This window comes from Variimorphobacter sp. HTMS_6 (assembly GCF_059717775.1).
The window spans coordinates 576,716-634,386 of sequence record NZ_AP046094.1; the positions used below are offsets into that span (position 1 = coordinate 576,716).

55 protein-coding genes (2 of these 55 running past the window's edge) are annotated in these 57,671 nt (G+C 37.5%); 49 read left to right on the forward strand and 6 right to left on the reverse strand.

Annotated features, from left to right (window positions below):
- Window positions 1–1,160: the end of an ABC transporter permease gene (locus AC6IWN_RS02560; protein WP_497990762.1), read on the forward strand. 1,192 nt of this gene lie to the left of the window's left edge; only the last 1,160 of its 2,352 coding nucleotides appear in the window; its start codon lies off the left edge, out of view; the stop codon is at window positions 1,158–1,160.
- 113 nt (window positions 1,161–1,273) lie between these two features.
- On the opposite strand, the gene AC6IWN_RS02565 is transcribed toward AC6IWN_RS02560, so the two are convergent.
- Window positions 1,274–2,623, reverse strand: coding sequence for an MATE family efflux transporter (locus tag AC6IWN_RS02565; RefSeq protein WP_497990764.1), 1,350 nt, complete (start codon window positions 2,621–2,623; stop codon window positions 1,274–1,276).
- A 703-nt stretch (window positions 2,624–3,326) separates the two neighbouring features.
- Here AC6IWN_RS02565 and AC6IWN_RS02570 point away from each other — a divergent pair.
- The 12 genes from AC6IWN_RS02570 to AC6IWN_RS02625 all read left to right on the forward strand — a co-directional run bounded on the left by AC6IWN_RS02570 (window position 3,327) and on the right by AC6IWN_RS02625 (window position 15,840).
- Window positions 3,327–4,370: a calcium/sodium antiporter gene (locus AC6IWN_RS02570; protein ID WP_497990766.1), complete on the forward strand. Its 1,044-nt coding sequence runs from the start codon at window positions 3,327–3,329 to the stop codon at window positions 4,368–4,370.
- A 253-nt stretch (window positions 4,371–4,623) separates the two neighbouring features.
- Complete coding sequence (locus tag AC6IWN_RS02575; RefSeq protein WP_497990768.1) at window positions 4,624–5,850, forward strand: radical SAM protein; 1,227 nt, start codon at window positions 4,624–4,626, stop codon at window positions 5,848–5,850.
- 12 nt (window positions 5,851–5,862) lie between these two features.
- Entirely contained in the window at window positions 5,863–6,330 is a 468-nt protein-coding gene (locus tag AC6IWN_RS02580; protein WP_497990770.1) for a pyridoxamine 5'-phosphate oxidase family protein, read from the forward strand.
- A 13-nt stretch (window positions 6,331–6,343) separates the two neighbouring features.
- Window positions 6,344–6,877 (forward strand): GNAT family N-acetyltransferase, encoded by a 534-nt coding sequence (locus AC6IWN_RS02585; protein WP_497990772.1) that lies wholly within the window; start codon window positions 6,344–6,346, stop codon window positions 6,875–6,877.
- Window positions 6,878–6,969: 92 nt separating this feature from the next.
- Complete coding sequence (locus tag AC6IWN_RS02590) at window positions 6,970–8,316, forward strand: pyridoxal phosphate-dependent decarboxylase family protein (protein WP_497990774.1); 1,347 nt, start codon at window positions 6,970–6,972, stop codon at window positions 8,314–8,316.
- A 66-nt stretch (window positions 8,317–8,382) separates the two neighbouring features.
- Window positions 8,383–9,732, forward strand: a complete 1,350-nt coding sequence (locus tag AC6IWN_RS02595) for an MFS transporter (protein WP_497990775.1) — start codon at window positions 8,383–8,385, stop codon at window positions 9,730–9,732.
- A gap of 214 nt (window positions 9,733–9,946) precedes the next feature.
- Entirely contained in the window at window positions 9,947–11,125 is a 1,179-nt protein-coding gene (metK, locus tag AC6IWN_RS02600) for a methionine adenosyltransferase (RefSeq protein WP_497990777.1), read from the forward strand.
- A gap of 19 nt (window positions 11,126–11,144) precedes the next feature.
- On the forward strand, window positions 11,145–12,404 hold the full coding sequence (locus AC6IWN_RS02605) for a radical SAM protein (RefSeq protein WP_497990779.1): 1,260 nt from the start codon (window positions 11,145–11,147) through the stop codon (window positions 12,402–12,404).
- 18 nt (window positions 12,405–12,422) lie between these two features.
- Complete coding sequence (locus tag AC6IWN_RS02610) at window positions 12,423–12,896, forward strand: pyridoxamine 5'-phosphate oxidase family protein (protein WP_497990781.1); 474 nt, start codon at window positions 12,423–12,425, stop codon at window positions 12,894–12,896.
- Window positions 12,897–12,898: 2 nt separating this feature from the next.
- The gene (locus tag AC6IWN_RS02615; protein WP_497990783.1) at window positions 12,899–13,738 is read left to right on the forward strand and encodes an ABC transporter permease; all 840 of its coding nucleotides are present in this window, start codon (window positions 12,899–12,901) and stop codon (window positions 13,736–13,738) included.
- Between the two features lie 59 nt (window positions 13,739–13,797).
- On the forward strand, window positions 13,798–14,916 hold the full coding sequence (locus AC6IWN_RS02620) for a taurine ABC transporter substrate-binding protein (RefSeq protein ID WP_497990785.1): 1,119 nt from the start codon (window positions 13,798–13,800) through the stop codon (window positions 14,914–14,916).
- A 27-nt stretch (window positions 14,917–14,943) separates the two neighbouring features.
- Entirely contained in the window at window positions 14,944–15,840 is an 897-nt protein-coding gene (locus AC6IWN_RS02625) for an ABC transporter ATP-binding protein (protein ID WP_497990787.1), read from the forward strand.
- A 227-nt stretch (window positions 15,841–16,067) separates the two neighbouring features.
- On the opposite strand, the gene AC6IWN_RS02630 is transcribed toward AC6IWN_RS02625, so the two are convergent.
- Together AC6IWN_RS02630 and AC6IWN_RS02635 are read right to left on the reverse strand one after the other, a co-directional pair.
- Window positions 16,068–17,162, reverse strand: a complete 1,095-nt coding sequence (locus tag AC6IWN_RS02630; protein WP_497990789.1) for a response regulator — start codon at window positions 17,160–17,162, stop codon at window positions 16,068–16,070.
- 27 nt (window positions 17,163–17,189) lie between these two features.
- Entirely contained in the window at window positions 17,190–17,930 is a 741-nt protein-coding gene (locus tag AC6IWN_RS02635; protein ID WP_497990791.1) for a sensor histidine kinase, read from the reverse strand.
- Between the two features lie 279 nt (window positions 17,931–18,209).
- Here AC6IWN_RS02635 and AC6IWN_RS02640 point away from each other — a divergent pair, with 279 nt between their 5' ends.
- On the forward strand, window positions 18,210–18,590 hold the full coding sequence (locus AC6IWN_RS02640) for a response regulator (protein WP_497990793.1): 381 nt from the start codon (window positions 18,210–18,212) through the stop codon (window positions 18,588–18,590).
- A 194-nt stretch (window positions 18,591–18,784) separates the two neighbouring features.
- Here the strand turns inward: AC6IWN_RS02640 and AC6IWN_RS02645 are convergent, their stop codons facing one another.
- Window positions 18,785–20,926, reverse strand: coding sequence for a substrate-binding domain-containing protein (locus tag AC6IWN_RS02645; protein WP_497990795.1), 2,142 nt, complete (start codon window positions 20,924–20,926; stop codon window positions 18,785–18,787).
- A 267-nt stretch (window positions 20,927–21,193) separates the two neighbouring features.
- On the opposite strand from AC6IWN_RS02645, the gene AC6IWN_RS02650 reads away from it, so the two are divergent.
- The 19 genes from AC6IWN_RS02650 to AC6IWN_RS02740 all read left to right on the forward strand — a co-directional run bounded on the left by AC6IWN_RS02650 (window position 21,194) and on the right by AC6IWN_RS02740 (window position 41,797).
- A complete protein-coding gene (locus AC6IWN_RS02650; protein ID WP_497990797.1) occupies window positions 21,194–21,541 on the forward strand; it encodes a metal-sensing transcriptional repressor in 348 nt (115 codons plus the stop codon).
- A gap of 217 nt (window positions 21,542–21,758) precedes the next feature.
- The gene (gene cbiM, locus AC6IWN_RS02655) at window positions 21,759–22,760 is read left to right on the forward strand and encodes a cobalt transporter CbiM (protein ID WP_497990799.1); all 1,002 of its coding nucleotides are present in this window, start codon (window positions 21,759–21,761) and stop codon (window positions 22,758–22,760) included.
- The gene (locus AC6IWN_RS02660) at window positions 22,753–23,577 is read left to right on the forward strand and encodes an energy-coupling factor transporter transmembrane component T (protein WP_497990801.1); all 825 of its coding nucleotides are present in this window, start codon (window positions 22,753–22,755) and stop codon (window positions 23,575–23,577) included. The genes cbiM and AC6IWN_RS02660 overlap by 8 nt, the downstream gene beginning before the upstream one ends.
- A gap of 48 nt (window positions 23,578–23,625) precedes the next feature.
- Window positions 23,626–24,408, forward strand: a complete 783-nt coding sequence (locus tag AC6IWN_RS02665; protein WP_497990803.1) for an energy-coupling factor ABC transporter ATP-binding protein — start codon at window positions 23,626–23,628, stop codon at window positions 24,406–24,408.
- Between the two features lie 414 nt (window positions 24,409–24,822).
- Entirely contained in the window at window positions 24,823–25,416 is a 594-nt protein-coding gene (locus AC6IWN_RS02670; protein WP_497990805.1) for an RNA polymerase sigma factor, read from the forward strand.
- Window positions 25,413–26,735, forward strand: a complete 1,323-nt coding sequence (locus tag AC6IWN_RS02675; RefSeq protein WP_497990807.1) for an anti-sigma-I factor RsgI family protein — start codon at window positions 25,413–25,415, stop codon at window positions 26,733–26,735. The genes AC6IWN_RS02670 and AC6IWN_RS02675 overlap by 4 nt, the downstream gene beginning before the upstream one ends.
- Before the next feature lie 102 nt (window positions 26,736–26,837).
- On the forward strand, window positions 26,838–28,004 hold the full coding sequence (locus AC6IWN_RS02680; RefSeq protein WP_497990809.1) for an anti-sigma-I factor RsgI family protein: 1,167 nt from the start codon (window positions 26,838–26,840) through the stop codon (window positions 28,002–28,004).
- A 359-nt stretch (window positions 28,005–28,363) separates the two neighbouring features.
- Window positions 28,364–28,663, forward strand: coding sequence for a DUF2087 domain-containing protein (locus AC6IWN_RS02685; RefSeq protein WP_497990811.1), 300 nt, complete (start codon window positions 28,364–28,366; stop codon window positions 28,661–28,663).
- Window positions 28,664–28,851: 188 nt separating this feature from the next.
- On the forward strand, window positions 28,852–29,301 hold the full coding sequence (locus tag AC6IWN_RS02690) for a hypothetical protein (RefSeq protein ID WP_497990813.1): 450 nt from the start codon (window positions 28,852–28,854) through the stop codon (window positions 29,299–29,301).
- A gap of 604 nt (window positions 29,302–29,905) precedes the next feature.
- On the forward strand, window positions 29,906–30,319 hold the full coding sequence (locus tag AC6IWN_RS02695; protein WP_497990815.1) for a NifB/NifX family molybdenum-iron cluster-binding protein: 414 nt from the start codon (window positions 29,906–29,908) through the stop codon (window positions 30,317–30,319).
- A gap of 33 nt (window positions 30,320–30,352) precedes the next feature.
- Complete coding sequence (cysK, locus tag AC6IWN_RS02700) at window positions 30,353–31,303, forward strand: cysteine synthase A (protein WP_497990817.1); 951 nt, start codon at window positions 30,353–30,355, stop codon at window positions 31,301–31,303.
- Window positions 31,304–31,321: 18 nt separating this feature from the next.
- On the forward strand, window positions 31,322–32,662 hold the full coding sequence (locus tag AC6IWN_RS02705) for a nitrogenase component 1 (protein ID WP_497990819.1): 1,341 nt from the start codon (window positions 31,322–31,324) through the stop codon (window positions 32,660–32,662).
- Between the two features lie 15 nt (window positions 32,663–32,677).
- Window positions 32,678–34,180, forward strand: coding sequence for a nitrogenase component 1 (locus tag AC6IWN_RS02710; protein WP_497990820.1), 1,503 nt, complete (start codon window positions 32,678–32,680; stop codon window positions 34,178–34,180).
- A gap of 126 nt (window positions 34,181–34,306) precedes the next feature.
- Window positions 34,307–34,960 carry a TatD family nuclease-associated radical SAM protein gene (locus AC6IWN_RS02715; protein ID WP_497990822.1) on the forward strand — a complete coding sequence of 218 codons (654 nt, stop codon included), beginning with the start codon at window positions 34,307–34,309 and terminating at the stop codon, window positions 34,958–34,960.
- Window positions 34,961–35,126: 166 nt separating this feature from the next.
- A complete protein-coding gene (locus AC6IWN_RS02720; protein WP_497990824.1) occupies window positions 35,127–36,578 on the forward strand; it encodes a methyl-accepting chemotaxis protein in 1,452 nt (483 codons plus the stop codon).
- A 280-nt stretch (window positions 36,579–36,858) separates the two neighbouring features.
- A complete protein-coding gene (locus AC6IWN_RS02725) occupies window positions 36,859–39,123 on the forward strand; it encodes an ATP-binding protein (protein ID WP_497990826.1) in 2,265 nt (754 codons plus the stop codon).
- A 38-nt stretch (window positions 39,124–39,161) separates the two neighbouring features.
- Window positions 39,162–39,881 (forward strand): LytR/AlgR family response regulator transcription factor, encoded by a 720-nt coding sequence (locus tag AC6IWN_RS02730; protein WP_497990828.1) that lies wholly within the window; start codon window positions 39,162–39,164, stop codon window positions 39,879–39,881.
- On the forward strand, window positions 39,872–40,573 hold the full coding sequence (locus AC6IWN_RS02735) for a hypothetical protein (protein ID WP_497990829.1): 702 nt from the start codon (window positions 39,872–39,874) through the stop codon (window positions 40,571–40,573). The genes AC6IWN_RS02730 and AC6IWN_RS02735 overlap by 10 nt, the downstream gene beginning before the upstream one ends.
- A gap of 342 nt (window positions 40,574–40,915) precedes the next feature.
- Complete coding sequence (locus AC6IWN_RS02740; protein ID WP_497990831.1) at window positions 40,916–41,797, forward strand: SPL family radical SAM protein; 882 nt, start codon at window positions 40,916–40,918, stop codon at window positions 41,795–41,797.
- Window positions 41,798–41,869: 72 nt separating this feature from the next.
- On the opposite strand, the gene AC6IWN_RS02745 is transcribed toward AC6IWN_RS02740, so the two are convergent.
- Window positions 41,870–42,226, reverse strand: coding sequence for a metal-dependent transcriptional regulator (locus AC6IWN_RS02745; RefSeq protein WP_497990833.1), 357 nt, complete (start codon window positions 42,224–42,226; stop codon window positions 41,870–41,872).
- Window positions 42,227–42,477: 251 nt separating this feature from the next.
- Between AC6IWN_RS02745 and AC6IWN_RS02750 the strand changes: the two genes are divergently transcribed.
- The 7 genes from AC6IWN_RS02750 to AC6IWN_RS02780 all read left to right on the forward strand — a co-directional run bounded on the left by AC6IWN_RS02750 (window position 42,478) and on the right by AC6IWN_RS02780 (window position 47,324).
- Entirely contained in the window at window positions 42,478–42,687 is a 210-nt protein-coding gene (locus tag AC6IWN_RS02750) for a FeoA family protein (protein WP_497990835.1), read from the forward strand.
- 28 nt (window positions 42,688–42,715) lie between these two features.
- The gene (locus AC6IWN_RS02755; protein ID WP_497990837.1) at window positions 42,716–42,937 is read left to right on the forward strand and encodes a FeoA family protein; all 222 of its coding nucleotides are present in this window, start codon (window positions 42,716–42,718) and stop codon (window positions 42,935–42,937) included.
- Window positions 42,938–43,027: 90 nt separating this feature from the next.
- Window positions 43,028–45,181 carry a ferrous iron transport protein B gene (gene feoB / locus AC6IWN_RS02760; protein WP_497990839.1) on the forward strand — a complete coding sequence of 718 codons (2,154 nt, stop codon included), beginning with the start codon at window positions 43,028–43,030 and terminating at the stop codon, window positions 45,179–45,181.
- 236 nt (window positions 45,182–45,417) lie between these two features.
- Window positions 45,418–45,555, forward strand: coding sequence for a FeoB-associated Cys-rich membrane protein (locus AC6IWN_RS02765; RefSeq protein WP_497990841.1), 138 nt, complete (start codon window positions 45,418–45,420; stop codon window positions 45,553–45,555).
- A gap of 27 nt (window positions 45,556–45,582) precedes the next feature.
- Complete coding sequence (locus AC6IWN_RS02770; RefSeq protein WP_497990842.1) at window positions 45,583–46,173, forward strand: HD-GYP domain-containing protein; 591 nt, start codon at window positions 45,583–45,585, stop codon at window positions 46,171–46,173.
- A gap of 196 nt (window positions 46,174–46,369) precedes the next feature.
- The gene (locus tag AC6IWN_RS02775; protein ID WP_497990844.1) at window positions 46,370–46,987 is read left to right on the forward strand and encodes a DUF3793 family protein; all 618 of its coding nucleotides are present in this window, start codon (window positions 46,370–46,372) and stop codon (window positions 46,985–46,987) included.
- Window positions 46,988–47,042: 55 nt separating this feature from the next.
- Window positions 47,043–47,324 carry a DUF2325 domain-containing protein gene (locus tag AC6IWN_RS02780; RefSeq protein WP_497990845.1) on the forward strand — a complete coding sequence of 94 codons (282 nt, stop codon included), beginning with the start codon at window positions 47,043–47,045 and terminating at the stop codon, window positions 47,322–47,324.
- A 178-nt stretch (window positions 47,325–47,502) separates the two neighbouring features.
- Here the strand turns inward: AC6IWN_RS02780 and AC6IWN_RS02785 are convergent, their stop codons facing one another.
- Window positions 47,503–47,715 carry a DUF1858 domain-containing protein gene (locus AC6IWN_RS02785; RefSeq protein WP_497990847.1) on the reverse strand — a complete coding sequence of 71 codons (213 nt, stop codon included), beginning with the start codon at window positions 47,713–47,715 and terminating at the stop codon, window positions 47,503–47,505.
- Between the two features lie 219 nt (window positions 47,716–47,934).
- Here AC6IWN_RS02785 and asrA point away from each other — a divergent pair, with 219 nt between their 5' ends.
- The 9 genes from asrA to AC6IWN_RS02830 all read left to right on the forward strand — a co-directional run.
- Window positions 47,935–48,957 carry an anaerobic sulfite reductase subunit AsrA gene (gene asrA / locus AC6IWN_RS02790; RefSeq protein WP_497990849.1) on the forward strand — a complete coding sequence of 341 codons (1,023 nt, stop codon included), beginning with the start codon at window positions 47,935–47,937 and terminating at the stop codon, window positions 48,955–48,957.
- Entirely contained in the window at window positions 48,950–49,741 is a 792-nt protein-coding gene (asrB, locus tag AC6IWN_RS02795; protein ID WP_497990851.1) for an anaerobic sulfite reductase subunit AsrB, read from the forward strand. Before asrA ends, asrB begins: the two co-directional genes overlap by 8 nt.
- A gap of 9 nt (window positions 49,742–49,750) precedes the next feature.
- Window positions 49,751–50,728 (forward strand): sulfite reductase subunit C, encoded by a 978-nt coding sequence (gene asrC / locus AC6IWN_RS02800; protein ID WP_497990853.1) that lies wholly within the window; start codon window positions 49,751–49,753, stop codon window positions 50,726–50,728.
- Between the two features lie 17 nt (window positions 50,729–50,745).
- Complete coding sequence (locus tag AC6IWN_RS02805) at window positions 50,746–51,198, forward strand: ferritin family protein (protein WP_497990854.1); 453 nt, start codon at window positions 50,746–50,748, stop codon at window positions 51,196–51,198.
- Between the two features lie 303 nt (window positions 51,199–51,501).
- On the forward strand, window positions 51,502–52,263 hold the full coding sequence (locus AC6IWN_RS02810; protein ID WP_497990855.1) for a formate/nitrite transporter family protein: 762 nt from the start codon (window positions 51,502–51,504) through the stop codon (window positions 52,261–52,263).
- A 305-nt stretch (window positions 52,264–52,568) separates the two neighbouring features.
- Window positions 52,569–54,095: a hypothetical protein gene (locus AC6IWN_RS02815; protein ID WP_497990856.1), complete on the forward strand. Its 1,527-nt coding sequence runs from the start codon at window positions 52,569–52,571 to the stop codon at window positions 54,093–54,095.
- A 350-nt stretch (window positions 54,096–54,445) separates the two neighbouring features.
- The gene (locus AC6IWN_RS02820; RefSeq protein WP_497990857.1) at window positions 54,446–55,942 is read left to right on the forward strand and encodes an APC family permease; all 1,497 of its coding nucleotides are present in this window, start codon (window positions 54,446–54,448) and stop codon (window positions 55,940–55,942) included.
- Window positions 55,943–57,226, forward strand: a complete 1,284-nt coding sequence (locus AC6IWN_RS02825; protein WP_497990858.1) for a glutamine synthetase family protein — start codon at window positions 55,943–55,945, stop codon at window positions 57,224–57,226.
- A 7-nt stretch (window positions 57,227–57,233) separates the two neighbouring features.
- On the forward strand, window positions 57,234–57,671 hold the 5' portion of the coding sequence (locus AC6IWN_RS02830; RefSeq protein ID WP_497990859.1) for a glutamine amidotransferase. The gene runs 282 nt beyond the window's last position; the window shows 438 of its 720 coding nt (coding positions 1–438); its start codon is at window positions 57,234–57,236; its stop codon lies off the right edge, out of view.

Below are 57,671 nucleotides of genomic sequence, written 5' to 3' on the forward strand. Positions count from 1 at the left end.
ATAGTTTTCGAAAGAATCATGTACCACTGGATCAATCAAGAGGAAGCTTGGCGGTTTTATATGCACTAAAATCAATACTTCAAAATAAAAAGCAGAGCTTTATGATTATGTTTATCCTTGTAACGGTATCCTTTGCACAAACATTTGCAGTAGTGATGTTTTATAATACTTCGGTTGATACGAAAGCATTTTTAGAAACGCCGGGAGTGGAATTATCGAATGCGATAGCAGTATTAAAACCGGATGGTGAGCAGCAATCGATTGTGGATAAAATCAGTAAAATGAAAGAAGTAAGAAAAGTACAGTTTCTGGACGAATCTATGGTCAACATAGAGAAGAGTGAAGTAAGTGTATACGTAATGAAGGATTATTCGAAAAAAGAAACAATCACGTTATATAAGGGGAGATATCCTATTCATAGTAATGAGATTGTGCTAGCGGGGCATTTAGCTGAAATGTTAGGAAAATCAATCGGAGATAACGTGGAGTTGAAAAAAGGTGATAAACAAGTCACCTTCATCGTTACCGGATTATCCCAAGGTGCATATATGGGAGGAATGAATTCCTCCATCACCTATGATGGCATAATGAAATTAAATCCAGATTTCAAGCAACAGACATTAAATATATATCTGAAAAAAGGAGAGAATGCAGCTACCTTTGTGAAAAAACTCGATAAGCTATACGGGGATACCCTCCGTTATACTTTAGATATGGATGAAAATATGAAGCAGGGAGCAGGGGTGTATGTATCTATCGTCTCCAAAGTCGGAATCGCAATATTAGCCATCACGATGGCGGTAGTTATTCTGGTTTTATACTTTGTTATTAACTCCACTGTGGTACGAAAGAGACGTGAACTAGGTATTCAAAAGGCAATTGGATTTACGACCTTCCAGCTGATGAATCAATTATCCCTAAGCTTTTTGCCACCAATTATTATTGGGGTATGTATTGGGTGTGTGGTCGGTATGACGCAAACAAATCCAATCATGACGATGGCTCAAAGCGGAATGGGGATATCAAAAGCAAACTTTATCATCACACCCGGCTATATCACCTTATTCGGAATTGGAATTGTAATTATCTCATATATTATTTCAATACTGATTACACTTCGTATTCGTAAGATATCAGCCTATGCATTGGTAACAGAATAGCGTTAGCTATATGTAAGGGGCTGTTGCAATACAAAATCATTCCAGCTGATTATTTGTATTGTAACAGCCCCTTATTATACTGACTTAAGTCTTCCACAAATTCTTTAATATCATTAATTAATGATGGATTTCTTCTTCCATTTGCCTTGCTTATAACGGATTACACTTGCAGCTGCAGTGATAAACCAGGTCAGAGCGGTTGTTCCCCAGACGCCCCATATACCGATAAATGGGATGGCTACTAACAGACTGGCAAAGCCTACTCTTCCGATAACTTCAATAAATCCATTAATCATTGAATAGAAGGAATCTCCGCTTCCGTTTAGTAAACCACGTGTGATATAAATCATACCCAAAGCAAAGTACATAGAACTTGTAATACGAATTCCGATTGCACCTAATCGGATTGATTCCGGATTTTTTACAAACAGCTGCATCATGAGATGACCGCCGAACTGAGCAGCTAATAGAGCACATAGACTGAATATAGCAACTATTAAGATACTCTTATGGTAACCCTGCTTAACACGGTCTATCTTATTTGCACCTATATTCTGACCTGTAAAGGTAGCCATAGCGGCGCCAAAAGAATTAAAAGGCTGTTGAATCAGCTGCTCAATTCTACTGATACCGGCAAAAGCAGCCATTGCGGTCTCTTCGAATCGATTAACAACACTTTGTAGTGACACAAGTGAGATGGCAATGACGGAGTTTTGTATTGCTACTGGAACACCGATGCGGATACATTTTGCAATAATCAGCCAACTGACTTTAAAATCGCTTTTTTTAAGTTTAAAATACGGATTCTTCTTTATGGCAAATATAATACAACCAAGTGCAGCAAAAGCTTGGGAGATAACTGTTGCGATGGCAGCACCTGCAACTCCGAATTTTAAAACAGGTATAAATAAAATATCTAGAAGGATATTCAGCACGCAGGAGGCGATTAGAAAATATAACGGAGTTTTTGAATCACCCAATGATCTGAGGATAAAAGCGATTGCATTATAAGAAGCTACAGCAATCATACCCGCAGATAATAACTTTAAAAAGGTTGTTGCATTCGGTAGTAATTCCACCGGTGTTTTTAAAAATATTAATACCGGTTCAGCCAAGAAGAAGGCTAAAAGACTCATACAGATTGCAGCCGCGCCAATTACATAGATGGAATTGGTGATTGATCGCTTCACTTGGTCATCTTCTTTCGCACCAAAGTACTGAGAGATGATGATACCGATACCACTGGCAAATCCTAAGACCACAGAAAAGAACAAAAAGCTGATGGAACCGGTACAGCCGACAGCAGCAAATGCTTCATCACCAATGAATTTTCCGACAAACACGGCATCGATTATATTATATAATTGTTGAAAAATATTACCAATGAGCATCGGTAATGAGAACTTTATTAAATGGGATACTACATTTCCGTTTGTCATATCCTGAACATATTTTGCTGACATATTCTACCTCTACTTTATGTGATTAAATAAATTTAATTAGAGTGTCAAAAGCATTATATTAGCGATCTCATGTCGATAAATATTCATGACTTCATGCTTTTAATACCAATATTAAATTCTTAAATTGTGTGAAAGCTTTCTGATGATGAATACAGATTTAAAGTATGACTAATCAGAATAAAACAGTATGATGCTGTGAGTTGAAATCTACTTATGATGAAAGATGTTTTTTGTATTTCATGTAGCTTCTAGTTTTACACACTGCTTATACGTTATAATTATTAAGGCGATTTGTCAATACATCAGGACTATAAAACCATGTCTTATCCTATACTTTAGCATCATTCATTATAGAAAAATACAAAATAAATATTTATAATTTTTTATTACATCATACCTATGTAAATATATGAGTGAGAATCTAATCTGTATCTTAAGATAGACAGTTTATATGGGGATATTTACTATCGTTTCGGTAATGATATTTTAGGAATGAGACTTGAGGTTGATATGTTTTTATGATAATATAATAGTAAATAAATATGTTTTATTTACGGTTGCTATTTTGTTATAGCAAGAAATCGACTTTTTGGGTGGAGAGTCTCTATATTGAGACGCTCCTTTTTTGTTGTTTCGAAATTGTATAGGAACAAAATGATGGAACCCGTAATGAGATATATTTTAAATGATAGGAGATGAAAATATGACAAAATTTTTAGAAGGATCCAACATTATCATTGTGTTAGTGGTTCTTGTAGCTTCTTTATTTATCTTATCAAAATCAGCTGATTTATTGGTGGATAATGCAGTAAAGCTATCAAAAATATGGGGGTTGCCACAGATTGTAATAGGTGCAACGATAGTATCGTTAGGAACTACACTTCCTGAGCTTTCAGCTTCCGTAGTATCCTCCGTGCAAGGCAAAGGAGGCTTCGCGTTAGGGAATGCCGTTGGATCCATAATTACGAACACAAGCTTAATTATTGGAATAGGTGCATTGTTTGGGAAAATTCCTGTAAATAGAAAAGCTTCACAAAAGCTTAGTTTGCTAATTATTGCTGTGTTTTTATTAATCCTCCCTACTTTTGCATATAAGATGAAAGGAGAGAATGGTCTGATTCCTCAATGGATGGGAATTGTGTTTCTTATCCTAATCCCGATTTATATATTCTTTCTCGTGTATCAAGAAAAGAATAATAAAGATAAGGAGGTTCAAGATCTAGGAGATTCTAAGTCAGATGAATCAGATACAGAGGAGCCATCGTTAGATAAAAAAAATAACGGGTCAATTATAATTATTCTAATCTTAATAGTAGTTGCAGCCGTATTGATTGCAATTAGCTCTTCCGGAATGGTTAGTGCTGCAGAAGTATTAGCAGTTAAAATTGGTATTCCTGATGTCGTAATTGCCTCCACTCTTGTAGCATTTGGTACCAGTGTCCCGGAATTAAGTACATGTATATCCGCAGCTAAGAAAAACTACGGTGGTTTAGCCCTTGGCAATATTATGGGAGCTAACATTTTGAATGTCTTAATGGTAGTAGGAGCTTCAGCTGCGATATCTTCAAAAGGAATTATAGTAACACAGGAGTTTTATAATATTCACTTTATCGCATTAGGAATTATCGTATCATTCTTTGGATTTTTTGCCTATAACAGTAAGTATGATGAAATTAGTAAGAAGGAAGGTATATTACTGATTGCCATTTATGTAGTTTATATAGGGGCAAATTTGTGGATAGGTTAATGAGCTTATGAAGATGTATGTTGCTATCCTGTTGAAAAGCCAAAGATAATCTCATAAAAAACGAAATATCATCTGTTGATATGTGCTCGGGATCAGAATAAGATTATTCTATCGAAGAGGGATTACAGGGAATCGGACGGATTCTCAATGCTTCAACTTCGAACATTCCGGGCATATCTTATGCCTAAATACATACTAATAATATATGTTAGAAATGAATTGACTTTATGAATTATCGCTATAGGAGGTATCTATGTCATTAAGCTTAAAGGAAGTATTAAAAAAATATCCGGAATTTCCACCATTAATTGCTATTAAAATTGATGTACAAAGAAGAGGTGTTCACTATACGGAGAGGGCGCTTGAAGTGCTGGATGAAGAGAAACATCAGCTCAGGGGATCCACCCTATTTGGGGCAAGGGACGGGAAGCTAACACCGATTCCTGAATCACTGGTACTACGAGATGGTACCGTTTTATTAACGGATTCCACTCCGTTAGAGCAGAAACCATATTTTGTTGATGTGGTGGATAGCAATTTGGTATTGGTTGATGAAGGGGAAGTAATTGAGAGCATAGAGTACTGGCCAAAGCCTGATTATTATGGGAAAGTAACGACTAACGGTAAACTGATGGAGCATGTGGTTACGGTTCGCCCTCAGAGATTGCAGATCATGCCGTCTAGCTATTGTCATTTTTGGAACAATGATCACGGCTGCAAATATTGTGATATCGTAAATCATCTGAAAGATCAGAAAAATGAGCTTGGAATTAGTCCCAGACTTAAGCCGGAAGAGGTAGCAGAGACGATAAAAGAGGCTTTAAAACAGCCCGGTAGATTCTCCAGCATATGCCTTACCGCCGGTTCAGACACCAGAGGAGTAGAACCCTTTGATGAAGAGGTGGATTATTATATAGAAATATTAAAGGAGATTGGGAAGCTCTTTAAAACGGAGAGATACCCTAGCCAGCTAATCGGAACTGCCTTCAATGAAAAGCAGCTTAGAAGATTATATGAAGAAACAGGGTTAAGCAGCTATACGGCAGATATTGAAGTTTTGAATGAAGAATTATTCAATTGGATTTGCCCCGGTAAGGCAGAATGGGTTGGTTATCAGGAGTGGAAGAACAGATTAATCAAGGCGGTGGAGATATTCGGTAGGGGGAATGTAAATACCGGAATCGTTGCAGGCGTGGAATTCGCACAACCCTATGGTTTTCAGAATGAGGATGAAGCGTTGAAAGCAGTACTTGCAGAAGCAGAGGATTTGGCGATACATGGTGTATCAACCGTTTATGTGGTATGGATACCGAGACCTCATTCTTATTTTCATGACCAAAAGAATGCTTCGTTAGAGTATTATATAAGACTTGCAATAGGGCTTCAGGAGCTAAGGGTTAAATATGAGTTGAATGTGGATTTTGATGATTATCGACGTTGCGGTAACCACCCGGATTCGGATTTGGCTAGAATTATATAGGGAGGAATTAAAGTGGGAATTCAATTCATAAAAGAAGCAGTAGAGGCTATAAGTGAAAAAAATGCTGTCAAGATTCTTGCTACCGTAGATCCGCAGGGTCTTGCTTATGCTGAGGAGAAGGAATTTTTCGAAGTGTCAGAGGACGGCAAGATTCTGATCCTTGAGTTGCTCGAAACTTCAAAAACATATAAGAATTTTACCAGAAGCTTGTGGTTTAATCAGAAGGTATCGCTGACAATCATAGGAGAAAATAAAATCAGTTATCGAATTATCGCAAAACCGGACAGAATCATAGTGAGTGGAGATCAATATGAAGATTACTATAAAAAAGTGCGAAATCGACTGGGTGATGTAGATCTGGCTGCAATTTGTGTCCTTGATCCGATAGAAGTGTATGATATTACCTTGTTACATGAAATTAGAAAACAAGATAAGGAATCACCTGTGTTCAAACATTTGGACCGGCTGTTGAAAGAATAAGGGGGAAGAGCATATGTCGGATCATGCAAAAGATATTAAAATTGTAACAGCAGGCATTGAGGAGGTTCCGGTTATTGTAGAACTACGTAAAATCCTATTTCAAGATATGGGTGTCCCGGATAGCTCATTTGTCGAGGATGTTTATCAGGTTGTTGAAAAGGAATATTGTTACGAATATGGACAGGGAAGGATTCAACACTATCTTGCTTATGACGGAGAACAACCGGTTGCAATAGCCGGTGCGTTGATAAAGCAGGACTTCCCGTATCATCTGTTTGCACCCGGTAAATATGGCTGGATTGTGGATGTATATACGAAACCGGAATATCGTGGCAGAAAGCTGGCGTCTCGTCTTATTGAATTAAGCCATCAATGGCTAAAAGAGAAGGGGGTTTTGGAATCCAAGCTAATCGCATCCGGAGGAAAGGCAAGGGAACTCTATTCCAGAATCGGATACCGTGCGACCTGGGAGATGAGCTATAATCTGTCAGATAAGCCAACTTACAATGAATACATTGACCAGAACAAGGATGGAGACGGAATTTAATAAAAGATGTAGCCACAAATGATATAGTCGTAACAATACTTAATAGATAAGTGTTACAGATACAAATTAAAAATCTAATGAGAGGTGTTATTATGGCGAAGTTTCCTAAAAAAGGAGCAGATCCTTCAAAGCTATTGGAGCATATGAAAGCATTAAAAAAGCATGATGCAGATTGGAATAAGGGAAAGACATGGAGCCTTGTATATTATGCGGGAGAAGAGATTACAGAGTTTGTGAAACAGGCGTACCTGTTATATTTTCATGAGAATGGATTGAATCCGTTAGCCTTTCCAAATTTGAAAACATTAGAGAATGAAGTGATTTCTATGGCAGCAGATCTGTTCCATGGGGATGAAACAACCAGAGGAAGTCTTACATCGGGTGGGAGTGAAAGTATTCTGATGGCGGTTAAGACCTACCGAGATTTAGCTAGATACCAACATCCGGAGATCGAAACTCCGGAGATGCTGTTGCCGATTACCGCACACCCGGCGTTTGAAAAAGCAGCTCATTATTTTAATGTAACGCCGGTTCATATTCCGCTCACGAAGGATTATTATGCAGATGTGGAGGAAGCCAGAAAGTTGATCACACCGAATACGATTTTAATTGTCGGATCAGCACCTGCATATCCTCACGGTATTGTGGATCCAATTAGTGAGCTGTCTGATCTGGCGCTTGAGAAGGGACTTCCCCTGCATGTAGATGCATGCCTCGGAGGATTTATACTTCCGTTTGTGGAAAAGCTCGGATATCCAGTACCATTATTTGATTTTCGTATATCTGGTGTAACCAGTATCTCGGCAGATATTCATAAATATGGTTTTGCTTCTAAAGGAGTATCAACCATACTCTATAGGAATAAGGATATCAGACAATTTCAATACTTTGCGTATGACAAGTGGCCAGGCGGGTTGTTCGCTTCACCGACTGCACTGGGAACGCGCCCGGGTGGAGCAATCGCCAGTGCTTGGGCAGTATTAAATTATCTGGGATTTGAGGGATATGTGAAAAATGCTGAGGGGATTATGAGAACAACGAAAGCACTTCAAGCGGGGATTGAAGAGATACCGAATTTATATATTATAGGGAAACCGGAGGCGAGTGTATTCGCAATCGGTTCAGATAAGTTAAATCTAAGTCTGATATCAGATCGTATGACAAGCAGAGGGTGGCATATGGATCTGCAACAATATCCCGACAGTCTGCACTTTATGGTAACACCAGCTCATGAGGAAATCGTGGTAGAATTTTTGAAAGACTTACGTGATTCGGTACAGGAGGCAGTTGATTGGAAGGGGGGCGGAGCAGACCAAGCTGCCTTATATGGTTTGGAGGGTTCCCTTCCGGAGGGTGTGAATGTAAAGGATTATTTGATTTATATGCTAAATGAGCTTATGTCATCACAAGACCAGGATGAGGGTGAAGAGGTAGAATAATTAGGTGATTATGGAATAGGCTCATTAATTTGTGAAGGATATACACATCATGGATAGGAGGAAGCGATGGGGAAAGATAGAGAAAAATTATCAGCAGGGAAAAAGTTGTTTTATGGTTCGGGTGAAGCGGTTTCTGTAATTTCTGTTACTGCAATTGGACTGTATTTTATGTATTATTTGACAGATGTTGTCGGTATATCTCCGGCCATTGCAGGAACAGTTTTTTTAGTAGGAAGAGCCTGGGATGCGGTGGTAGATCCGATCCTAGGGCTGGGTAGTGACCGTGTACATACAAGATTCGGTAGGCGTAGACCATTCTTTCTCGGTGCTACCTTCTTTTTGCTCATATTCTCCACGTTATTATGGAGCAAAGCAGACTTTGGCAACTTCACCGTGATCTATTACATTCTAGCTTATGTGGGAGTGGTAACGGCGGTATCCTCTTATCATGTACCCTATCTTAGCTTTATAACAGAACTGACGGACGATTATAACGAAAGAACCAGTGTATCCAATTATCGTATCGCCTGCCAGCTGATCTTTGGATTGGTCGCAGCTGTAATTCCGAAAATGATAAGTGATGCATTTCATGATCCGGCGATAGGATACAGGGCAATGGGATTTGGAATTGGCGGCTTTATCAGTGTTATGGCACTCATGATATTTCTCTTTTCGAAAGAGCGTCCGCGGGTATATGAGGTATCTACATTAAATGTAAAGGAAGAATTGTTCAGTGTATTTCGCAATCGACCAATGCGATATTTACTCTTAATTTATGTAGGATGCTATGCAGCGGCGAATGTAATTGAAGGCTTTGTTATCTATTATATGAAATACTGGTTGAACCGCGAAACTGATATGTCAATATTATTAGTTATTGTTATATTAACCGGAGTACTGTCTCTTCCGATATGGACTGCTATATCAAAAAGAATCGGAAAGCGTAATACGATATTTTACGGACTCCTACTTTGGGCTATCGCTCAGGTGACCTGGCTGTTAGTAGCCCCCGGATCAGACCCGGTTGTAGTATATATTGTTGGGGCATTTGCCGGACTGGGGTATGGAGTGGCACATGTACTTCCGTGGGCGATGCTTCCCGATGTGTTGGATGTCGATGAAATTAATACTGGTCGTAGAAGAGAAGGATTATATTCCGGTGTTATGACATTTTTTATGCAGCTCTCTAATTCGGTGGCTATCTTTATCATAGGTATTATCTTACAGGTAGCAGGATATGTACCAAATGTAAGTCAGACACCGTTAGCATTAAATACGATAAAGTGGACGATGGCCGTGGCTCCCGGTGTATTCGTATTACTTGGTATAGTCAGTACGTTGCTTTATCCATATACGAAAGAAAGACATCTTGAAATACGAAGAATCCTAGATGAGAAGCAACAACAATCAGCATGATGTGGATTTGACTTAAGATAGAGACCTTAATTAAGTGAAAAGTTTTTGTTAACAAGTTAAGAATCTAAATTTCTTCCTATATAAATCAAAATATATTCTATAGAAATTAAATCACTTTGAATATATTATAAACATATAAGAATAATATGTTATTTGAAGCCGAAATAAATTAACGGCTTTATAATAAACAAACGAAAAGAAAAGAGGAAACGATATGGGAAGATTATTTACTTCAGAATCAGTAACAGAAGGGCATCCTGATAAAATTGCAGATCAGATCTCAGATGCTATTCTGGACGCGCTAATTGAAAACGATCCTAATTCCCGAGTAGCAGCTGAGACTACCGTAGCCACAGGATTAGCCCTGGTTGTGGGTGAAATTACAACACAGGCGTATATTGATATTTCTAAAATAGTTAGAAATACAATTCGCGAAATCGGTTATACACAGAATGCGGGTGGATTTGATGCAGATTCCATCGCGGTGCTTACCTCCATTGATGAGCAGTCAGCAGATATTGCACTAGGAGTGGATAAGGCATTCGAATCCAAACAGGAAGGTGAAACCGAGGATTTCGGTACAGGAGCAGGTGACCAGGGAATTATCTTTGGTTATGCAACGAATGAAACTCCGGAATATCTACCTCCGGCGATATCTTTCGCACACCGGTTAACCAGAAAGTTATCAGAGGTTCGTAAGAATGGAACATTACCTTATCTTAGGCCGGATGGGAAATCACAGGTAACAGTAGAATTTGATGACCAAGGCAAAGTGGCTCGTGTAGATACGGTTGTTATCTCCACCCAACATAGTGAAGATATTACACTGGAACAAATTAAGAAAGATGTAATTGAATATATCATTAAAGCAGTAATCCCGGCAGAATTGTTGGATGATGATACAAAATACTACGTAAATCCAACCGGACGCTTTGTAATCGGTGGTCCCCAGGGTGATGCAGGGCTAACAGGTAGAAAGATTATCGTGGATACCTATGGCGGTACAGGAAGACATGGAGGGGGTGCTTTCTCCGGAAAAGATCCGACAAAGGTTGATCGATCAGCGGCATATGCGGCAAGATGGGTAGCAAAAAATCTGGTAGCTTCCGGAGTCGCGGATAAAGTTGAAATTGAACTAGCCTATGCTATCGGAGTGGCAAAACCAGTATCTATTGCAGTAGATACCTTCGGTACCGGTAAGATATCCGAGGAGAAGATTGTCAGCATAATACAGGAGACATTTGATCTTCGCCCGGCAGCAATCATAGCAGCATTGAATTTAAGAAGACCAATTTATAAACAGACTGCAGCTTATGGACATTTTGGACGTACCGATATCAATTTGCCATGGGAAGAGTTAAATAAGGTGGAAGAGATTAAAGGAAAGCTATAAATAATGATTGGAGTATACGATGGGCATTCGATTAGAGAATTGGAGAAAAGAAGAATCTAGTCTTAAGGAAATAATTCAAAGTTATCCGGATGTATCACGATTCGTTATATTGAAAACGGACTTAAAGCGTCGAGGATATGACTTAAGTGACAAAGCTAGAGGAAGGCTCAGCAGAGAAAATCATCAGATTAATGAAAGATCCATATTTCTTGATCGAACCGATAAATTCAACCCAGCGGGATTATTACTAAGAGACGGAACAAGTATTGTAACCGGATATGCGGAAGAAACGAACCCCGGAATTAGAGATCCTTATCTGATTGACGTGGTTGATGATCAATTAGTTATTACTGATTTAGATGAAATTCTTGAAGAAGTAGAGTTCTGGGAGAAGCCTGATTATTACGATAAGGTAACCTCCAAAGGCACGCCGATGTGGCATGTGCTGGGATGCAGACCGCAGAGACTGGATATTAGTGTGAACAGCCATTGTCATTTTTGGAATAAACCGGGTGGGGGTTGTAAATACTGCTGTGTCGGTGCTATGGGTAAGGAATATGAGAATAAAAATATCTCATCGATTATTGATATAGACGATATGGTAGAGTCGGTACAAGAAGCATTAAAGCAAAAAGGAAGATTTACTACGTTTTGTGCTACAGGGGGATCAATTCTATCAGGAGCGGAACTTCTGGATGATGAAGTGGAACTCTATATAGAGGTATTTCGCGCACTAAAGGATTTATTCAAAACAAAGCACATACATGGTCAGATTATTGGCACGGCATATTCTAGGAAACAGTTGGAACGTTTAAAGAAAGAAACCGGAATCATATCTTATACATCAGACTTAGAAGTGTTCAATAAGGAGCTTTTCAACTGGATCTGTCCAGGTAAAGCAGAATTTATCGGATACGATGGATGGAAGCAAAGCTTATTTGATGCCGTTGATATCTTTGGTAGAAATAATGTGAATTGTGGATTAGTAGGTGGAGTTGATATGGCAAAGCCTCATGGGTTTAAGACCGAAGAGGAGAGCTTGGCAGCAGCATTTGAACAAGCAGAAGAATTCGCAGAACATGGAGTAATCGCTTTTGATGGAATCTGGGAAGTAGCGGATAACACAATCTTTAAAAACCAAGTACCTCCATCGCTTGAATATTATGTGCGTCTGGCAAAGGGGTTGAATGAGATCCGTGAAAAGCATGGTTTGGAAGTATATTTTGATGACTATCGAAGATGCGGTAATCATCCAAGTACCGATTTAGCGAGAATTTAAAGGAGAGGGTGATAGCTGGTGGCAATAACAATCACAAGTGAAATAATTGAGCTATTGCAGGATCAGAACACGCTAAAAGCATTAGCAACAGTTGATAAACAAGGTGTTCCCCATGTAGTGTTCAAAGGATCTGTCAACGTAGATCAGGATGGAAATCTGATATTTCTAGAATTATTGGAGACCTCTCAGACCAATAAAAACCTGACCTATAGTATATGGTTTGATAAAAAAGTAGCGATTAATATCTATAACAATAAACACAGTATACAGATAAAAGGAAGAGCCAAGAAGGTACATATCACCGGAACCCTATACGAGACAAAATATTGTGAGATTCAAGAGAGAATCCCGGGGGCAGACCTTGCCGGTGTGTGGATAATCGAACCGGAAGAAATCCGTAATGAAACATTTTCTCAAAGATTGACATATGAAGTTGAGAATTATCCAATCATCGGTCATCTGGATCGGGATATGATTAAGGAGGGATCGTAGTTATGTCGCAAGTTATTAAACAGGGAACTGTGAAAAGCGCTAAGAAAAGGCGAAAGCGTCCCTTACTTCAGAAAGACAGAGTGGAAGAACTATCTATCAGTATCGGAACCTTTTTATTTTTGGGAATCGCCTGGTATCTGGTCGCAAAGTTTAAGCTGGTATCCAATGTGCTTGTACCGACACCGGGTAAAGTATTGAAGTGCTTTGGAGATCTGATTTTTGAGGGATATAAGGGAACTCCACTGTTTAAGCATCTTGCGGATAGTCTTTACCGTTTGCTTAATGCTTACTTGCTGGCTATTCTATTTGCCATACCATTAGGTCTGGCTAGCGGTTATAACCGAAAGATAAGAGCCGTATTTGATCCATTGGTGGAGTTTTATCAATCGCTCCCACCGTTAGGTTACTATACCTTATTGATTATCTGGCTTGGTATTGAGAATAGATCAAAAATAACATTACTTTTTCTCGCTGCTTTCGCACCGATTTACATATCTTCTATGTCAGGTGTTAAGAGTGTGAGAGAAGATTATATTAATGGAGCATATACCTTGGGGGCATCCAAGGCACAGGTTTTCTGGCATGTAATATTACCAGCAAGCTTGCCTTATATTTTTACTGGACTCAGAACCTCTATGGCAATTGCCTTCGGCACACTGGTAGCTGCGGAAATGGTTGCATCTGTAACCGGTATCGGTTGGATGGTATTTGATGCTAGCCGTTTCTTACAAAGTGATGTAATCTTTGCCGGACTTATCGTGATGGGAATCACAAGTATCATACTTGATCGAACAATTCGTTTTGCGGAATCCAAGATTGTACCTTGGAAGGGGAAGGAGTAATTCAAGCGGAAACGGAACGTAAAATCAATGATATAAATTATAAAAAAGGAGTGTATCGTATGAAACATGGAAGAAAAATTATAAGTATGTTTGTATCAATCATACTTATTGCAACAGCATTAGTAGGTTGCGGATCGAAAGGGTCCTCTGACTCGGATGCAAAATCCACACCAACAGCGGCTGCAACGGCCGCAACAGCAACGTCTGCACCAACCCAGCCCCAGGTGGAATATCCCAAAACAGTTACAATCGGATACTTTACGATGAATGATGACAATAATCTTGTCAAAGAGAATGGTTGGCTAGAAGAAGAACTTGGCAAATTCGGAACTACTGTAAAATGGGTTAATTTTCAGGCAGGCCGCGATATGAACAATGCGATTCTATCTAAGTCTATCGACTTTGCAGGTGGTATCGGAGATCCGCCGGTTGCTATCGCAGCATCTACGAATATTCCTTATCAGATCTTCTGGGTAAGTGCAGTTCTCGGTGATTCGGAAGCATTAGTTGCTAAAAACAGTGCGAAGATTGCTTCTGTCAAAGATCTTAAAGGTAAAAAGATTGCAACTACTGTAAGTTCTACTTCTCATTACAGCTTGTTGAGTGCATTAGAATTAAACGGACTTACTGCAAAAGATGTTAAAATCGTTGATTTAAATCCTACTGATATCGTAGCAGCTTGGAAACGCGGTGATATTGATGCGGCCTATACCTGGGATCCAAGCCTTGGAGAACTGTATGCTGATGGCACTAAGTTAATATCCAGTAAAGATCTAGCAGCAAAGGGAGCTCCGACATCCGGCTATAATATCGTAAGTGATGACTTTGCTACCAAATATCCTCAGGTAGTAGAGATTTATTTAAAGGCATTGATCAAGGCGCATGAGTTATATTCCACTGATCCTAACAAATCAGCTGAGCTCTGGTCTAAAGCAAATAGCATATCCAAAGAAGAAGCGCTTAAGCAGGCAAAGGGTAATGTATGGCTTAGTGTAGATGAAGAGTTATCTTCTGCATATCTTGGAACAAGTTCTGCAAAAGGTAATACATTAAATAGTTTAAAGAAGATTGGAGATTTCTTAGTAGACCAGAAATCCCTTGAGAAAAAGCTGGATGCATCCGCATACGACAAATACGTTAATCCTACATATCTTGAGAAGGTGAAAGCGGGACAATAAGAAATTAAGGAACTGGGAGGTGGTCAAATGACTCTGGTGCAGGAAGAAAATTCGTCAAAACGTAACCCGGAAGAAGGAAGGAATAAAGCATGGGAAGGGAATAGTATCTCTTATTATCAGGATGATGCTGATACCCGAAAGCCGGTGGTATCTTTGAAAAATCTGGGGTTGACTTATACGTCGGAGAATAACGAGGTCAATGCACTGGAGGACATTAACCTCGAGATCAAGGAGGGGGAATTCATATGCCTCCTTGGTCCCTCCGGGTGTGGCAAAAGTACTCTGTTAAAGGTAATAGCAGGCTTCATTAGTCCGACAGAAGGAGAAGCATATGTGAACGATACAAAGATATCGGGTTCGGATTGGCATAGGGGTGTGGTTTTCCAGCAACCCGCTCTATACCCTTGGCTAAGCGTGGAGGACAATGTAAAGTTCGGCTTAAAGATGAGAAAGCTTCCCAAAGCAGAACAAAAAGAACTTGCCGAACACTATCTGGAGAAGGTAGGGTTGTTGGATTTTCGCAAGCATAAACCATATGAATTATCCGGTGGAATGAGACAGAGAGTATCGATTGCCAGGGTATTGGTGAATAATCCGTTAGTGTTGTTAATGGATGAACCGTTTGGCGCATTGGATGCATTGACCCGTGATCAGATGCAGAATATGCTTCGCAATATCTGGTGGGAAACTCGTAAATCAATTTTGTTTATCACCCATGATGTGGATGAAGCACTTTCATTGGGAACGAGAGTATTGGTGATGTCACCTAGACCAGGCAAGATCGTAAAGGAGTTCAAAACCTCCTTTACCAATTCGATTACCGGTGAAAATGCAGATCAGATTCGATTTACGGCGGAATTTAAGAAGGTTAGAGAAGAAGTATTGGACCTGATTAATCACGTAAGAACCGAATACTATATATGATAATTATTATATGATAGCATATTTACATGATTTAAGTTATATCCGGTTCTATAATAGAGCTTTGTGAGGGAGAGAGAACGAGCTGCAGACCAGAATATAAAGGGTGCAGCTCGTTTTTTAGTATAAAATTATAGGTAATTATTTACCCATTTAGAGACCGCTACATATTATCAATTGAGTGAAAACGTGTCTCTAGTGGATAATAATTACCTGCTATTTTTGTATTATTATATTTGATAGTCATAATATTCAGAGTGGCGGAACTTGGAAGCGCTTTGACCATGAATCGCCTTAAACTGCTTTAAAAAATAATTAATATCTTTATAGCCTAACTGATACCCTACTTCAGAAGGCTTCTCATCTTCGTGTCTGATCAGGTACTCGGCACGAGTCATCTTGATTAGTGTTACATAATCATTATAACGGATTCCAAGTTTTGTTGAGAAGCTGCTACTAAGGTAAGTATTGTTAAGGAAGAATTGTTCGGATATTATCTTTAATTTTAAATCCTTCTCCGGATTAGAGAGCAGATATTCGCAAATATCATGCAGATTCGGATCAGAGGTTACCGGATGCAGCTTTGCAATTACGTTAGCAAGATAACTGATTTTACGGCAATAAAGACTTTTATAAGCATTATCATCCCCATCATGAAGAAAATCGATTTCACTAAAAATGGAAGGATTAATATATAGATTCAGCCAGGAATAATTATCATACACACTTTTTATTATGTTATGATAGAGTCTTTTAATCATAATATCTGCTTTGATAATATTGTCCTCAAGAATTACGTAGAGGTTATCCAAGGTTGTTTTAAACAAGGTGAAAGCTAGGAAATCATTGTTAAGGAGATGATTTACGATGGAGGCTTCCTCTGAGGAAGGGTAAAACCAGTCAGAGTTATCATCAACGTATCCGCTTGTGTGGGAGCTGCTTGCTTGTGAGGAGAGGAATAGGGCAGCTCTACTTAGGAGTTCACCAAGCGTTTCCTCCGTGGCTGGTTTCACCAGATAATCAAAAGCACCTAATACGATACCCTGTCTGGCGTAATGAAATTCACTATACTCACTGAGAAAAACCACGCAAGGGCAGAGATTTTCCTTCTTAATTTCTCGTAACAGTTGTAAGCCGTCAACAACCGGCATCCGTATATCAGTCAGTACTAGATCATAGTGCCTGTCTCGAAGCAGATCCAGAGCCTGCTTGCCATTATTTGCTTTGTCAGCAATCTGAAAGCCGGTTTCATCCCCCCATATCTTTAAATGCTTTAATTCAGTCAGAAATATCTCGCGGTCGTCAACGATTAATGTCTGGTACATAGCCACCTCCTGTTAATGCGATGTTCCTTACTTTAGTATATTTTCCGGTGAAATAGTGAAATACACGCAGGCGCCGACTCCGACCTCTCCGGTAATCCATACCCTACCACCAAACTTTTGTATGATTTTTTTTACAGTAGCCAAACCAACACCACTGCCCTCATAATCATCCATGGAATGCATGCGTTGGAACATGCCAAATAGATTCTCAGAGAAGTTCATATCGAAACCTGCTCCGTTGTCCTTTATGTAAAATATATGTTCCTCATCGATATGCTGATATCCTGCAGTGATAAATACCGCTTCCTTATTCTTCGTGAATTTGAGTGCATTGGACAAAAGATTAACGATAACCTGACGAATCAGAATTCCATCCGCTAACAGATATGGCATCTCTTTTGCTATATTCAGTTCAATCATATGCTTCTTCGGATAACTGATTATCAGTTCTTCGAATACATCATGCATCATCTGAGGAAGATAGATGGTTTCCTGAATCGGCGTTACATCAGCATATTTTGTATAATCAAGTAATTTATTAATTAGGAGCAAAGTATCATTACATAGAGTACGTATATTATGAATCAGTTCGAGACCGTCAGCACTGATTTGACTGCCGAAGTCTTCAATGAAGATTCTTGCATAGCCGTCAATTGCTCTTACCGGAGCTTTGATTTCATGAGAAATGGTGCTGTTAAGTGCCTTCAATTCTTTAATAGAATTATCAGTGTTATGGATGATATCATTCTGAGTTTTTTCTTCATTCATAATCAACGTTCTCCCGGTGTGGTGATTCTTTATCCAATACATCCGTATTGGTTATATATTTAAATGCATATTAAACATATATGAATTAGGTGATTTTAGTATACATATTTTACAAGGATTTGTCAAATGGATTTCCCTATCGTTGATGAAAGATGAAAAACGAAAGAATTACTATAGTTTATCAAAAGATTGTCATCTAGATTTTTGGTTGAAATTATCTTATTATTATAGATAATTAATCACTTAATCGGAGAAAGAAACGTGTGAAAGGGCTGGGGTATGAGCAAAATTAAGGTTTTAATTGTAGAAGAGTTTAAATATATAGCAGACCTGAACGTTCTTGAATTAAGGAGGGGAGGATTTGAAGTAGAAGCACAGTATGTATGTAGTGAAGAGGCGATGAAAAATGCGCTTGCGGAGATTGATTTTGATATCATTCTCTCGGATAATTCCACTCCACGTTTTAATGCACTCCATGCACTCTTTACTAAAAATGCGTTATCACCAAAGACTCCGTTTATTATAGTATCCGAAGATGTATCGCCGGAAGTAATTTCATTTGCAATGAAAAACGGTTGTTGTGCTTATCTTGTAAAGGAAAACCTTCATCAATTAGCTATATTGGTGAAACATATTTTAAAAAGAAACATAGTAAATTAACTCATGTCAGCCGGAAATAATTAGTTAGTTATATTGATAGATACATTAAGGGGTTGTTGTAAAAGGAAATCCATTCAAGTAAACTGATTATGTTTTGTAGCATAACATAACAGCATACTTAGAAGATTCTGTTTTACAACAACCCCTTGGTTAACGTGTTAATATTGATTGTATATGAATCAAAGTTTGATTATCTAAACACTTCTTATATCAATTACTTCTGTTCGTGTGTATGTAATCGATTGTGGTACTTCATTATCCACCAGATAATTATATAGAGCGATAATCGGATCATGTCCTTGACCAAATGCATCTTGTCCCATTGCAGTTGATACTAGACCTTCTTTGATTAATTCTATGACACTGTCGTCATAATCAAAGCAAACAATAGTAGTTTTGCCTTTATGACCCATATCGGATATCGCTTTGGCAGCGCCCTGAATACCACCGGTTACGATTACGATAACCTTGAGGTTCGGATGCTTTTTAAGTACGGATTTGGTTTGTTCGTAAAGTATCTTATCATCAATTTCAGCAGTAAGCTGTTCTACAACCTTCACCTTTCTCTTTTTACGGATCACTTCATTAATAGCATCAGTTCGGATCTTATTAATTGTTGTTGTCAGTGTTCCATGTAGGATTGCAATTTCACCATCTTCATCTGCAGCCTTAGCAGCAAATTCACCTGCTTTGATACCGGCGGCATGAACGTCTGGTCCAAAATAGGAGAGACGATTTGAACCTTCTTTAAAATCACAGTTAAATGCCATTACAGCAACTTTGTTTTTAACCGCTAATTTAAGACATTCATCTGCATTCCCGATAAATCCAGGTACAACAATACCGTCATAATTCTCTCCAAACTTTTCTACTATGGTTCTGTCAAACTCTTCGCCGGTCACTTCAAAGCCAATATAATCGACGACTGTATTTTTAGATTTTAATTCATTCTTTGCATATAATGCACCCTGTCTTACGCCCTGCCAGAATGGATGATCTAATGGGCTGATGAACGCAATTTTTAATGGCTTTGGACTTATCTTACTAACCGGTACGATAGAAGTCTTATAGCGTTTTAACAGGCGCTGAATATCAGAGAGCATATTCTTAAGGGAAAGAGCTTGACTGTTAATCTCTTCATTCTCAGCAAGTTCTTCCTGTGTAACAGCAGCAACATCCTCAGTAATGGATGAGATCTCTTGGGATGAATCATGCAGTGTTTGTGCTTTCTCACTAATTCCGTTCGTATTCTCATTGATCAGTTGAGACTCCGCGGATACCTTTTTCATATCATCACTAAGAATATTTGCATTTTTATTAATAGTATAGAAGGAGTCCTTCACAGATGTGAAGATATCCTTACTTATATTATAGCTGTCAACACAGCTTGAGATGCTGTCGCTGACCTTGGCATTACTACTTAATATATTGGACACAAGGTTGTTAATCTGAGTGATACTATTCCTGGTTGCCGCAGATAACTTGTTCATCTCCTGGGAGACTACAACGAAGCCTTTTCCTGCCTCACCCGCCCTCGCAGCCTCGATCGCTGAGTTCAGGGATAGAAGTGTAAGTTGCTCAGTAATGCTCATGATTAAACCATTTACCTGATCAATTTGATTTAGATTAGAGTTTAAAGCATTGATAAAGGTTGCAGTTTCGGTTAGATTAACGGAGATTACTTCAATCTGTTCATTATATCGATCCAGATGTTCCGACCCTTCATTAGTCACCTTAACAGTATTATCCACAAAGCCCTCAATATTTGAGAGCGTATATGTAATATTGTTCGTTCGTTCACTTACTTCTTTAATTCGCTCTAAGGTATCGGTAACGATTTTCAACTGCTCCTGTGCTTTCCCCGCAACCACAGACATGTTGGAAGCAATATGTTCATTGCCCTTGTAACTCATATCCAAGCTCTTAGTAACCTTATCAACCGCATCGGACAAAATGATAACATTGCTCTTTGTGGACTCAATAAAGTTCATCAGATTCCTTTTCATATCATTGAAGGCAATGGATAATGTCTCCAGACCCTTTGTTTTGTCTGTCATGATGTCACTGATATTTAACTCCCCTTTTGAAAAAGTTACTGCATTTTTGTCAATCTGTTGGACGGCATTGAAAAAACGTAGCATAAAGATTAATTGAATAGCCAATAAAAGCATCACTACGATTAGTCCATACGAGAGTATTGTTTGTAGCACTTTTATTTCTAAAAATGTTACAACACAAAATAAAGCGATAAGAATTAGTGTCAATATCGAGATAGAACATATGAAAAACCTGGTTTTGTTGCGATTATTCCCTTTGCTGACTTGTTTTTCCGACATTCGAAGTCCTCCTTAAACTTATGTCAAATAAGTATAGAGTAATGCGACAAAATATACTTATCTTTATACAAATATTAACATTATTCTATATAAAAAACAATCATATTCTTAAAGTTTTGATATTATTTTATCACATCTTCGTTTGCAGGTATTCACAGTCTCTTGACACATATTGGATAAATAATTATCATAAAGAATATATAGTATGATATGTATCATGGATTGATGTTTTGAAATCCTATCATATCCTCGAAAGGAATTACATATATGAAAAACGAACAAGTTCATACCCATATTGCTGCGGATGGCAGCGAAATAACACATAGTCATGGCAACGAGCACGAACATCTGCATACCCATACCAACACAAAAGCTGTTATTGCGCGTCTGGCACGAGCTTCCGGTCATTTGAACTCAGTAAAACGAATGGTAGAAGAGGGAAAGGACTGCAGCGAGGTATTAATCCAGTTATCAGCAGTGATATCAGCTCTGAATAATACCGGTAAGGTGATATTAAAAGATCATCTGGAGCATTGCATCGTTGATGCAGTAGAATCCGGAGATAATCGAGCAATCGATAATTTGAATAAAGCGATTGATAGCTTTATGAAATAGGGAATAAAGTCAATGCGTTGATATCCCCATCCGGGGCATACGATGTATAAATGTCAGTGATTAGATGATAATAGATTTATTGAATTCTTCCTATAAAATCAAGGCTCTAGAACACTGGAATTAATTATGAAAAAATATCCCCCATCCGGGCTTGTTCATCCGGAGAAACCATATATAATTTAATTAATTAGAGTAAATATGGAAAGTAGGGTGGAAGATGCATATCCCTGATAATTATTTAAGTCCGGCTACATGTGCGGTTTTGACAGCAGCTGTTGTTCCCGCATGGGTAACGTCTGTGAGAAAAGTAAAAGAAGAAATCCCGAAGGTTAAGATACCGTTACTTGGTGTAGGTGCAGCCTTCTCATTCTTATTAATGATGTTTAATGTACCGCTTCCGGGTGGAACAACAGGGCATGCAGTCGGAGGAACTTTACTTGCAATTCTGCTTGGACCATATGCCGCATGTATTAGTGTCACCGTAGCGTTATTCTTGCAAGCGCTACTATTTGGAGACGGTGGTATCCTCGCGTTCGGAGCCAACTGTTTTAACATGGCGTTTGTGCTACCCTTCGTGGGATATTACATATATAAACTGGTTAAGGATCATGTGAAATCGGAAAAAGGAGAGTATCTTGGTATCATACTGGGCTCATATATCGCTATTAATGCAGCGGCTCTATGTACTGCGATAGAGTTTGGTATACAACCGTTACTGTTTCAGGATGCTGCGGGGCTACCGTTATACTGCCCGTATTCCTTAAGCATATCAATTCCTGCAATGATGATTCCTCACCTGATGGTTGCCGGTGTAGTTGAAGCATTATTCACGGTAGCAATTGTAGCTTACATCAAAAATGTATCACCTGGCACATTATATGAAGGTGCGAAGGAGAAAACAAAAGCAATCTATGGTTTGCTGGCAGCATTAATCTGCCTAACGCCAATTGGTCTTCTCGCAACCGGAACCGCCTGGGGCGAATGGGGAGCGGAAGAAATCAAGGAAGTAGTATCAGGAGGCAAGTCCTTAGGTTACCTACCGGGGGGTATGAAGAATGGCTTTAGCTTTGAAGCGATTATGCCGGATTATGCTGTCAACGGATTACCCGAGATAGCCGGTTATATTCTATCCGCCGTTGCAGGTGTTGCAATCTTAGTCATTGCATTTAAAGTGATCAGTACTTTTAAGAAAGATAAGGTTGGAAGTAAAATTGGATAATAGTAAAAATCAAGTGCAGGATATGCCTGCGTGGTTGATAGGCGATGAGAATTATAAACCAAAGGCAGATAAGGATACTTTTCTAACAAAAAGTATCCTATCTGTCTTTCAGATTATCTCAAGAATAAAGATGCAGGATGGTGCGAGCAAATCGGAGTCAAAAATCAGTGTAACACTTAAAGTGCTTTGCACATTTCTCCTATTAATCCTTCTATCCCTGACAAGAAGCTTTCTATTTGTTGTTATTATTAATGTATATTTTCTTGTGATTTTAAGCTTATTTGATGCAGATCGGTTGGTTAGAATCTTAAAAATGAGCGTAGGAGTAACCGTGTTTACTGCAATTATTATGGTACCTGCAATTATCTGGGGAAATTATTATAGCAGCATCATGATCACGGCGAAAGTATTCTCCACCATCACAGCAGTCGGTATTCTATCTCATACATCCAGGTGGAATGATATCACTGGGGCACTTAGTAGATTCTATATTCCCGGAATCTTTATAATGATTTTAGACATCACGATAAAATATCTGTATCTGTTAGGGAATACATCACTGAATCTACTATACGCTTTAAAGCTCCGCTCTGTCGGTAAAAATAATAAGAAATATAGCTCCATGGGTGGAATTGCAGGAAGCTTATTTCTTCAGTCCAGGGAAATGGCGGAGGAGATGTATCATGCGATGGAGTGCAGGGGATTTTCCGGAGACTATCGTATCTACCATAAGTCGAAGTTAAGTTGGACGGATTATTTGTATGTGGTAGTGCATATCGGGTTTGTCGCATTATTCATATATTTTGCAAGGGTGTAAAGGTTTCATATATTACAGAGATATTGATGAAAGGCAACGGTAATCATTATGATAGAATTAAAGGATATCTGTTATTCGTATTCGAATGCTTATGCACTAAAAGACATAAATCTTCACATAGGAAAGGGCGAAGCAGTTGCATTAATGGGAGCGAACGGCTGTGGTAAATCCACTTTACTTAAGATGATTAACGGTATTATATCACCCGATCAGGGAAGCTATCAGTTCACAGGTGAGGAAATTACACATAAAAAACTGCAGGACAGTAAGTTTGCTAAGCTTCTCCATCAGAAAATCGGCTTAGTATTTCAAAATTCCGACACTCAGCTATTTTGTTCTACGGTCTATGATGAGATTGCCTTTGGTCCAAGACAGATGGGAATCGTAGAAGAAGAGGTAGAGGTCAGAGTAAATGACTGCCTGAGCCTCTTAAATATTCAGGAGCTAAAGGACAGAACTCCCTATCATCTTAGCGGTGGAGAAAAGCGTAAAGTGGCAATCGCCTGCGTACTATCCTTAAATCCAGAAGTCCTGGTACTTGACGAGCCCATGAACGGACTCGACCCTAAGACACAGAGATGGCTGGTTGAGTTCATCAACAAGCTCAATCAAGCCGGCAAAACCTTAATCATCTCAACCCACAACCTGGAGTTGGTTCAGGAGATCTCTAGTAGGGCCATTCTTTTTGGTGAAAATCACACTATTGTAGCAGATCGAAAGACCGAGGAACTGCTAGAGGATATCGAGTTGCTGAAAGAGGTAAACCTGGTAGATCAGTATTATCATTATCATGGTAGTAGGGAACATAGACACTTTCATGATCATATGTAAAGTATATATAGCAGCAACTAGGAGCGGTCTGTAAAAGCAGACTGCTTTTTTTATTCTATAAGAATTATTGTAAAGAGGTAAAGTCAGTGTATCCTATAAAAAAATCACTCCATACAGATGCTAACTCAGCTAAACACGTATACATTCGAAACGCATATATACGTATGGTATATATTATACCTTAGTACATATTTTACCAATTGTAGTAAGGAGTATGGTCTTATATAATACTTTTATATATTGTATAAACTAAGAATTATAGAAAACATATTAAGGACGAGATAATTTGAATCAAATATATCTGGAATTGTAAGCGTGTGATAACAGCGGAATTCTAATTTCGAAAAGATAATTTATTTAGTATGCAATAAAATTAAACCTTAAAGCGTTAAATAACTGAAAGGATAATCACTTATGATGCTATTCAATATGGTAATGAGTCAAGAGGATACTGTACATAGCAAGAAAAAAAAGATTGATTTCGACGAATCAATCTTTATAAGAATTGCTGAAAATGATATGAGAGCATTTGAAGAGCTGTATTCAAAAACCCAGAAAAGTGTTTATGCCTTTGCTTTATCGATACTGAGGAATCATGAAGATTCTATGGATGTACTACAGGACACGTATCTAAAGATTAGAGGCGTAGCGCATCTATACAAACCAATGGGTAAGCCAATGGCATGGATATTTACAATTGCCCGTAATCTAGCCTTGAGCAAGATACGTGCAGCAAGTAAAACGAATTCCATATCCGAAGAGGACATAGAAGATAATCTGTCGTTTTCTTATGTTACAAATAAGGAGGATAAGATAGTATTAATGGCTGCACTCAATATTTTGGATGTTGAAGAAAGGGAGATTATATTATTGCATGCGATATCGGGCTTTAAGCATCGTGAGATAGCCAATAGCCTAGGAATCTCGTTAGGTACCGTTTTATCAAAATATAATAGAGGACTAAAGAAATTAAAAAAACATTTGAGTGAACAGGGGGTACAAGGATGAAAAGAAGCAAAATTGAAAAATCGTTAGATCATGCGATAAATAATGTACCGTTCCTGTCATTTGAGGAATTATCTAATGCACCTTTTATAAAGATGTCTGAGCAAGATTATATAACAAGACAGGAGGAACCCAAAAAGATAGGTTATACAAAGAAGCTAGTAACAGTATTCAGTGTATGCCTGATTTTATTGGTGTCTATGTCCTGGTGGTATTCGGCAAATGCGAAAGCCCAAAGCGTCATTACTCTGGATATCAACCCGAGTATTCAATTAAGGGTAAACCAGAAAAATCATATTATAGATGTAATTGCATTAAATGAGGATGCGAAGGCAGTTATATCAGGTAGTAAGTTTAAAGGGAAACCGCTTGATGAAACAATTGCTCAGCTTATGGACTCTCTGATGGAGAAGAAATATCTAAATCAGAATAAGAAGACGATTTTAGTTTCAATCGTAAATCGTAATAAGAAGAAAGCGGATGTGATTCTCGGAGAAACAACTCAGGTCATTATGAATACGTTGAGTGCTAAGAATATTAATCCAGTTATTTTAGAGCAGAGGATAAATGAAAAAGAAAGTAACGCAAAATTAGCAAAACAATATCATATCTCAATCGGTAAATTAAAGCTGATTCAGAAGCTGACAGCGGTAAACGATAAGTACAAACTGGATACACTCGCATCGATGTCGGTTCAAGAACTATTAAAGCTGATGAAAGCGAATTCCATGGAGGATAAAAAAGATTTGTCCATAATCAATGATGAAAAGAATTCGAATAAAGAAGATGACCAAGATTCATCTGGAGAAAAAGAGAATTCTAACGATAAGATGGATAAAAGGTCGAATCAGGGCGATACCACTCCAGATAATGAGAAGGGGTCAGATGGAAAAGGTAATATTCATAAGAATGGAATTAAGGAAAAGGGCGATAAAGTTAAGGGCATAAAAGGTAAGAATGATGTATCTATTAATAATTCCAATAATGGTAACCAAGAAACGAATAAAAACGGGAACCAGAAAAAGAATATTGAACATGATCAAGGGAAATCTGTAAGCCATGGAGATGATAAGCAAGGAACTGATGAGCAAGGAACTGACGAGCAAGGAACTGACGAGCAAGAAACTGATGAGCAAGGAACTGATAAGCAAAAGAATGAGAATCAAAATACAAAAGAAAAAACGGATAAGAAAGATGAGAATCGAAAAAACTTTGTTAAGGGTATTGGAAAAAAGGTAGAATCAGAAGATACAAATCAGGGACAGTCTCAAAAAGGTGAAAAACCAGATGATAAAAAAGAGCATAAAGAAATTAAAAAATAATTTAAATTCCATGCAATAAAATGGTTTCGCTCTGCATTATCTTATTGAAGAGAAAAAATCTCTACAAAACTAAGATGTAAGAGACTTAAGGAGGAATTTTATATGACATTAAAATTAAGATCAAAAATTACAATGATTGGATTTATTATGGCATTACTAATTGGTTCAGGAATATGGATGTATTTGAATTCAGCTTCCAATATGATTGCCTTAGATGTAAACCCTAGTATTGAAATACATACCAATCATATGGGTCGAGTGGTTTCAATTACCCCGATTAATGATGATGGCAAAAAGGTAATGGCCGGCTATAAATTGAGACATAAAGATATTGATAGCGTTATCAATGATATTGTCAACCGCTTGGTTTTTAACGGATATCTTACTACAAACAAAAACAATGAGATATTAGTATCAAGTGACAATGGTGGTGAAGCGGATCAATTAATAACGAAAGTAAATACTACCTTAACCAAATATATGAAAGAAAAGAAATTACACGTTGAGGTATTACAACAAAAACTCAAGGTGACCAAAGAAGATATTAAAGCAGCTCATGAATACAATATTTCCGTCGGAAAAATGGCTATGATCAATAAAGTGATTAGCGTTAACAAGGATTTAAAAGTAGCAGATCTTTTAGGTGCTAGCGTAAAAGAGTTGAGAAAATATTTTGCTGAAGCAAAAATCAATAATGAAAAACTTGAAGATGACTACGCAATTAGTGTAACGCCTGCTCCAACTACGGTACCTGAAGTAAGTCCTACGATTACAGAAGCTCCAGCGGATCAAGCTCAAGTTACAGAAGCACCAGCAGACCAAGCACAGGTAACAGTAGCACCAACAGAACAAGCTCAAGTAACCGAAGCTGTAAGTGGTACAGTAGAAATCAATGTAGTAGAAACAGAAAAGAAACACAAAAAGATAGAAAAGAAGAAAAATAAAGAGATCAAAGAAATAGAGACCGACGATCAGGACAAAGATATTAGTGAAGACAACGAAGGCAATCAAAAGGATCCTGATAAAGTGTATGGCTACCATAAGAATAAGGACAATGAAAAACACACGGACAATGGTAAACATAAAGGTCAGATTAAGAATGAAACAAAAGAAAAGAATGATAAGATGGAGGAAGATAAAGATTCTAACGAATCTAATTCTGAATCGGAGATTGAGTCTGGGAAAGATGGGAATAAAGATTCCTATGAAAAAGATGATAAGGTAAACGAAGATCAAGATTCTCAGAATGATGAAGATAATAATGATTAATAAAACTTCTACGGAAAAGTGAGTAAGAATTCTATCCATATTTATCAGATGGTAACCAAGTAAAGGAAAGCCAGAAGCAGATATCCCTGCTCCTGGCTTTCCTTTTGTATTAATGGGGGTAATGGATAAAAAATAAAAATACTCTACGGAGAGTTGATTGAAGAGCTATGTAAAAGAAACTACAATTATATTAATTTCATGTGCTCGTGATATAGATGAATCAGAGGATTATGTGTTATAGATTGGTGATGTAATTGAAGAGAGGAATGAATTGTTAATTGTTTTAAGCGTATGTGTTGTTGGTGAAATAGACAGATGTATATTGTTAAATTAATAAACTGAAAGAAGGAAGAGTGAATATGGATCAGAAAATAGATATCAGTATATTTCTTGATGAAGAAGGAAAGATAACTCAACTATCACAAAAAAGAAATAAGAGAATCGCTACATTAAGCTATCTGGCAGAAAAATTTGAAGATGGTAGAGATTATACGGAGAAGGAAGTAAACTTGATATGTGAACAATGGCATACATTCGGAGATTACTTTATACTTAGAAGAGAACTTGTGGATAATGGGTTGTTATTTCGTGAGCCGGATGGGTCAAGATATTGGAAGAAGGGGGTGGAAGTTGGTAGTAATCAGAGTTACACCTTATGAGTTGTTAAAAGTAAGCTAGTAGGCAAAGTTCAAAAATATTTCTTAAAAGTTGAGAGAAAGCGTCGTTTAAAGTATAATGATTTTAGATTTGGCGCTTTTTTCGTATAGAAGGTTGAGTGAATCCTACTGTTCAGAGATGAAGAGAGAAAATAAAATAAAAAGCTTTTCCCACAAACAAGGAGATATTTATGTTTAAAAACTACAAGCTAAGATTCAATTTATGGGGACTGATTTTATTTTTTATAATTATGATACCCAATTTCTATTGGTTTGCAGTTCCTGCACCCCATGATATTTTAAGAACAGAGTCGGTAACAGCAGTATTAGATATGATTGCATCAGTATGCCAGGTTTTAATGTTGATTGCTTTGTGTCTGGTGATAAATGTAGATTCTAAAAAGCATCGTTTTTCGCCTCTAATCATTGTTACGATACTTAGCTGCATCGGTTATTATATTGGATGGATTTTTTATTATAATGAGATTACGAACGTATTTGTTATGTTAGCTTTAAGCATTTTTCCCTGTCTGGCTTTTTTGTTTTATGCGATGGATAGGAAGAATAAAGTTGCGGTGGTTCCGACACTTATTTTTATGGTATGCCATTTGATATATGGGGTAGTGAATTATATTTTATAAAGTATATATCTAGATAAATTAAAAATTATCATAAAATTTTAATTCGGTAAAGTAATCGTTAAGGATAATCAGTTAACGGAAGCAGTTTATATTGATATGTGATCTCAAGAAATAAAAAATTACTATTGACAGCAGGGAAAATATAACATATACTTTATAAAAACAAAACATATAATATAAGCATGTTTACTATGCAATGCATATTCTATTTATATGAATTCGATATTTTATTGAGTAACTGACTAGAAAACTAGAGGTTCTAGAAATCACAACATATTCGTGTGTTTGATGATTCTAAAGCCTCTTTTTTATTTGAAAGGAAGGATTTTGTTAAACGTTTTGAAACAACACTAAATAAGTTAAAAGATAATGGTGAAGCGAGTAAGGTTGATAAGAAATTCTACGGAGAAGATATTTTTTCATATACCTATACAGAAGGAAGATAGTATTTCGCTTTGATCTTTCTTAAGAAGTACCTGGTTGATCTTTACATAATGTATGGGTTTGTTGTACAACAAAAAATAAAGGCAATACAACATTATTATAAGTCGATTATTTGTTGTGCAACTGCCCCTCAAATCAAGATTGGAGGAATGATTAGTCAATGGAGTATAAAATTGCGGTGGCCACCTCGGACGGAATTCGTATTAATCAACATTTTGGTACTGCAGAAAACTTTTGGATATATAAGATATATGATGATGGAAGTTATGAGCATATTGAAATTAGAGAAGTAAGAGAATTTGAAGCAGAAAGATTTGATGAATGTAGGGAAGAAAATGCATCTTGTGGAGGGTGCGGGGGTCATAAGAGTAAAAGTAAAAAAGTTGAAAGCATTAAGGATTGTCGATGTGTGTTATGTGCAAGATGTGGGTTTGGTTCAGAAAAGGAATTAAGTAAAGCGGGTATCACTGCGTTTGTCATTGAGAAAGAAGTTGAGGAAGCAATAAAGAAGATAATTCAGTATTATCAAAATAGTGATTCTCATAAGTTGCTAATCAATAAATTAAAATCGTAGCATGGAAGAATGTGTGCAAAAAGGAGATTTATTATGCCAAAGGTAGCAGAAAAGTTAACGGACTTGGTGGGGAATACCCCGCTGTTGAAGCTAAAGGAATATGGCAGAGAAAAGAAGGTTAAAGCAAATCTAATTGGAAAACTGGAATATTTTAATCCGTTGGGGTCAGTAAAGGATCGGATTGCTCTTGCGATGATAGAAGATGCAGAGGAGAAAAATATTATAAATAGAGACACGATATTGATTGAACCAACCAGCGGTAATACCGGTATAGGGCTTGCTTTTGTGGCAGCAGCTAAGGGATATCGTATCATTATCACTATGCCGGAAAGCATGAGTGAAGAGAGAAAAAGAATGCTCCGGGCTTTAAATGCAGAGCTTGTGCTAACGCCTGCTAAGGATGGGATGAAGGGGGCAATTCGAAAGGCAGAAGAGCTATCCTTTCAACTTCCCAATAGTTATATGCCAAGTCAATTTGGGAATCAGGTTAATCCAGATGTTCATAAGAAGACAACCGCAATCGAGATATGGAATGACCTGGATGGTGAGATAGCCGCATTTGTTGGGGGAGTAGGAACAGGCGGAACAATTACCGGTGTTGGTTCGGTGTTAAAGGAGAAAAACCCTGATATAAAAATTATCGCGGTGGAGCCGTATTCTTCCCCCACACTATCAGGGGGCGTTCCGTCTTCGCATAAAATTCAAGGGATTGGTGCTAACTTTGTACCTCCATTATTTGATTATGACGTGGTCGATGAAATCTTTAAAGTGCGTAATGAGGAGGCGATAGAAGCCGCTCAGGATTTAGCAAGAACAGAAGGTCTATTAGTGGGATTTTCATCCGGTGCGGCAGCATTTGCTGCAGCTCAAATCTCAAAAAGGGCGGAGTTTGAGGGTAAGAATGTCGTAGCTCTACTTCCTGATACCGGGGAACGATATCTGTCAACGGATCTTTTTAATATAGTAGATAAGGTAATTTATTAAAAGAAATTGAGGTAAAATATGAGTGATTTTATTGAAAGACCGAGATATGCCTGTGCATTAGGTGGTGCACTGTCAACCCTGCGTGCGATCCCAAAGGCGATACCGATTGTACATGCAGCATCAGGCTGCGGTTATAACTTATTTAATGCAACCAATGCTGGTTCCGCGTATCTTGGAGGGGGATATTGTGGTTCGACCTCCATTCCTAGTTCCAATGTGACGGAAAAGGAAATTGTATTTGGTGGGGAGCAGAAACTGGAAGAAGAGATACTAACAACATTAGAAATTATGGATGGCGATCTTTTTGTCGTATTAAGTGGGTGTATGGTTGAGATGATTGGTGATGATATTGATTCCGTAGTAAGAAAATTTGATGATGCACATAAGCAGGTAATTGCAATTTCTACTCCAAGCTTTAAAGGGAATTCGTATTATGGTTATGATTTGCTATTAGAAGGTTTTGTGAAGTACTACATAAAAAAACCTGAAAAGAAATTTGAGAAGAAGGTTAATATCCTGGGTATTGTTCCGGGTGAAGATGTATTCTGGAAAGGTAATCTAAAAGAAATTAAGAGAATCTTTGGTTTGCTCGGTATACAAGCCAACACATTATTTGGCGAAGGAGAAGGATTGAACGATATACAAACATCTTCGGAAGCAAGTTATAATATAGTGTTGTCTGAAGTGTATGGTCATTTGACAGCACAGGCTTTTGAAGAGAAATTTGGTATTCCTTATGTTGTGGAACAACTGCCGATTGGATATTTGCAAACCGAGAAGTTTCTAAGAGAAATCGGTGTATTGTTTGGGATCTCAGAGGATGTGGTAAATCAGGCAATTGAGACAGAACGAGTGATTTATTATGATTACTTTGAACGATTTAGTGATATTTATACAGACGCCGATTTGCAAAGCTATGTTGTGGTGGTAGGGGATGCAAACTATGCACCCTCTGTAACAAGGTTTTTATCGGATGAGCTAGGGTGGCTGCCTAAACTATCGGTCATTACGGATATTCTTAACGAAAAACAAAAATCAAGTCTACAGAGAAATTATGAGAATTTAGAATCCGGCTTAACGGTTACTGTAAAGTTTGATACCAATACTTCAGCGGTGAAAAAATATCTTAGAGAGGTATGGGAGCCATACAAAAATGAAAAACACTATGATTCGCTGACTCCGCTTGTTATCGTTGGAAGCATTCTTGAAAAGGAATTGGCTACTAGTTTGAATGCACCTTTGATTACAGTTACCTATCCAATTACTAATCGAGTTGTATTAAACCGATCTTATATTGGATTTAATGGAGGATTAGCACTGACGGAAGATATATTGAGTACTTTAGTGGCCGGTAGGTAAAGGAGGAGGTTATATATGAGTATTGTATTAGGTGATACAGCTCCTGCAAGAGAAGAAAGGTTGAAGGCGGGAATCGCATATGGAGGCACCTGTTCTCATTTGGAAGAGTGTTTGAGCAAGGGTTGCTTGGGTGGAGCTACAAGAAGTTTTAGCCAGACCTATGGATGCCAACATGGTTTAAGTCTTGGTATATTAAATACGATTCGGAATGCTGTGGTTATTATGCATTCGCCTCTGGGATGTGGTGCTTCTTCTATCCTTTATTCCGGTCAACAAGGATCTTCCTTTCAAAAACTTAGGGATCCACAGGCGGAGGGGACAGTAATTATTAATACGAATCTTGATGAAGTTAATGTTATCAATGGGGGAGAGAAGAATTTAAGAAGGGCAATTTATTATGCGGATAGAGAATTCAGACCGGAAATTATCATTGTAGTAGGAGGATGTGTTCCGGCTCTTATTGGAGACGACATTGACGCAATCACGGATGAGTTGCAATCTGAAGTTTCTGCAAAACTAATCCCCGTAACCTGTGAAGGATTTAAAACAAAGGTTATGGCAACCGCTTATGATGCAGCTTATAACGGAATTATGAAGAAGCTCCTTGGAACGGTGGAAAGAAAGATTTCAACGGTTACTGAAGATTTTGATGAATATAAGCGAAAATATCTGGCAAGTAAAAGAGTAAATGTATTTAATGTTGGATCAATGAGCAAAGCGGATGAGAATGAGCTCGAACGAATACTAAATGCGATTGGGCTAGAGGTAGAATTTCTCCCTTGTTATTCTGCTCCGAAGGATTTCACCTTGACACTGGAAAATGCATTGAATGTCAGCATATGTGGTACGCATGATGACTATTACATTGAATATCTGCAACAAGAATACAACATACCTTTTATTATTGATACCATTCCGATTGGAAGAAAGAATACAAAGAGATGGGTTATCAATATAGCCAAACATTTTAATCTGGAAAAGGAAGCAGAAATATTTTTACAAAGAGAGGAAGAAGCTTTATTGCAGGCTTTAGCTCCATATAAGGAACAGCTAAAGGGGAAAAAAGTGTACTTAGGCGGAGGGGCAATCAGAATCGTAGCGACTGCAGAAGTATTGCAGGATCTTGGAATGGAGATTGTGGGATTTAAAGGCCATCATATCGACCATTTTATAAAACCTGTTTTTGAACAGTTGGAGAAAATAGAGAATATAACCTTCAATGTGGCTACGCAACAGCCTTTTGAACAGGTTAATCTTGTAAATCGATTAAAGCCGGACTTTATCATCATACACGCTGGTCTCAACAACATCACTACCAAATATGGAGTTCCCATACTACCGTTATTCGGACCTAGCTTTCATTATATGGGTTATTCGGGAGCGTTTGACATAGCCAGAAGGCTTGTGCGCAGACTGCAGAATAACCAATACAATAAAAACATTGCAAGGAATCTTAAAATTCCATATAGGCAGGAATGGTTAGAGAAAGATCCATTTACGTATATAAAAAACGAATGAACGGCTACTAAGAGTCAGAACGTCCATGAAATCAAATTTGAATTTGGTTTTATGGACGATTGGGTGTATGATAAGATTATACAAAGTACGAAGCGCATCATGAGAAGGGAAGGGGACAATTAAGAGATGTCATACTTATATACATTTTATAATGGAATATATGTCGATATGAATGAATTGATATGTAATCAAGACAAATATAAGGGAAATAGTATCTATATTAATATTACGAATCAGTGTCCTTGTTCCTGTATCTTCTGCCTTCGTAGTGAAAACTTTGGCAAGGATCTGGATGACTTATGGCTCGAAGCTGAGCCGAGCGCAGAAGAGGTCATAGTCGAGTTGAAAAAACTTAATTTATCGATTTTTAAGGAATTTGTCTTTTGTGGTTACGGGGAGCCATTAACCAGATTAGATGTATTGATTACAATAGTAAAATATCTAAAATTAAGTAGTAATTTAAAGATTCGGATTAACACAAATGGATTAGGGAATAAGATTTATAGTAAAAACATTGTTCCTTCTCTGTCAGAATATATTGATAGCGTATCAATCAGTCTCAATGCTTCCAACGAAGAAGAGTATCTTCGGCTAACCAATTGCTTGTACGGGCGAGGCTCCTTTAAAGCATTGCTTGAATTTGCCTGCGAGTGTAAGAAATATCTAGAAGAAGTACGTGTTACCGTTGTAGATATTATTGGTTTAAAAGAAATTGAAGAATGCAGATTGTTATGTGATAGGTACCGGTTGGATTTGGTTGTTCGAGAATATAGACAGTAAGAAAAATTAGAAACCCGTTCAGGTTAAAAAACGAACCGTATGTGATAGGGCTATTGTCTAGGTTTGTTGTCAATGTTATGATATGCTCCATATACATTATAATAAGATTGTTAGTGAAGTTACTTCCCTAAACATCATGACAAACCGAATTATCAGGAGGAATAGTATGGATCGTAGCATATTAACAGGACACATTAGAAATATTAACAGGAGAATATTTTTCATCTTAATCGCATTAACGATATTGTCGTTGGTAACAGGAATAATTTATAAGCAACCTTTCGTTTTAGTAGGAGCTTCAGTTTATGCTATAAGTTGCGGTTTGGTGTTTTTTAGCAATAAGAAGAAGTTGTTTGAAGAACAGATATCCTATTTCATCGTTGTATCATTAATCGTTTCAGTGACGATGGTTGTGAAAGATGCTCAAAACTTTTACATTGTTCTAATTCCAATTAGCATCGCTGCGTTATACTTGAATTCTAGATTGTTTTATACCGGAGCGGCACTGGCAAATGTCATACTCATAGGGAAAATGTTGATGACTGGTCACCCATTTTCGGAATTTTTTATGACATTAATTATTGTGGACTTCGTAATGTTTATTCTGTTATTTTCAACTTTTTCAGGAAGGGCATTAATCCTATCGGTTACTGAAGCAGGTAGAAAAGCCAGTCAATCCTTAGAAGAACTGAATGTTACAATGGATATTATTGATTCTAATACACTAACACTGAATCAGGATATTAATAACTGCTACACTAGTCTGGAATCAGCCAAGGAAATCAGTGGTTCCATCATGATTGCAGTGAATGAGGTGGTTGTGGGTGTTACAAGTCAGGCTGAATCAATTGACCAAGTCTATAATATGATTAACTCAGCAGATGAGAAAGCGGTTATGACTCAGAAGACTTCAAAGCAGCTAGGTGAGATCTCATCTAATACCGGTAAACTAGTTTTAAATGGATCGGTTAAGATTAAACAGATGAATGATCACATGAAAATTATAAGTAGCGCGGTTACAGAAACAACATCTACGATGAATGAGCTTGAGAAAAATATGGGTGATATCAATCACTTCCTATCCAGTATTGTTAACATCGCTGCTCAGACCAATCTTTTGTCACTGAATGCTTCAATTGAAGCAGCTAGAGCCGGTGAGGCTGGTAAAGGTTTCACGGTCGTGGCGGAAGAGATTAGAAAACTAGCTGAACAAAGTGCGGATACAGTAAAACAGATTAATGATGTGATGAGCCAATTGAACAGTAAAACCAAGGCGGTTTTGGAAAAGGCAAACATCGGTAATGAAGCAGTGAAGCTCGGAGAGAGTGTTGTTCAAGAGGTTGATGAAAGCTTTGATACGATCAAGATTTCTTTTGAAGATATCGATCAATATGTAATTAAAGTTCTGGATATGGTTGAAAAGACAACAGAGATTTTTGGTGAAATCAGAAATGAATCTGAAAGCATGGCTAGTATATCGGAAGAGCATTCCGCTACTACGGAAGAGATGCTTTCAACGATGGAAAATCAGAATGAAAATATTAATAATATATTCCGTTACATAAAGGATATCACAGAATCCAGTGAAAAGTTGAGAAGTGTCGTTCATAATGTGTAAGGTGTTAAAAGTTCTTCTTGATTAGGTTGTAATAAATTAAAGGATTTTGTGTAAAAATTTTAAATAAGATTATGTATCTATTCCTTTGTCCGATTTATGGCAGATGTAGTCAATCGGCCGGACAAATAATAGATTCATAGTCTTATTTTTCTATAACATCTACTATTTCCAAAATTTACATTCTGGTATTTCCATATAGACACCACATTTAAAATGAATTATAATATTAAATTGTTGTCGAATTGTGTAAAATATGAATCATTGAAGGAGGGCAAAAATAATGCCTCTAATTACTGTCTTACTATTCATATTTTTCATATTCTATTTGCTCTTTGGTATTTATATCCTGCTAAAAATGCCTGGTTCCTTAAAGAACAGATTATTTTTCTCAATATGTCTTCACTTGAGCATATGGTCATTTGGTTATGCTTATATGAGTAATGCAGGGACACGTGAGAATGCAAATATAGGAAGAGAAATTGCATCCTTAGGGTGGTGCTTTATCTATAGTTTATGGCTGGATTATGCTATTTTAATATATATTGATGAAAATAAGAAATGGATGACTGACTTTAGAAGATTAATTATATATATCCCGTCTTTTTTCTTCTTCTTTGGAAACTTAAAATATAAGCCAGATGAAGTTATTACAGGATTTATGCATGTGTGGAGAGATACCTATCCAATGAATTACTTCGAGATTCTCTATAACATATATTATACGAGTTATATCATAGCCGGTATCGTTATTATTTATCGGTGGGGTAAAAAATCAATATTGAACAGGGAAAAGAAACAGGCTGATACGATTATTATGGCTGTTTTGATAAACTCTGGAGTTGGAATGATCATTAAGCTTATAATTCCTATATTCATAATAAATTCATTTCCATTAGAGATACTTATGTTTACCATCATAATCTTCGGAATTTACCATGCAATGACGAAATACCAGTTGATGTCCATAAACACTCAGGATGCAAGTGATTTTGTCTTACGTAATATATGTGATCCGGTTATACTTCTTGGAAACGATATGCTAATAAAAGAAGTGAATTACGCAACACTTGAGATGACCGGTTATAAAGATAAAGAACTTGTAGGGAAGTCAATCGATTTTTTAATATCGGAGATGAAATTAAAGCATAACCATCTCGATTTCGTGATGCAAAGAGGAAATGCCAGGGCTTCTGAAGTGACATTAATGAACAAAGATAAGATAGGAATACCCTGTATTCTCTCAGGAGGAATGGTCGAGAATGTTTACAATGATTCGCTGGGTATCGTGTGTATCCTTCATGATATCACTGATCGTAAAAAAGTTGAGAGTCTTTTATTGGATAAGCAACAGGAATTAGAAATTGACTTAGATAAACGTACTAGGGAACTTAAAAATATCAATCAGCAGCTTCTCGAACGGAGGCAGCAGATAGCGAAACTGGAATCTCTTGGCACACTATCCGGTGGAATTGCTCATGATTTTAATAACATATTATCGGGTATGCTAGGATATACGCAACTAACGCTGGAAGAGTTGCAGGAGGATAGTCTACATGCTGAAAACCTGAAAGAAATATTAAAACTCGGGGATCGTGCAAAAAATATTATTTCACAGATCTTAACCTTCAGTAGAAAATCTCTGATTAAGCGAGAAAAAGTGAGCCTGGAACTGATTGCAAGTGAAGTGATAAGTATGTTGAGGGCTACCCTTCCATCAAATATTAAAATTATATATGAAATACCTATAACATCCTGTAATGTGTATGCTGATGCCAGTGAGATGCATCAACTCATTATGAATTTATGTGTAAATGCGATTCTGGCTTTTGAACAAAGCGGTGGTACTGTAACCGTACATCTGTCAGAGACTGAGATAAGTAGAAAAGAATCTAAAATACTTAATCTTAAGGAAACCGGATCTTTTATACAATTAGTAGTAAATGATAATGGTTGTGGTATGGACGAGGAAGTAATGAAAAGAATCTTCGAACCGTTTTACACAAATAGAGGGAATTATGAAGGAACCGGTTTAGGATTGTCAGTTGTTCATGGCATTGTAAAACGAATGGAAGGGTTCATAAAGGTTGATAGTAAAATTGGGAAGGGTAGTACTTTCGCTGTCGTTTTGCCAAAGTATGAGGGAACAGAGTCGAATCAACCTATATCAGACCCGTTAACTGTGGATGGAGAAGTACGAGTTTTGCTGGTTGATAATGAAGAACCGATTGTAACAACCGTAAAGAAATTATTAAGCAGGAGAGGTTATATTATCACAGGAGTAACCGATGCACAGGAGGCGTTGAATCTATTCGCCAATGAGCCGGAATCTTATGATATCTTACTAACTGATCAATTCATGCCAAATCTGTCCGGAGAAGAACTAATGAAAGAATTACGAAAGATCAGGCCGGAACTTCCTACTATTATATGTTCCGGATTTATGCAGAATCAAGTTAGTAATACAAATACAGAATACTTGATAAAACCAGTTTCGGTTGATGAATATATTAGTACTATTGAAAAATTGTGTAAAAGGTTATCGTGATAGGATGCCGTAATCTAAATATGTGGAGGCCTTGTAATATGCACTATTTAATAATACTTGATGATGATCATTCACATAATGATTTTGTAATGAAAAAATTGGAGTATATCGTACAGAAGCTGAAGTTAGAGGCATCGGTTGCGCTCAATACAACGAATCCTAAGGATGTGTTGAACTACAGTGACATGAATAAGGGAAGGAATAACATATATTTGCTAGATGTAGATGTTAAGGATAAAATAACCGGAATTGATGTTGCAGCTATGATACGCCGTCAGGAAGCAACTGCATATATTGTATTTATATCCGCACATCCGGAATATGTGATGCCTTGTTTAAAGACAAGAATATTTGATTATTTAATTAAGCCGGTGTCCATGGAGATATTAGAGTCATGCATTGGTGCAATTATCAACGATTATATTCAAACAAATGATAAAAAAATTCCGAAGTTAAGTTTTAAGTCAGGATTTGAGATATATAACATAGCAATGGATGAAATATTATTTTTAGAAAAGTTTGGACATGTTCTGGTGGTGCATACTGCTACAGGCAGAATTGAAGGAAACGAAACACTGGACAATATGGAACAAAAGCTAGATCATGATAAATTTTTTAGATGCCACAAATCCTATATTGTAAATACCACATTTATTTCCCACATTGATTATCAAAACAATATCATATTTTTAAAAAATGGTGAAGAATGTATGGTTTCAAAAAGAAATAAGAAGGAGTTAAGATTACTATGCAATTAAGGGTAGAGCTCCAACTTGGGATTCTTATTTTAACTATCGTTTTAATTCTTGCATTCCTTATAGTTGTTGTTTATAGATTATATCGATTAAGTAAAATAGAGTGTAAACTCAAAGAATGTAATCGGGTAAGAGGAAAAATCATCGATGAATATTCAAAAATAAGGCATGAATATAATAATTTATTTCAGACGGTTGTTAATCTTATAGAAGCTGAGGAGATAGAAGAATTATCAAGGTATAAAAGCACTTTGTTTGAGAAGATACATATATTAAATTACAACAGTATGGCTCAGTTGGGAAAAATCAAGTCAGAGAGTTTGCTTAATTCGGTATATCAGCTATACCAATATACCGAAAAAGAGAGCATAGTATTAAATATCAATGTTTATAAGGCAATCATGGGAGAATGCCCTTACGAAGAGGAGCTTTATCCTATTTTAAAGAAATGTATAAATACAGCGATTAAGATGGCAGGGAATGAGTGTCGCGAAGTCAATTTGGGAGTAGGAGAAAGTGAAGAAGGCTTATATTTTTACTTTGATAGTACAGGAACTCCGGCTACCGACAGTATACTTAGAGATGCTCATTACTTTGAAGACAGGAAGATAAGAAAATTATTAACTTACAATACAATGATAAATGATAGCACATATGTTCAGGAGCTTATGATAAGTAGTAATTCTAAAAGATGAAATTAGTAAATAAGTAAATAATAATTTTAATGCACTCAGCATGAACTGATCCTTGTCTATTTTAGAATGATCATGTCACAATGGGTGCATTTTTGTGTAGCCTTTTTCATTATATTTCAATTAAGTACCGTATTATGGACTGTAATTATGATATGATAGATAGTGAGAAGGTGAGAGATATGTTGATAAACAATACGTTGCTTTTTAATCTAATTAAATTAACCGGCACAGAAGGATATTTAAATTACAAAATGTCGGGATTTGGCTCGAGGAAACAATAAATAGAAATAAAGATTATACGCTCATGTAAATATTATCAAAAAAGAAAGTGGGGTTTATCATATGCATTTTGTAGAAGCGAAGGGAATATTATCGCCTCGTAACGGGATGAACCTATACCGAGGGTGCACACATGGATGCATCTATTGTGACAGCCGTAGCAATTGCTATGGGTTTACGCATGATTTTGAGGATATTGAGGTTAAGAAGAATGCACCACAGCTTTTGGAGAATGCATTACGTTCAAAGAGAAAGAAATGTATGATCGGAACTGGGGCGATGTGCGATCCATATATGCACTGTGAAAAGTCGTTAGAGCTGACAAGAAGATGTCTAGAGATTATTGATCATTATGAATTTGGATTATCCATACAGACGAAATCCGATCTGATTTTGCGTGACCTGGATTTGCTAAAAAGCATTAATAAGAAATCAAAATGTGTAGTGGCGATGACACTCACGACCTATGATGAAGAGTTGTGCAAAATCCTGGAGCCTAATGTCTGCACTACCAGAAGACGATTTGAGGTGCTGCGGATTCTAAAGGACAATGGGATTCCTACGGTTGTGTGGATTACTCCTCTATTGCCATTTATTAATGATTCGAAGGAGAATCTGGATGGAATCCTAGATTACTGTGTTAAAGCAAAAGTTCACGGAATCATTGCCCCGAACATGGGGGTGACGCTTCGTGAGGGAGACAGAGAATACTTCTATGACGCACTTGATCGGCATTTTCCTGGGATGAAAGCGAAGTATCATAACAAATACGGATACGCCTATGAAGTAGATAGTGACAATAAAGCGGAATTGTTTGATACGTTTTATCGTATCTGTAAGGAACATGGAATAGTGAGCGATTGGAGAGAGGTATTTGCATACCTGCACCAATACCCTGAGAATAAGAATTATGAACAGCTACAATTATTTGATGGAGGATTCTGATAAATATGCCGGCGAGATCCTTATACAGGAGCTTGCCGGCATATAATTTATATATGAAAATATCATGATCTCTTATTTTATATGATTTTTGATTGCCTCAAAGCTCTCCTTGCTGAGCACATGCTCCAGTCTGCAGGCATCTTCAAGCGCGGTACTTTCCTGAACACCAAGTTTTATAAGCCAGGAGGAGAGAAGACTATGTCGTTCATAGATGGATTCAGCGATATCCTTACCGGCATTTGTCAGATGGATAAAGCCCCCTTCATCAACTGCAATATAATCCTTTTCCCTAAGATTTTTCATAGCCACACTGACGCTGGATTTTTTAAAGCCCATCTCGTTGGCAATATCAACAGAACGAACTTCAGTGAGCTTTTGGCTTAGTACCAGTATGGTTTCTAAATAGTTTTCAGCAGATTCATTCATCATAACGTTTACTCCAATCTATAGAGTTTGCATTGCTATCAGGTGTATTTCTTCCAGTCAACTGGCACAAGTATAACACAGAAAATGCCAGATATCAAACTCAATAATATTTAAAAAAGCCGGAAAAGCTCACATCGAGTATTTTTCCGGTTTTTCATAATTTATGAAAAATATGATTGACAGTAGTTAGTGAGTTAGGTTATACTAACTTCAGAAAATGAAAATCATTATCAAATAGAAAGAGGATGAGTGAAATGCCATTGTCAATGATTCAAACAGGTATGTCAAATGTGGTGAAGAGAGTCGGAGGTAAAGAAGAAACCAGAAGATTCTTGGAGAGCCTTGGTTTTGTGCCGGGTAGTGAGGTAACAGTGGTTTCCGAAATGAATGGTAACCTGATTGTCAATGTGAAGAACTCCAGAGTTGCTATTGGTAAGGATATCGCAAATAAAATAATGGTTTAATGAAATAGTATTAAGAAAGGAATTGCTGATGAAAACCTTAAAGGAGATCGCGATTGGTCATACGGTCAAAGTAGTCAAATTAACTGGAGAAGGTCCGGTGAAGAGACGTATTATGGATATGGGTATAACGAAGGGCGTTGAATTATTTGTTCGAAAAGTTGCACCACTTGGTGACCCCATTGAAATTACAGTTAGAGGATATGAATTATCCCTTCGTAAGGCAGATGCTGAGATGATAGAAGTAGAATAAATTTTTTTGCAGGACAGTTAGTTAAGACTAATCGAAACAATCGATAAATAATACGTTTACAAAATGCCATTTGGCGAAAGGAGTATTGAGATGTCTATAAAAATCGCACTTGCCGGAAATCCGAACTGTGGTAAAACAACTTTGTTTAATGCACTCACAGGTTCAAACCAATTCGTAGGTAACTGGCCGGGAGTAACGGTAGAGAAAAAAGAGGGTAAATTAAAGGGGCATAAGGATGTCATCGTAATAGATTTACCGGGTATCTATTCTTTATCTCCCTATACCTTAGAAGAGGTTGTAGCAAGAAATTATTTAATTGGTGAGAGACCGGATGCGATTCTTAATATCGTGGATGGAACGAATTTGGAGAGAAACCTGTATCTTTCTACGCAGTTAATGGAGCTTGGAATTCCGGTAATCATGGCAGTTAATATGATGGATATTCTGGAGAAGACCGGAGATAAGATACATATTAGTAAGCTTTCCAAAAAGCTTGGCTGTGAAGTGGTTGAAATCTCAGCATTAAAAGGATCCGGAATTCGTGAAGCAGCGGATAAAGCAGTAGCACTTGCCAAGAATAATCTTGCAGCTGTCCCGGTACATGAATTTGATGAGGGAGTCGAATCCGTTATCAATTCGGTGAAGGAGATGCTTGGTGCGGATATCCCGGAGGAACTGAGACGTTTTTATGCGATCAAACTTCTTGAGAAGGATGATAAGATCAAGAGTCAGATGAAAACAGTTCCTGAAGTGAGCCAGTACATAGATGATCTTGAAGAGAAATATGATGACGATACAGAAAGTATCATCACAAATGAAAGATATGTTTATATTTCCTCCATTATCAACGATTGTTATACCAGAACCAAGAGAAAAGATCTTACTTTATCCGATAAAATTGACCGTGTTGTTACGAACAGAATACTGGCATTACCTATCTTTGCTGCAGTTATGATTATAGTTTACTATGTATCGGTCACTACGGTTGGAACCTGGGCAACGGATTGGGCAAATGATGGTGTGTTCGGCGAAGGATGGAACCTATTCGGTATTGCATCGTTACATATCCCGGGAGTTCCGGTTATGATTGAATCACTCTTAAATGCAATCGGTTGCGCTGATTGGTTACAAAGCTTAATTCTTGATGGTATTGTAGCAGGAGTAGGCGCGGTACTTGGATTTGTGCCTCAGATGCTTGTGTTATTCGCTTTTCTTGCATTCCTTGAGGCTTGTGGTTATATGGCAAGAGTTGCATTTATTATGGATCGTATCTTCCGCAAGTTCGGACTATCCGGAAAATCCTTCATACCGATGTTAATCGGTAGTGGTTGTGGTGTTCCAGGAATCATGTCCTCCAGAACGATTGAGAATGACCGCGATCGTAAAATGACAATTATGACAACTACCTTTATTCCATGTGGAGCGAAACTCCCAATCATTGCGTTGATAGCCGGAGCGATATTTCATGGAGCTTGGTGGGTTGCCCCAAGTGCTTATTTTGTAGGAATTATGGCTATTATCTGCTCAGGTATAATATTGAAGAAGACGAAGATGTTTGCAGGAGATCCCGCTACTTTTGTAATGGAGCTTCCGGCATACCATATGCCGACACTTATGAACATTCTTCGTAGTATGTGGGAAAGAGGTTGGTCCTTTATTAGAAAGGCAGGAACCATCATACTCCTCTCCACAATTGTATTATGGTTTGCAATGAGTTTTGGTTGGGTAAACGGAAGTTTCCGTATGCTGGATGCAATGGAGCTGGATCATAGTATATTAGCAAAGCTTGGCGGAGCGATATCTTGGCTGTTTATTCCACTCGGTTGGGGTGACTGGAAGTTCTCAGTGGCAGCAGTAACCGGTCTGATTGCAAAGGAGAATGTTGTTGGTACGTTCGGTATTCTCTTTGGTTTTGCTGAGGTTGCGGAAAATGGTAATGAAATCTGGGGAAGTCTTGCAGGAAACTTAACAATGTCAGCAGCGTATTCCTTCCTGGTATTTAACCTCTTATGCGCACCATGCTTTGCAGCAATGGGTGCAATCAAAAGAGAAATGAATAATACAAAATGGTTCTGGTTCGCGGTAGGTTATCAGACATTGCTTGCATACTGTGTGGCATTATGTGTATTCCAGATTGGTACGTTAATCATAACAGGAACATTTGGAATGGGTACAGTTGCAGCATTTGCACTGATTGTAGTATTTGGATATCTTCTGTTTAGACCGGCGAAGCAGAGAAGCTAATATATAAGGCAATCTATTTAAGATTATAGAAGTCTTTAGGCAACTGATTGATGTAGATGTTTTAAAATGCACTAAAATAAATATTATGTTGTTGTATATAAGAGTTCAACCGGTACTTGGAATATGAAAAAACCGGTTGAACTTCATAAATATATATTTGCTATAGTATATAAGATTTGTAATGGATATTGTTTTTGTTGTTTAAATTAATGGTTTAATGATAAGGAGGATATGTCATGGGTACTGCTATTACAGCAATTGTAGTAATCGGAGTTGTAGGTTTAATTGTTAAGAATATGGTTCGCGAAAAGAAGGCTGGAAATTCAGTGCATTGCGGTGGAGCCTGCAAGGACTGTGGAGGACATTGCCACTAACGAATACACTACTAAGGAGACAGAAATATGGGGCAGATTCTTACAAATGAGATAGATTATCATGAAATAATCGAATGCATTGTCAGTGCACTAGATGCGAAAGATACCTATACGGCGGGTCACTCTCAGAGGGTCAGTGATATGGCACTGAAGGTTTGTCGACTAATAGGGTTGAATAGTAATGATACTGAGAAAATCCATATTGCTGCGCATTTACATGATATCGGTAAAATTGGAGTCCCAGATATAGTCTTAAACAAATCAGATAAACTTATCAGAGAGGAATGGGAGATGATGAAAAAGCATCCTCAGATAGGAGCGGAGATCTTAAGCAAGTCCTCCCACCTAAATGAATTGAAAGATATCGTACTCTTTCATCATGAACGTTTCGATGGATTAGGATATCCCCAGAATATTAAGGGGGAGGAGATACCGGTTGGTGCGAGAATTATCGCAATATGTGACTCGATTGATGCTATGACATCAAACCGTAGCTATCGTAAGGCAAATACTTTGTCCTATTGTTTTAATGAGATAGAACAGAATTTAGGTAAAATGTATGATCCGGTAATCGGACAATATGTGCTGGAGCACTGGGATGAGGTTACGGCCATCTGAGCTGATATAAAATGAAGTATAATTACCATGGGATAGGTTTTGTTAAAGGTCATAGCTGATGTATAATAAGACAGTAAGGACTGTCGACATGAAATTTAGATAAAGCATTATAATAAACATTTTAAATACAAGATTATTGAATAAGAAATATTTTTTTAATACAGAGTTAGTTGAAACTAACTCGCTAGGAGGAGATATGTGTAAAGAGACTTTTTATTTTTTACAGCGATTGGATTTACATAATATTGAAACTCAATTAGCGTTACAGTGTGCACCTCTGTTCGCAGGGCTAAAGATATCAAATTTGTTGATTGTTCAGAATAAGAACTGTGAAGAGATTGAAGAGATACTGAGGGAAACAGGAATCTCATATTTCTTACTTATGGAGACGAAGATAAAAACAACATTGTTATTATATAAAGAGGATAGATTAAAGAAGGAACTAACAAACGAGGCTGTCGTAACATTTTTTTATGAACTTGGATATGAGGATTTTGAACTTGGGCATTTACTGGCACAATTTCAAAAAAGATACGAGAATTATATTCTATCAGGGGCGGATTTCCCTCATGAGATGGGACTACTATTAGGGTATCCGATTGAGGATGTGAATGGGTTTATTGTAAATGAAGGTAAGAACTTCCTGCATTCCGGGTACTGGAAGGTTTATAAAGATTTGCCTGAGAAGATACATTTGTTTCATCACTTTGATAGAGCAAAGAAAAATGTAATACAAATGATTTTTAACGGAAGATGCATACGAGAGGTTATCATTACTTATCGTGAACAGGAATTACAGCAACTAGCAGGTTAACCCATGAATGCAGAGGAAGATCCTATTATTAAAGGGTCTTAGGAAAGGAAATAGCATGAGCATAGTAATAATCGGTGGACATGACCGTATGGTCTGTCAGTATAAGAAAATCTGTAAGAACCATAAATGTAAGGCTAAGGTATTCACGCAGATGAGTGCGAACCTTAGTGATCAGATCGGATCTCCGGATGTCGTTATATTATTTACGAATACAGTTTCTCATAAAATGGTACGATGTGCGATGGTGGAAGCGGAGAGAAGTAAAGCGGAGATTATAAGGTGTCACTCTAGCAGTGGTACTGCTTTGAATGAGATACTGGAGAAGGTTAATAGATAATTACACTATATATACGTGTGAAGATACATTCCTATATTTTACGAAAGCACTTGAATTAATATCTATTTGACGGCGTATATGTTATAGCAAGCCGAAATAATGATATCAATTCAAGTGCTTTTTTAATAAATAAATTACGTATTTTCGCAAGCATTAATAATTATTATTATCTGCTATCTTACTCTGCTGCGGATACAGAGAGATACTCATTTAATTTATTTACGAGAACATCCACGTCGATGCCATGTACTGCACATGCATCCTCTAAGGACTCAACCTGCGAGGATGGGCATCCGAGGCAATGCATACCGGAATTGAGTAAAATCGGTACGAAGGCCGGGTTGATTTGTAGGATTTCTCCGATAATCATAGTTTTTGTAATTAATTGCATAATAGAAACCTCCTTAAAATGTAGCATATGAATAGTAATTGTAATATAAGATTCATTGAAATTCAATTACTTCGTATTAAAACTGTTTTATTAACGATAAGAAAAGTCGTTGCATTTAATATACCAGATAAATCAGAGGTTAAATGTAGCCATGGATACATCATGTAAAAATTATGCTTGATATAATAATTACAAAGATGAATACGAGGAGGTACTGTCATGGGTTACAGGCTTAATCTGGAGCAGTTTGACAAATATTTAACAGAATTATCTAAGAACTATCAGATTTTTGCACCGCAGCGTAAAAAGGGTAAGGGCTCCTTTTCAGATACGGATTTGATTTGTTATGGCCCGGTGACTTCCTTAGAGGAAATGGAATTACAAGAGAAATCAGCGTATTCTCCGAAAGAAGTGTTCTATCCGATCAGAGAGACATTATTTCAATTTTTCAATAATCAGATTATTGAACCGGTGATTAATACAAAACCGATTCTACTGTTTTTAAGACCGTGTGATATTAACGGTATTAAGCGTCTGGACGCAATGTTCTTAAAGAACGGACCGGAGCAGGATTATTATTATTTAAGAAGACGTAAGCTTTTGAAGTTTGTATTAATAGAATGTGTTAAAGGCTTTGACAGCTGCTTTTGTGTATCGATGGATGCGAACAAAACGGATGAATATGAAGCAGCAATCCGCATAGAAGGGGAAGAAATTCTCTGGAAGGTGAAGGATGAAACTCTTGATCTGGATGAATTAAAGGCAGGAGTAAGCGAAGAGTTTGAACCACAATTTATTCAGGAGAATAAGGTGAAGGTTCATATTCCACCGGTTGAATTAGTGACGAAGGAAACCTTTAATCATGACTTGTGGAAAGAGTATACCTCAAGATGTATCGGATGTGGACGTTGTAATACCGTTTGTATCTCCTGTTCTTGCTACAGCATGCAGGATATACAAATCAACAAGGAACAACAGATCGGCGAACGCAGAAGAGTATGGGCTAGTTGTCATGTTGATGGTTATACTGATATGGCCGGCGGACATCATTTTAGAGATAAGAATGGTGATCGTATGCGTTTTAAGACAATGCATAAAATTAATGATTTCTATAAACGGTTTGGCTATCACATGTGCGTAGGATGTGGACGATGTGACGATATTTGTCCGGAGTACATTTCCTTCTCAAAATGTATCAACAAACTCAATGAAATAGTGATGGAGGGTCAAAAAGATGAATAACCCTTATTTACCGAAAGCTTATAAAATTCTGGATATCAAGCCGCAAACGGATATCGATGTGACCTATAGGATTGCCTATGAAGGAAAAATAGTTGGTGGTCAATTTATGGAGATCTCCATCCCGGGTGTAGGAGAAGCTCCGATATCCATCAGTGATTTTGATGACACTTCAATGGATATGACAATTCGTAAGGTGGGGCGTCTGACTGATAAAATATTCGATTTAAAGATTGGGGATTCCTTATATATGAGAGGACCTTACGGAAATGGCTTTGATCTGAATCAGTTTAGAGGTAAGGATTTAGTGATTATTGCAGGTGGAACTGGTCTTGCACCGGTGAAAAACCCGATTCGATACTTTGTTAATAATCCGTCAGAAGTGAAGCAGTTAGAAATTATGCTAGGCTTTAAAACTCCAAAGGACATCCTGTTTCCCGAAGAAATCGCAGAGTGGGAAGAAAAATGTCATGTCTGTTTAACGGTTGATCAATCGGTGGAAGGCTGGGAAGGGAAAACCGGACTGATCACAACACATGTAACTAGCCTTGATCTTAGTGATGTTAAGAATAAGATGGCAATCGTAGTTGGACCACCGATTATGATGAAATTCATGACACTGGAGTTAATTAAGAACGGATTTCAAGAGGAGAACATATGGGTATCCTTTGAGCGTAAGATGAGCTGCGGTATCGGAAAATGCGGACATTGTAAAATCGATGAAACATACGTATGTCTGGAAGGGCCCGTATTTAACTATGTGAAAGCAAAAAATCTACTGGATTAGGAGGCACTTATGAGTGTTAATAGAAAAGTAATAGCAAAAAATGCATACCGCATCACTAAGGTTAGAAATAAAACAGCTTTGAGAATCCGAGTGCCGGGGGGACATTTAGAGGCTAGATTTTTTCCGTTAATCGAATCCATCGCGAATGAATATGGAAATGGTACGGTTCATATTACAACGAGACAGGGTTTTGAAATTCCGGACATCGATTTCGATGCGATCCCGGAGATTAACCAAAAAATCAGGCCGATGATTGAAGATTTGGGCTTGAATATGACGATTCGTGGAGAAGGATATCCGGCGGCCGGTACGAGAAATATTTCTGCCTGCATTGGCAACAGAGTATGTCCTTATGCAAATAATGATACAACAAGAATTGCAAGAGATATTGAAAAAGCAGTATTCCCGCATGATTTTCATTTTAAAATTGCGGTTACCGGATGTCCGAATGATTGTATCAAAGCACATATGCAGGATTTTGGTATCATCTGTGTAACACAGCCACAATACGATGCCTCTAAGTGCATCAGCTGTGATGCCTGCGTAAAGAATTGTAAAAAGAGAGTTACCGGCGCACTTACGATGAAGGATTTCACCGTGGAAAGAGATGAGAAGCTTTGTATCGGATGTGGAGAATGTGTTTTGAAATGTCCGACAGGAGCTTGGACCAGAAGTGAGACAAAATTTTTCAACATGGTAATCATGGGCAGAACCGGTAAGAAGAATCCTCGACTAGCAATGCCATTTATCAAATGGGCGACAGAAGATGTTATTATCCAAATTATAAAGAATACCTATCAGTTCGTTGATCGCTACATTGATCGTACCCTTCCGAAGGAGCACATCGGTTATATCGTAGATCGCGTTGGGTATCAGGTATTTAAAAACGAAGTGATGGAAGGAATTATATTGAACAAAGAAGCGAAGATAGCTAGAAATATTCAGTGGTCCGGGTATTGGCACAATAATAATGAGGAATTTCAATAAGGTATAGGAGGGATAGCATGCAAGAGGTATTTTTATTAGAAGACTTACTGAATGTACTGATCGAACTGGAGACTTTGGGGAATCAACATTATACGAAGATGGTTTCATTGACCCAAAACTCGAATTTGAAGTCCCTTTTCGAGAGGTTGGCAATTGAAGAAAATGCTCACAAAGAAATTTATAGCAGATACCTTGCAGAGAAGATTAACTTAGTAAGCAGTACTGCGACACAGGAGTATAAAGAATATATGGACTCCTTACTTAAGAATAATTTGTCACTATTAAAATCCTCCGGCGAAGTTGAAGCATTTGATCAGGGATATGCTTTCGCAATTACTTTGGAGAAGGAAACAATTCTGTTTCTGAATGAAATGAAACAGATTATCTCCGAGGGATGTTATGAGGATATTGAATTCTTATTAAACCAAGAAAGAATGCATTTAAGATATCTGTTGACCTATCAAGGTTAATAGATTTCATAAACTCGAAGGGGTTTATGGGTTGGGGTGCTTCGTAATCTTAAGCTCAAAGTGTTGATGTATTAGGCTATCCAGTAATAAGCTTATGTATTAGGCTACTTAGCAATAAGTTTATTTATTAGGGTACTTAGTAATTACTTTATGTATATAGCATATGAAATGAAAAACATAAAAGCTATAAAAATTTATGCAGTGATTATTGAAATATTATAAGATAGTTCATTAGATTGAAGTATACACAAATATCCCTGCCGGGTAACCCGCAGGTTTTGATGAAAGGGACAGGTAATAATTATGTACGAAGAATTGGTAGATAAGATATCGGGTATTGGTCAGACAAAAGTAAGTATGTTAAAGGAAAGTAAAGTAAAATATTTAATACTTTCGATGTTGGCCGGAATCTATGTTGGATTTGGTATTTTATTAATATTTAGTGTGGGAGGCATGTTAGGCGATGCACCATATAAGAAGATTTTAATGGGAGTATCGTTTGGTATTGCCCTCAGTTTAGTTCTTATGGTTGGTTCTGAACTATTTACCGGCAATAACATGATTATGACGGTTGCTTCGCTCGATAAAAAAGTGAAGTGGTTGGATACAATTAAGATTTGGATTTACTCCTTCTTTGGCAATCTTGTGGGAAGTATTTTATTAGCATACATGTTTGTGTTATCCGGTTCAGCGACCGGACCGATTGGGGATTTCTTCGTGAAGGTTAGTGCAACTAAGATGTCCGGTGATGTGGTGGAATTATTCTTTAAAGGTATCCTTTGTAATATGTTAGTGTGCCTGGCTGTTTTATCCTATATCAAACTAAAGGATGAGACCGCGAAGTTGATCATGATATTCTGGTGCTTATTTGCATTTATCACCTCTGGATTTGAGCATAGTGTGGCAAATATGACAGTTATGTCGGTGGCATTATTAGTGCCGGGTAGCGGACTTACAATTGGTGGCTTCCTACATAACATCATTCCTGTAACTTTGGGGAATATTGTAGGAGGAGCTGTTTTCATCGGCATGGGATATTGGTTTGTCGGAAGAAAGAAAAAGTAATTTGTAAATAATATAAATGAAATAAGAGAGATGCATTCAGTTGATTCTATCGTAATCAATCGAAGCGTCTCTTTTTTCGTCATCAAATCCGGAGGAATTGGAAAATCCTCACTTCGGGGTTGACAAGAGAAACGTTGTAGGGTAAGATACAAAACATAGAGTAAACATATATAACATATCTGCATAATATGATATATATAAAATGATGAATTTTATGCTGTGTTTTGAATGGTTGCATGCACCTTGGGTATGTAAGGATGAAAGGCTGGGTTAAGATATAGGACGATTTAGGAGGTGAAGGGAATATGGAAAGCCACTCAAAGCTGGATTACGTGATGAAAGCTTTGGATATATCGGGCAATTCAATATCGGAAAATCTAATGATAGATAAGACGTTGGTAAGTAAGTGGCGAAACCAGCGCAGAAAACTAGGATACGATAGTCCATATATCAATAAGGTTGCCCAATATTTGATATTATCGGAGTCTGAGAAGAAGCGAAAGGTAATTCATAATATTTTGAAAGCATACCGACCGGACGTAATATATACGAATAATGATCAAAAGATAGAGGCCTTCTGCTTATGGCTGACGGAAGAATCAATCGAGATGAAGCAAAGAGATGAGGGAAAACAAAAACGGGTCTACACACCTAAGAACGGATATAATACAAATGTCAGTATCTTTCTTGGAGACAAGGGTATATTTGAGGCGGTGGCATATTATATGAAATACTTGCTCACCCTTTCACCTGGAAAAGTGATGTATATGATTGATTATTCGGGTATCAACTGGAATTATGGTGAAGAAGGCAGAGATAAGCAGATGAGGATCCATGCTTATATGGAATTGTTTCGTCCGGTTCTGGAATATGGACATAAGTTTATTATCGTAGATTGTGATACTGATATCCATAGACCTTACCGTGCGATTTTCAGGTGGATGGAATTATATCTTACCGACGGAGTTGAGGTATGGGTGCATCCCAGACTTCATGAGGAGCAGTACTATAGTACATCTTTTTTAGTAAAGGATGAGATTGCGCTGCAATGCATATCTGCTGAGGGAAGTCCGAATTCACTGCAAGGAATGATGTATCATAATACGGAAACTATTGATTTTTTGACAAATAGCGCTAAGAAGGTCTATCATCGTTCAAAAAAACTAATTGAGACTGTAGCTGTACAGGAAGCAGTATTAATGATGGATGCGGTTGAGGAATATATTAAAAGCAGAAACCGCATTTATATGCTGAATCCATCCCTGACCTTACAGATTATAGAAGAGGATTTGCTGTTAAAAATATTACAGGATAATCTGGTCGGTGATGATGAGATAGAAGAATGTTTAGTAATCCATAGAAGAATCCGCCAGGTGAAAAAACGCTGTAACTATATCTCGATTTTTAATCTGGATTATTTGGAGGAAATGTCCTCCCAGTCCCGTATCTTTGACAATAACCTTTCTGTATTGTGTGGAAGGAAGATATTGATATCAAGGGAAAACTGGAGAAGTATGCTTCGGTCAATCCTTCAAGCACCGGAGGGTAAGGAGAATCAATTGATATTTACATCTTTTCGCTATCTGAGTTATATACCGGAGCATTTAAGTATTATGGTTCAGGATGATTGTTTGGTCGCGGCCTGGAATGTGAATAAATACAAGAAAAGGTTGTATTGTGTTAATCCGAATGTAATTGCAGGATTTTATCGATATTTGGATGATATATGGTATATGATACCAAGCGTGTGCAAAGAGGTGAACTGGAGGAACAAGCAGCTGCTCCGTATGCTGGAGCATGAGAGGGATTATGAGACAGTACAAATAAATTAATGTCAATAATCAATTAGTGAGATAGAAATAACACTGAATAAAATTGACAAAAAAATAGTTGACAGATTTATAGTCATAAAATATAATACTAAACATATAAGAGATATATGAGATAAATATTTGCTGACTAGAAAACTAGAGGCTGTTCTTCCGAAAGGGTGAGCGGTCTCTTTTTGTTTGTGAAATTAACAAACAGAAGTATAGGTATTAAGTTTTGCCTGAGTGTTAGGGAACAAATTATGTAAAAAGAATAGAAGGAGTGGTTGTATGAAGCGATGTTGTAGTTTGGCTGTTATTTAAAATGGATTTCATAAGTATGAAACAGCCTGTGAGGCAGATAGGAGTATTGAATGAGTAAAGAAAATAGTATTCAAGTAAAAGAATCAGGACTAAAGAAGTCCATATTATCCCCAATTGAGGTCCTTGCACAATCCATCGCAAGTATTGCGCCTAGTGCAACCCCGGCTCTTGTTATTCCGTTAGTATTTTATTTTGCAGGAAATGGAACCTGGTTATCCTATTCCTTTGCGACCATTGCAATTTTGTTAGTAGGAGCAAACCTTAATCAATATACAAAGCGATCTGCATCACCGGGGTCTCTATATTCATTTGTTGTAAAAGGGCTTGGAAGTGGAGCCGGTGTAATTGCAGGATGGGCTCTGGTTCTAGCTTATCTATTAACAGCCAGCGCTGTGTTAGGGGGATTTATCAATTATGCACATGTATTAATATCCTATAGTGGAATAACCGTTTCACCTTTGGTAATCGGTATTGTGGGTGCTGTAATTGCATGGTATATCGCAATTAAGGATATCCAGTTGTCAGCAAAGTTGATGCTAGGTTTTGAAGTTATCGCTTTAATCCTAATCTTCATCCTTGCTATTGTAGTTCTTGTAAAAACTGGTTTTAAAATCGATCTTAATCAAATTACATTAAAGAATGTTACTCCAAGTGGTATTGGACTTGGCTTAGTACTTGCATTCTTTAGTTTTGTTGGTTTTGAGAGTGCAACATCTCTTGGAGATGAAGCAAAGAAACCGTTAAAAACAATTCCAAGAGCTTTAATTATTAGTGCGGTATTTGTGGGATTATTCTTTATTCTTCTTTCCCACTCTGAGATTCTTGGGTTTGAAGGAAGAGATACCACATTGAGTAGCTCGGCGGCACCATTAGCTGACCTTGCATCCTTTTATGGAATAAAGTTTCTTGGTGTTTTGATTTCTGTCGGCGCTTTAATCAGCTTTTGGTCTTGTTTCCTTGCTTGCACCAATGCGGGTGCTCGTATTTTATTCTCTATGGGTCAACACGGATTATTTCATCCATCTGTTGGGAATATCCACGAGAAAAATAAAACACCTCATATTGCAATAACCATATCTGCAGCGTTGGCTGCAGCAGTTACATTTCTTTTAATAATTAATCGTGGCGGCTTAACACATATCAATGATTTTTATAAAAATAACGAATTAATTATTACGATTTACAGCTGGACCGGAACATTAGCAACGTATGGCTTCATCTTTGTGTATGCATTGATTGCAATATCTACTCCGTTTTATCTGGCAAAAGAGAAGGAGTTAAAAGCGAAGCACATCATATTGGCAGCAATTACAATTCTTGTTTTATTGGTACCGATCTTTGGCAGTGTATACTCTAATTCGATTTCACCTGCACCATTGCCGTATTTTATCTTCATCTTCCTTGCATGGTTGGTAGTTGGAGGTTTGTGGTTCTTAATTCGTAAGCTACAGGCTCCCGAGGTATCAAGTAATATTACTAATTACGTTGATAGTGTTCATCAGCACTATAAAGATATCAGAATAAACGGAGATGGCGAGGGAATCTAGATGAGTGTTCAGGATATAAAAAAATACATAGAAGAAAATCAGATTACAACGGTTGAAGTGGGATTCGCAGATATATGTGGAGTTCTACGAGGAAAACGACTTCCGGCAAGACACTTTTTGAAAATAGCAGAAAGCGGAACAGGATTAGCAAAAGCACCTTTTGCATGGGATATTCAGTGTGGAGTGTATGATGATATTGATTTAGCTAATTTTCAGAATGGATTTCCGGATATGAATGCCAAACCAATATTAAGCACATTACGAAAAATTCCATGGAGAGAAGGAAGTGCATTTGTATTTGCTGAACTGGTAGATGAAGAAGGGCATCCGGTTAAAGTGAATCCAAGAGAAGTGTTGATACGTGTTTTAGAACGTTATAAAAAGCTAGGGCTTAGACCATTAGTGGGTTCAGAATTAGAATTCTATTTATTTGACTCAAATAAAAAGCCAGTGTTTGATGGAGTACAGTGCTATTCTTTATACCGTGGTGCAGAACTTGAATATGTGATTCGTGAGATGAGGGATGGACTGGAGGAATTGGGGGTTCCTCTGGAAGCTTTCCACATTGAATACGGACCGGGGCAGATAGAAGTGATTCCAGAGTATGGTGACGTACTTGAGATGGCTGATAACACCGTATTAATAAAAAATGCGGTGAAGGAAATTGCAAGAAAGCATAATTTATATGCCTCCTTCATGCCAAAGCCTTGGTCGAAAGAGTCCGGCTCCGGATTTCATGTTCACCAAAGCTTATGGAATGAGGATTTGAGTGTTAACTATTTTGAAAGTGATAAGAGTATAGCGGATGGATATCTTGCTGGATTATTAAAGTTTTCAAGAGAGTTCAATGCGTTGGTCTCTCCGACAATTAATGATTATAAGAGATTCCAGGAGAATTCCTTTGCTCCGACAAATGTAACCTGGGCACAGGATAATCGAACGGTATCTACCAGATCGCTACTTGGGCTTGGCAAGAGCAGTCGATTTGAACAGAGAAATGGATCTGCAGCCGCAAACCCATATCTAATCATCGCAGCTAGTCTTGCATCCGGTCTATATGGTATAGAGAACAAGCTGGCTCTTCCGGAGGTAACAGATAACTCTTTAGAGTTTCCTAAGACCTTGGCAAGCGCGTTAGATTATCTTGAAGAAAGTAATGATGCAAAAGACTTTTTCGGAGAAGAATTTATAAAATTATACCTTACATTAGGAAGGCATGAAGTCGAACTATTCAATTCTGCTGTAACTGATTGGGAGTGGCAGAGATATTTCGAATTCATATAGGTAATTTATGGGGAAATTACTTATTATTAAAACTGGCTCCACTTTGGATGCTGTAAAAGAAAAATATGGGGAATTTGAAGATCTGATTATAAGTAAAATCGGAATTGATCGTGAGAAAGTACGGGTAATCTCAGTTTATAAAAATGAACCGCCGTATTTACCTGAAAATACCTCTTCGGTCATAATATCAGGCTCGAAAGATATGATTACAGAAGAAGCGGCATGGATGAAAGTAACGGCTGCATGGTTGAGATTACTATCCACAAAAAAGATCCCGATACTAGGTATCTGTTTTGGCCATCAGCTACTTGGCTATGCTTTTGGTGGAAAGGTTGGCTATCATCCGAAGGGACCGGAATATGGGCAGTGTAAAATTCGGATTACCGATGAAGTTGGGGATGATCCAATCTTTCATGATTTTCCAAAAGAATTTTCAGGCTATGTA

Bases quoted from the DNA above. Each gene is read 5' to 3' on its own strand.
- AC6IWN_RS02565 (WP_497990764.1), bottom strand. From the start codon at position 2,623: ATGTCAGCAAAATATGTTCAGGATATGACAAACGGAAATGTAGTATCC.
- AC6IWN_RS02635 (WP_497990791.1), bottom strand. From the start codon at position 17,930: ATGAATGAAGAAAAAACTCAGAATGATATCATCCATAACACTGATAAT.
- AC6IWN_RS02640 (WP_497990793.1), top strand. From the start codon at position 18,210: ATGAGCAAAATTAAGGTTTTAATTGTAGAAGAGTTTAAATATATAGCA.
- AC6IWN_RS02650 (WP_497990797.1), top strand. From the start codon at position 21,194: ATGAAAAACGAACAAGTTCATACCCATATTGCTGCGGATGGCAGCGAA.
- feoB (WP_497990839.1), top strand. From the start codon at position 43,028: ATGTCTATAAAAATCGCACTTGCCGGAAATCCGAACTGTGGTAAAACA.
- AC6IWN_RS02705 (WP_497990819.1), top strand. From the start codon at position 31,322: ATGAGTGATTTTATTGAAAGACCGAGATATGCCTGTGCATTAGGTGGT.
- AC6IWN_RS02585 (WP_497990772.1), top strand. From the start codon at position 6,344: ATGTCGGATCATGCAAAAGATATTAAAATTGTAACAGCAGGCATTGAG.
- AC6IWN_RS02785 (WP_497990847.1), bottom strand. From the start codon at position 47,715: ATGCAATTAATTACAAAAACTATGATTATCGGAGAAATCCTACAAATC.
- AC6IWN_RS02695 (WP_497990815.1), top strand. From the start codon at position 29,906: ATGGAGTATAAAATTGCGGTGGCCACCTCGGACGGAATTCGTATTAAT.
- AC6IWN_RS02735 (WP_497990829.1), top strand. From the start codon at position 39,872: ATGCAATTAAGGGTAGAGCTCCAACTTGGGATTCTTATTTTAACTATC.
- AC6IWN_RS02730 (WP_497990828.1), top strand. From the start codon at position 39,162: ATGCACTATTTAATAATACTTGATGATGATCATTCACATAATGATTTT.
- AC6IWN_RS02665 (WP_497990803.1), top strand. From the start codon at position 23,626: ATGATAGAATTAAAGGATATCTGTTATTCGTATTCGAATGCTTATGCA.
- AC6IWN_RS02820 (WP_497990857.1), top strand. From the start codon at position 54,446: ATGAGTAAAGAAAATAGTATTCAAGTAAAAGAATCAGGACTAAAGAAG.
- cysK (WP_497990817.1), top strand. From the start codon at position 30,353: ATGCCAAAGGTAGCAGAAAAGTTAACGGACTTGGTGGGGAATACCCCG.
- AC6IWN_RS02670 (WP_497990805.1), top strand. From the start codon at position 24,823: ATGATGCTATTCAATATGGTAATGAGTCAAGAGGATACTGTACATAGC.
- AC6IWN_RS02780 (WP_497990845.1), top strand. From the start codon at position 47,043: ATGAGCATAGTAATAATCGGTGGACATGACCGTATGGTCTGTCAGTAT.
- cbiM (WP_497990799.1), top strand. From the start codon at position 21,759: ATGCATATCCCTGATAATTATTTAAGTCCGGCTACATGTGCGGTTTTG.
- AC6IWN_RS02745 (WP_497990833.1), bottom strand. From the start codon at position 42,226: ATGATGAATGAATCTGCTGAAAACTATTTAGAAACCATACTGGTACTA.
- AC6IWN_RS02765 (WP_497990841.1), top strand. From the start codon at position 45,418: ATGGGTACTGCTATTACAGCAATTGTAGTAATCGGAGTTGTAGGTTTA.
- asrC (WP_497990853.1), top strand. From the start codon at position 49,751: ATGAGTGTTAATAGAAAAGTAATAGCAAAAAATGCATACCGCATCACT.
- AC6IWN_RS02675 (WP_497990807.1), top strand. From the start codon at position 25,413: ATGAAAAGAAGCAAAATTGAAAAATCGTTAGATCATGCGATAAATAAT.
- AC6IWN_RS02750 (WP_497990835.1), top strand. From the start codon at position 42,478: ATGCCATTGTCAATGATTCAAACAGGTATGTCAAATGTGGTGAAGAGA.
- AC6IWN_RS02740 (WP_497990831.1), top strand. From the start codon at position 40,916: ATGCATTTTGTAGAAGCGAAGGGAATATTATCGCCTCGTAACGGGATG.
- AC6IWN_RS02595 (WP_497990775.1), top strand. From the start codon at position 8,383: ATGGGGAAAGATAGAGAAAAATTATCAGCAGGGAAAAAGTTGTTTTAT.
- metK (WP_497990777.1), top strand. From the start codon at position 9,947: ATGGGAAGATTATTTACTTCAGAATCAGTAACAGAAGGGCATCCTGAT.
- AC6IWN_RS02755 (WP_497990837.1), top strand. From the start codon at position 42,716: ATGAAAACCTTAAAGGAGATCGCGATTGGTCATACGGTCAAAGTAGTC.
- AC6IWN_RS02615 (WP_497990783.1), top strand. From the start codon at position 12,899: ATGTCGCAAGTTATTAAACAGGGAACTGTGAAAAGCGCTAAGAAAAGG.
- AC6IWN_RS02825 (WP_497990858.1), top strand. From the start codon at position 55,943: ATGAGTGTTCAGGATATAAAAAAATACATAGAAGAAAATCAGATTACA.
- AC6IWN_RS02645 (WP_497990795.1), bottom strand. From the start codon at position 20,926: ATGTCGGAAAAACAAGTCAGCAAAGGGAATAATCGCAACAAAACCAGG.
- asrA (WP_497990849.1), top strand. From the start codon at position 47,935: ATGGGTTACAGGCTTAATCTGGAGCAGTTTGACAAATATTTAACAGAA.
- AC6IWN_RS02620 (WP_497990785.1), top strand. From the start codon at position 13,798: ATGAAACATGGAAGAAAAATTATAAGTATGTTTGTATCAATCATACTT.
- AC6IWN_RS02685 (WP_497990811.1), top strand. From the start codon at position 28,364: ATGGATCAGAAAATAGATATCAGTATATTTCTTGATGAAGAAGGAAAG.
- AC6IWN_RS02720 (WP_497990824.1), top strand. From the start codon at position 35,127: ATGGATCGTAGCATATTAACAGGACACATTAGAAATATTAACAGGAGA.
- AC6IWN_RS02605 (WP_497990779.1), top strand. From the start codon at position 11,145: ATGGGCATTCGATTAGAGAATTGGAGAAAAGAAGAATCTAGTCTTAAG.
- AC6IWN_RS02590 (WP_497990774.1), top strand. From the start codon at position 6,970: ATGGCGAAGTTTCCTAAAAAAGGAGCAGATCCTTCAAAGCTATTGGAG.
- AC6IWN_RS02680 (WP_497990809.1), top strand. From the start codon at position 26,838: ATGACATTAAAATTAAGATCAAAAATTACAATGATTGGATTTATTATG.
- AC6IWN_RS02710 (WP_497990820.1), top strand. From the start codon at position 32,678: ATGAGTATTGTATTAGGTGATACAGCTCCTGCAAGAGAAGAAAGGTTG.
- AC6IWN_RS02625 (WP_497990787.1), top strand. From the start codon at position 14,944: ATGACTCTGGTGCAGGAAGAAAATTCGTCAAAACGTAACCCGGAAGAA.
- AC6IWN_RS02770 (WP_497990842.1), top strand. From the start codon at position 45,583: ATGGGGCAGATTCTTACAAATGAGATAGATTATCATGAAATAATCGAA.
- AC6IWN_RS02805 (WP_497990854.1), top strand. From the start codon at position 50,746: ATGCAAGAGGTATTTTTATTAGAAGACTTACTGAATGTACTGATCGAA.
- AC6IWN_RS02810 (WP_497990855.1), top strand. From the start codon at position 51,502: ATGTACGAAGAATTGGTAGATAAGATATCGGGTATTGGTCAGACAAAA.
- AC6IWN_RS02815 (WP_497990856.1), top strand. From the start codon at position 52,569: ATGGAAAGCCACTCAAAGCTGGATTACGTGATGAAAGCTTTGGATATA.
- AC6IWN_RS02725 (WP_497990826.1), top strand. From the start codon at position 36,859: ATGCCTCTAATTACTGTCTTACTATTCATATTTTTCATATTCTATTTG.
- AC6IWN_RS02715 (WP_497990822.1), top strand. From the start codon at position 34,307: ATGTCATACTTATATACATTTTATAATGGAATATATGTCGATATGAAT.
- AC6IWN_RS02775 (WP_497990844.1), top strand. From the start codon at position 46,370: ATGTGTAAAGAGACTTTTTATTTTTTACAGCGATTGGATTTACATAAT.
- AC6IWN_RS02570 (WP_497990766.1), top strand. From the start codon at position 3,327: ATGACAAAATTTTTAGAAGGATCCAACATTATCATTGTGTTAGTGGTT.
- AC6IWN_RS02575 (WP_497990768.1), top strand. From the start codon at position 4,624: ATGTCATTAAGCTTAAAGGAAGTATTAAAAAAATATCCGGAATTTCCA.
- AC6IWN_RS02630 (WP_497990789.1), bottom strand. From the start codon at position 17,162: ATGTACCAGACATTAATCGTTGACGACCGCGAGATATTTCTGACTGAA.
- AC6IWN_RS02690 (WP_497990813.1), top strand. From the start codon at position 28,852: ATGTTTAAAAACTACAAGCTAAGATTCAATTTATGGGGACTGATTTTA.
- asrB (WP_497990851.1), top strand. From the start codon at position 48,950: ATGAATAACCCTTATTTACCGAAAGCTTATAAAATTCTGGATATCAAG.